Source organism: Paenibacillus sp. PAMC 26794, from assembly GCF_000316035.1.
Taxonomy (GTDB): Bacteria; Bacillota; Bacilli; order Paenibacillales; family Paenibacillaceae; genus Paenibacillus.
On the sequence record NZ_ANHX01000011.1, the window covers coordinates 115,343 to 173,013 of the forward strand.

General features: G+C 44.5%; 38 protein-coding genes, 2 pseudogenes and 1 other annotated feature (2 of these 41 running past the window's edge). Of the genes and pseudogenes, 26 read left to right on the plus strand and 14 right to left on the minus strand.

The annotated features are described in order from the left end of the window. The 3 genes from D829_RS0105655 to D829_RS0105665 form a co-directional block, all read left to right on the plus strand. Positions 1-9,245, plus strand: the 3' portion of a protein-coding gene (locus D829_RS0105655) for a non-ribosomal peptide synthetase (RefSeq protein ID WP_017687880.1). Its footprint begins 2,641 nt before the window's first position; 9,245 of the gene's 11,886 nt are visible here — the last part of the coding sequence; the start codon falls outside the window, past its left edge; its stop codon occupies positions 9,243-9,245. Positions 9,246-9,279: 34 nt separating this feature from the next. Beyond that, positions 9,280-19,101 carry a non-ribosomal peptide synthetase gene (locus D829_RS30470; protein ID WP_081594946.1) on the plus strand — a complete coding sequence of 3,274 codons (9,822 nt, stop codon included), beginning with the start codon at positions 9,280-9,282 and terminating at the stop codon, positions 19,099-19,101. Between the two features lie 453 nt (positions 19,102-19,554). Beyond that, the gene (locus D829_RS0105665; RefSeq protein ID WP_017687882.1) at positions 19,555-19,737 is read left to right on the plus strand and encodes a YjfB family protein; all 183 of its coding nucleotides are present in this window, start codon (positions 19,555-19,557) and stop codon (positions 19,735-19,737) included. Positions 19,738-19,882: 145 nt separating this feature from the next. On the opposite strand, the pseudogene D829_RS0105670 reads toward D829_RS0105665, so the two are convergent. Both D829_RS0105670 and D829_RS0105675 read right to left on the minus strand, forming a co-directional pair. Next, positions 19,883-20,137 (minus strand): annotated as a pseudogene (locus D829_RS0105670) (HAD-IA family hydrolase); the annotation flags it as partial. 170 nt (positions 20,138-20,307) lie between these two features. Continuing rightward, positions 20,308-21,414 (minus strand): hypothetical protein, encoded by a 1,107-nt coding sequence (locus D829_RS0105675; protein WP_017687884.1) that lies wholly within the window; start codon positions 21,412-21,414, stop codon positions 20,308-20,310. 162 nt (positions 21,415-21,576) lie between these two features. Between D829_RS0105675 and D829_RS0105680 the strand changes: the two genes are divergently transcribed. Beyond that, on the plus strand, positions 21,577-21,759 hold the full coding sequence (locus D829_RS0105680; protein ID WP_017687885.1) for a YjfB family protein: 183 nt from the start codon (positions 21,577-21,579) through the stop codon (positions 21,757-21,759). Between the two features lie 145 nt (positions 21,760-21,904). On the opposite strand, the gene D829_RS0105685 is transcribed toward D829_RS0105680, so the two are convergent. The 5 genes from D829_RS0105685 to D829_RS0105705 form a co-directional block, all read right to left on the minus strand. Next, entirely contained in the window at positions 21,905-22,642 is a 738-nt protein-coding gene (locus D829_RS0105685) for an HAD family hydrolase (RefSeq protein WP_017687886.1), read from the minus strand. Between the two features lie 42 nt (positions 22,643-22,684). After that, complete coding sequence (locus tag D829_RS0105690) at positions 22,685-23,734, minus strand: alcohol dehydrogenase catalytic domain-containing protein (protein WP_017687887.1); 1,050 nt, start codon at positions 23,732-23,734, stop codon at positions 22,685-22,687. Positions 23,735-24,009: 275 nt separating this feature from the next. Next, the gene (locus D829_RS0105695) at positions 24,010-25,248 is read right to left on the minus strand and encodes an aspartate aminotransferase family protein (protein WP_017687888.1); all 1,239 of its coding nucleotides are present in this window, start codon (positions 25,246-25,248) and stop codon (positions 24,010-24,012) included. Positions 25,249-25,338: 90 nt separating this feature from the next. Continuing rightward, positions 25,339-26,547: an MFS transporter gene (locus D829_RS0105700; RefSeq protein ID WP_017687889.1), complete on the minus strand. Its 1,209-nt coding sequence runs from the start codon at positions 26,545-26,547 to the stop codon at positions 25,339-25,341. A gap of 340 nt (positions 26,548-26,887) precedes the next feature. Continuing rightward, positions 26,888-27,520: a hypothetical protein gene (locus D829_RS0105705; protein WP_017687890.1), complete on the minus strand. Its 633-nt coding sequence runs from the start codon at positions 27,518-27,520 to the stop codon at positions 26,888-26,890. A gap of 204 nt (positions 27,521-27,724) precedes the next feature. Here D829_RS0105705 and D829_RS0105710 point away from each other — a divergent pair, with 204 nt between their 5' ends. Then, positions 27,725-28,426 carry a pseudouridine synthase gene (locus D829_RS0105710; RefSeq protein ID WP_017687891.1) on the plus strand — a complete coding sequence of 234 codons (702 nt, stop codon included), beginning with the start codon at positions 27,725-27,727 and terminating at the stop codon, positions 28,424-28,426. 73 nt (positions 28,427-28,499) lie between these two features. On the opposite strand, the gene D829_RS0105715 is transcribed toward D829_RS0105710, so the two are convergent. The 3 genes and pseudogenes from D829_RS0105715 to D829_RS33340 form a co-directional block, all read right to left on the minus strand. Next, positions 28,500-29,438, minus strand: a complete 939-nt coding sequence (locus tag D829_RS0105715) for a DMT family transporter (protein WP_017687892.1) — start codon at positions 29,436-29,438, stop codon at positions 28,500-28,502. Further along, positions 29,435-30,286 carry an AraC family transcriptional regulator gene (locus D829_RS0105720; protein WP_017687893.1) on the minus strand — a complete coding sequence of 284 codons (852 nt, stop codon included), beginning with the start codon at positions 30,284-30,286 and terminating at the stop codon, positions 29,435-29,437. The genes D829_RS0105715 and D829_RS0105720 overlap by 4 nt, the downstream gene beginning before the upstream one ends. 226 nt (positions 30,287-30,512) lie before the next feature. Continuing rightward, a pseudogene (locus tag D829_RS33340) lies at positions 30,513-30,662 on the minus strand (12-oxophytodienoate reductase); the annotation flags it as partial. A gap of 58 nt (positions 30,663-30,720) precedes the next feature. Here D829_RS33340 and D829_RS0105730 point away from each other — a divergent pair. The 8 genes from D829_RS0105730 (at position 30,721) to tyrS (ending at position 38,232) form a co-directional block, all read left to right on the plus strand. Beyond that, positions 30,721-31,086, plus strand: coding sequence for a hypothetical protein (locus D829_RS0105730; protein WP_017687895.1), 366 nt, complete (start codon positions 30,721-30,723; stop codon positions 31,084-31,086). A gap of 54 nt (positions 31,087-31,140) precedes the next feature. Next, positions 31,141-31,440: a Dabb family protein gene (locus D829_RS0105735; RefSeq protein ID WP_017687896.1), complete on the plus strand. Its 300-nt coding sequence runs from the start codon at positions 31,141-31,143 to the stop codon at positions 31,438-31,440. A 45-nt stretch (positions 31,441-31,485) separates the two neighbouring features. Further along, on the plus strand, positions 31,486-32,265 hold the full coding sequence (locus D829_RS30475; protein ID WP_017687897.1) for an NRDE family protein: 780 nt from the start codon (positions 31,486-31,488) through the stop codon (positions 32,263-32,265). 324 nt (positions 32,266-32,589) lie between these two features. Beyond that, a complete protein-coding gene (locus tag D829_RS0105745; RefSeq protein ID WP_017687898.1) occupies positions 32,590-34,071 on the plus strand; it encodes a nucleobase:cation symporter-2 family protein in 1,482 nt (493 codons plus the stop codon). A gap of 149 nt (positions 34,072-34,220) precedes the next feature. Continuing rightward, positions 34,221-35,690 (plus strand): protein adenylyltransferase SelO, encoded by a 1,470-nt coding sequence (locus tag D829_RS0105750; protein ID WP_017687899.1) that lies wholly within the window; start codon positions 34,221-34,223, stop codon positions 35,688-35,690. A 92-nt stretch (positions 35,691-35,782) separates the two neighbouring features. After that, the gene (locus D829_RS32330) at positions 35,783-36,058 is read left to right on the plus strand and encodes an Imm63 family immunity protein (protein ID WP_017687900.1); all 276 of its coding nucleotides are present in this window, start codon (positions 35,783-35,785) and stop codon (positions 36,056-36,058) included. A gap of 18 nt (positions 36,059-36,076) precedes the next feature. Next, complete coding sequence (locus D829_RS0105760; protein WP_017687901.1) at positions 36,077-36,526, plus strand: DUF4375 domain-containing protein; 450 nt, start codon at positions 36,077-36,079, stop codon at positions 36,524-36,526. A 98-nt stretch (positions 36,527-36,624) separates the two neighbouring features. Further along, positions 36,625-36,852: a binding site (T-box leader), on the plus strand. A gap of 117 nt (positions 36,853-36,969) precedes the next feature. Continuing rightward, positions 36,970-38,232 (plus strand): tyrosine--tRNA ligase, encoded by a 1,263-nt coding sequence (gene tyrS, locus D829_RS0105765; RefSeq protein ID WP_017687902.1) that lies wholly within the window; start codon positions 36,970-36,972, stop codon positions 38,230-38,232. Between the two features lie 156 nt (positions 38,233-38,388). Here the strand turns inward: tyrS and D829_RS0105770 are convergent, their stop codons facing one another. The 4 genes from D829_RS0105770 to D829_RS0105785 all read right to left on the minus strand — a co-directional run bounded on the left by D829_RS0105770 (position 38,389) and on the right by D829_RS0105785 (position 40,601). After that, positions 38,389-38,667, minus strand: coding sequence for a YxcD family protein (locus tag D829_RS0105770; RefSeq protein ID WP_017687903.1), 279 nt, complete (start codon positions 38,665-38,667; stop codon positions 38,389-38,391). Positions 38,668-38,672: 5 nt separating this feature from the next. After that, positions 38,673-39,176 carry a hypothetical protein gene (locus tag D829_RS0105775; RefSeq protein ID WP_026081018.1) on the minus strand — a complete coding sequence of 168 codons (504 nt, stop codon included), beginning with the start codon at positions 39,174-39,176 and terminating at the stop codon, positions 38,673-38,675. Between the two features lie 99 nt (positions 39,177-39,275). Next, complete coding sequence (locus tag D829_RS0105780) at positions 39,276-39,842, minus strand: PadR family transcriptional regulator (protein WP_017687905.1); 567 nt, start codon at positions 39,840-39,842, stop codon at positions 39,276-39,278. A gap of 192 nt (positions 39,843-40,034) precedes the next feature. Next, positions 40,035-40,601 carry a carbonic anhydrase gene (locus D829_RS0105785; protein ID WP_017687906.1) on the minus strand — a complete coding sequence of 189 codons (567 nt, stop codon included), beginning with the start codon at positions 40,599-40,601 and terminating at the stop codon, positions 40,035-40,037. Positions 40,602-40,951: 350 nt separating this feature from the next. Here D829_RS0105785 and D829_RS0105790 point away from each other — a divergent pair, with 350 nt between their 5' ends. The 13 genes from D829_RS0105790 to D829_RS0105850 all read left to right on the plus strand — a co-directional run. After that, positions 40,952-42,466 carry a carboxypeptidase M32 gene (locus tag D829_RS0105790; RefSeq protein ID WP_017687907.1) on the plus strand — a complete coding sequence of 505 codons (1,515 nt, stop codon included), beginning with the start codon at positions 40,952-40,954 and terminating at the stop codon, positions 42,464-42,466. A gap of 159 nt (positions 42,467-42,625) precedes the next feature. After that, positions 42,626-43,630: an ABC transporter substrate-binding protein gene (locus tag D829_RS0105795; RefSeq protein WP_017687908.1), complete on the plus strand. Its 1,005-nt coding sequence runs from the start codon at positions 42,626-42,628 to the stop codon at positions 43,628-43,630. A gap of 29 nt (positions 43,631-43,659) precedes the next feature. Then, positions 43,660-44,454: an ABC transporter ATP-binding protein gene (locus D829_RS0105800; protein ID WP_017687909.1), complete on the plus strand. Its 795-nt coding sequence runs from the start codon at positions 43,660-43,662 to the stop codon at positions 44,452-44,454. 5 nt (positions 44,455-44,459) lie between these two features. Continuing rightward, the gene (locus tag D829_RS0105805) at positions 44,460-45,284 is read left to right on the plus strand and encodes an ABC transporter permease (protein WP_026081020.1); all 825 of its coding nucleotides are present in this window, start codon (positions 44,460-44,462) and stop codon (positions 45,282-45,284) included. 348 nt (positions 45,285-45,632) lie between these two features. After that, complete coding sequence (locus D829_RS0105810; protein WP_017687911.1) at positions 45,633-46,610, plus strand: aromatic acid exporter family protein; 978 nt, start codon at positions 45,633-45,635, stop codon at positions 46,608-46,610. Positions 46,611-46,685: 75 nt separating this feature from the next. After that, entirely contained in the window at positions 46,686-47,246 is a 561-nt protein-coding gene (locus D829_RS0105815; protein WP_017687912.1) for an outer spore coat protein CotE, read from the plus strand. 201 nt (positions 47,247-47,447) lie between these two features. Further along, positions 47,448-48,698, plus strand: a complete 1,251-nt coding sequence (locus D829_RS0105820) for a hypothetical protein (protein ID WP_017687913.1) — start codon at positions 47,448-47,450, stop codon at positions 48,696-48,698. Between the two features lie 207 nt (positions 48,699-48,905). Then, the gene (mutS, locus tag D829_RS0105825) at positions 48,906-51,707 is read left to right on the plus strand and encodes a DNA mismatch repair protein MutS (protein WP_017687914.1); all 2,802 of its coding nucleotides are present in this window, start codon (positions 48,906-48,908) and stop codon (positions 51,705-51,707) included. Between the two features lie 21 nt (positions 51,708-51,728). After that, on the plus strand, positions 51,729-53,945 hold the full coding sequence (gene mutL / locus D829_RS0105830; RefSeq protein WP_017687915.1) for a DNA mismatch repair endonuclease MutL: 2,217 nt from the start codon (positions 51,729-51,731) through the stop codon (positions 53,943-53,945). 17 nt (positions 53,946-53,962) lie between these two features. Further along, positions 53,963-54,748 carry a class I SAM-dependent methyltransferase gene (locus tag D829_RS0105835; RefSeq protein WP_017687916.1) on the plus strand — a complete coding sequence of 262 codons (786 nt, stop codon included), beginning with the start codon at positions 53,963-53,965 and terminating at the stop codon, positions 54,746-54,748. Further along, the gene (gene miaA, locus D829_RS0105840) at positions 54,738-55,685 is read left to right on the plus strand and encodes a tRNA (adenosine(37)-N6)-dimethylallyltransferase MiaA (protein ID WP_026081022.1); all 948 of its coding nucleotides are present in this window, start codon (positions 54,738-54,740) and stop codon (positions 55,683-55,685) included. Before D829_RS0105835 ends, miaA begins: the two co-directional genes overlap by 11 nt. Before the next feature lie 373 nt (positions 55,686-56,058). Beyond that, positions 56,059-56,301, plus strand: a complete 243-nt coding sequence (gene hfq / locus D829_RS0105845; protein ID WP_017687918.1) for an RNA chaperone Hfq — start codon at positions 56,059-56,061, stop codon at positions 56,299-56,301. 172 nt (positions 56,302-56,473) lie between these two features. Further along, positions 56,474-57,671 carry the 5' end (the start) of a PBP1A family penicillin-binding protein gene (locus D829_RS0105850; RefSeq protein ID WP_017687919.1) on the plus strand. It continues 1,463 nt past the right edge of the window, so only the first 1,198 of its 2,661 coding nucleotides appear in the window; the start codon lies at positions 56,474-56,476; its stop codon lies off the right edge, out of view.

Genomic DNA, 57,671 nt, shown 5'->3' on the forward strand with positions numbered 1-57,671 from the left:
TAAGTATCGGACTGGATATGGAATCTCCAGATGCATTGACGAGAACGTTTAGCGAAGATGCCAACGGCACGGGATTTGGCGAAGGTGTTGGGTCGGTCATGTTGAAGCCAATGCAGCTAGCGATTAAGGACGGGGATCATATCTATGGTGTGATTAAGGGAAGTGCGATTAATCAGGATGGCAAGACGGTAGGAATCACAGCACCTAATCCGGAGTCACAGACCAATGTGATCGAACAAGCATGGAAAGAAGCCGGCATTTCTCCTGATACGCTTAACTTTATTGAAGCACATGGAACAGGGACAAAATTAGGTGATCCGGTTGAGTTCAATGCTTTGCGTAAAGCTTTTGAGAAATATACGGATCGGAAACAATTTTGTGCAATCGGATCTGCCAAAGCTAACATTGGACATGGCTTTGAAGCGGCGGGGATCGCTGGATTAATTAAATCTATTCTTATGTTTCAACATAGAAAGATTCCACCATTGGTTCACTTTGACAAGCCTAATCCCCTGCTTAAGTTTGAAGCTTCACCTTTTTATGTGAATCAGGAATTAATGGCTTTTGGTGAAAAAGAGGGTCCATTACGATGCGGGGTTAGTTCTTTTGGTTTCAGTGGCACAAATGCGCATGTGGTTCTCGAAGAATATGTTCCTTCCCCAACCGTAGATAAAAGAATGTCCCAAGAGCCTCATTTATTTGTTCTGTCTGCTGCCACGGAACGGGCGCTGGATGAATTGGTCAGAACGTATCATGAATATCTAACCGATCACACGGATGTTTCCATTGAACAAGTCTGTTATACAGCCAGTACGGGAAGGGCTAATCTGGATTATCGGCTTGCCATCGTAGTCACGAGTACACAAGAATTACATGAAAAATTACAACGACTTGCAAGCGGCGAGGGTAAACTGCCAAATGTTTATTTTGGTTATGCCAAAAAAGACAAAACGCTTGTTAGCGATCATCTCTATGTTCAGGGAAAGGCAGAATCTTTAAATGAACTCGGTCAGTTATTTACACTGGGGGCAGTGATTGATTGGGAAAGGTTCTATAATCATGATGTCATTCGGAAAATTCCATTGCCTCTATATCCATTTGAGCAGAAGCGGTGTTGGATTGAAGTCAAACATACGATACCAGCGGGACATAGGCCAGAGAGGAATGAGGTTCAAATGGAGATGAATACAAACGATATTGAATTAAAGATTAAAACAAGCATCAGTCGTGCATCTGGTTTGAAGTTGGAAGAGCTGGATCATCAAGCTCATTTTCTCCAAATGGGATTGGATTCCATCATTCTTGTGCAAATTCAGAAGGAGATCTCAGAGCTGTTCCGTTTGAATATCCCGATGGAAATGTTTTTTGAAACCCTTACAAATATTAATTCCTTAGTTAAATATGTGTCAGAGAATATAAAGCATCATGATGTATCTGAAAATATAAACAATCAAACAGTTCAGGAGCATACTGAACAACGAAATCTGGCATCTGTCAACAATATAAACACGGCAAAATCATCAGGGAATGTGTCGGAACAAATTGTGATGTCTGCCATTCAGCTCATGGAGTCCCAATTAAAAAGTTTGAATGTGCTGTTAGGCGAGCAAATGAATGCTGTTCAATCGCCTCTTTTGGAGATGAAACAGCATGAAACCAAACCAACCAAAGAGATCCAACCCAATTCGGAATCGAAGGAAGCCAAACCTTTTATACCGTATCAATCGTTGAAGATTCATGAAGAGAGCGGATTATCACCGCTTCAGAACCAGTATGTTGAACAATTTATAGCCAAGTATACCGCAAGAACCAAAGGCTCCAAATTAAAAACAGGCCAAACTCGTTATGCCCATGCGAATAATCGCAATGTGTCCGGATTTCGCTCGTATTGGAAGGAAATGGTTTATCCCATTATCTCAACGCGTGCAGAGGGAGCAAAGTTATGGGATCTGGATGGGAACGAGTATCTGGATCTGACGATGGGATTTGGTGTAAATCTATTTGGCCATAATCCAGCGTTTATTCAAAATGTTATAGCAGACAGCCTCCAGGAACAATTGCCTCCATTGGGCCCTATGTCAGACTTGGCAGGAGATGTCGCAGCTAAAATTTCCGAGCTAACGGGTGTAGAGCGTGTCGCATTTTATAATTCAGGAACAGAAGCTGTCATGGTTGCACTTCGTTTAGCGAGGGCAGCAACAGGGCGTTCCAAAGTTGTATTATTTTCAGGATCTTACCACGGTACACATGATGGCGTGTTGGGTGTAGCGAATCCTGGGGATGCTTTATCGTCGGCGCTGCCTATGGCTCCTGGTATTGTAAATAGCGCTATGGAAGATTTGATTATTCTTAATTATAACCATCCGCAATCCCTGGATATGATTCAGAACCTGGGTGATGAATTGGCTGCTGTGCTTGTAGAGCCGGTACAAAGTCGAAGACCTGATATGCAGCCAACACAATTCTTACGGGAACTTAGAGAGATCACGAAACAGTTTGGCATTGCACTTATTTTCGATGAGGTCATCACTGGATTCAGAATTGGATTGGGTGGAGCGCAGGATTGGTTTGGCGTTCAAGCAGATTTGGTTACGTATGGGAAAGTGGTCGGTGGCGGGCTGCCTATTGGCATAGTCGCCGGTAAGGCTGAATTTATGAATCCGGTAGATGGTGGAACCTGGAACTTTGGTGATGTTTCTTACCCTTCCGATGCAGATAAGAAAACGTTTGTCGGTGGAACCTTCTGTACACACCCTCTTACGATGAGAGTAACGTTAACGGTACTGCAGTATCTTCAATCCGAAGCAGGAACTTTATATAAGGAACTAAATGAAAAAACAGATTATCTTGTTAAAGAATTAAATACGTTTTTCAAAACAGCGAATGTACCGATGCAAATGGTGAACTATGGATCTTTATTTCGATTTATTTCCTTTGGGGATATGGAATTATTCTTCTACCATTTAATTTATAAAGGTTTATATATTTGGGAAGGTCGTAACTGTTTTATATCGACTGTGCATTCCATGGGTGACATGGATACGATAATCAGAATGGTGAAAGAGACGATCCATGAACTACGCGAGTGGGGGTTTATCCCTGGTGAATCGCCTGTTTCGGAATATCCGCTCTCTTTAGAGCAAAAACAATTATTGTTAACTTCATTACATGGGGAAGATGCGAATGCTGCATTAAATCAGAGTGTTATTTTAAAAATGACAGGCGAACTAAAGCCTTCCACACTGGATCAGGCCGTGAATCAGATCGCACAGCGTCATGAAGCCCTGAGAACAGTCATTCATGCCGATCGTGAAACACAACAAATCAGATCCGTAATGGAATTTCAATGTACATGGTTGGATTTCTCGTCATATGCGGGTGAGGATCAAGAACGGGAAATTTCCAATTGGTTATCTGCCGATGCAAATGAAGCCTTCGATTTACAGTCTGGGGAACCTCTATTTAGAATCACCTTGCTTAAAAAGGCAGTCGATCAATACCTTATGGTGCTGACATTTCATCATATTGTTGCAGATGGCTGGTCTATTGCTGTATTCATTCAAGAGTTGGAACATACCTATTCTGCTCTGGTCCGAGGAGTTTCGGTTCAATTACCTGAAGCTACTCCATTCCGTGAGTATTTAAGATGGCAACGCCTTGAACATGAAAAAGGCTCATTTACCGAAGGAGTCCAGTTCTGGAAAGAACAATTTTCCTTATCCTATCCCAACATTACACTTCCAACGGTACCGTCCGATGATGTGCCCAAGGGATATGACGGTGAAAGATATTCTATCAAGCTGGATCATCAATTAACAGAGTCATTGCGAACGTTAAGCATCAATAATAAGAGCAGTTTATTTGTAACGATGTTTGCAGCGTTTCATTTATATTTGCATCAACTAACAGGGCAGTCTCACCTTGTCATCGGCGTGCCTACAGCGGGTCAGTCTCATATGCGAAAAAATGCACTGATTGGCAACTGTGTCAACATTGTACCTGTTCATCATGCCTTGTTAACGAAGCAATCCGTTGTAGACCATGTTCTTCAGCTCAAGGAAACGCTGGCTCTTGTCATGAAACATCAGCATGTTCCATTGACCCTCGTATCTGAACAGCTTGCTCATATGACTGCACCGGATACCCGGATTTTATTCAATATGGACAGAACGATTCATCATCTCCAATTTGAAAATATCAAGACTGAATTCATGTCGTATCCGATCAAACATATTTCTTACGATTTGTTTCTTAATATTACGGATGTTAGCCATGAATTGTACCTGGATTTTGATTACAATACCGAGCTTATTGGACCTGAGATGATGAAATTATGGTCTGAAGGATTTAAAGGTTTGCTGCAACAAATGGTGAGTCATCCAGAGGCTGAAATTTCGTCTTTGACGTTGTTCTCATCCGAGCAACAGGACCAATTACAGGGAATGTACAATCGGTTTGTTACGGAGCGTCTTCCTCACGTTAATCATGCAGCCATATTCGAGTCTCCAGTCAATGACGTGGAGAAAAAGCTGGCTTTGATCTGGGAGGACGTATTATCCCTGAATCAAGTGGGGAGACATGATCACTTTTTTGATCTCGGAGGTAACTCGCTCAAGGCGACTGTAATGCTATCCAAGGTACATGAGCAGTTTCAACACAAAATTTCAATCGTTCAATTCTTCCAAAACCAACGTCTGAAGCAGCTTGCCAGTCTGATTACAGGCGAGAACGAGGAAACATTCATTCCGATTAAGGCATTGGACGTGAAGGAGTTCTATGAGACGTCAGCTGCACAACAGCGAATCTACTTTTTGGATCAATTTGAGCCGAATAGTGTGTTTCAGAACATGTGCGGCCATATCACGGTCACAGGAAAAATCGATGAAGCTAAATTGATTTTGTCATTGGAACAAATCGTGCAACGTCACGAAGCTTTTCGCTCCAGTTTCCAACTAATAGATGGAGAGCTGTACCAGAGTATCGCCCCAACAATTGATTTTGAAGTGAAACGAACTCAGAAAAGCCCTGATTCATTCGAACAACATGTTAAGACGTTTGCCAAACCATTTGATTGCTCCAAAGCGCCATTAATACGTGCCGAATTCATTCGTATAGACGATAATCATGCAGAGATTCTCATCGAGATGCATCATATTATATCGGACGGATATTCCGTTGGCATTCTTGCGAATGAACTGATCGATGTGTATGACGGAAGAAGCATGTCGGACATTGAGGTTGAATACAAAGACTTTACAGCTTGGCAGAAAGAATTTCTGGCGGGGGAGTCTTATAAGCAGCAAGAAAAATATTGGCTGGATCAATTCAAAGGCGAACTCCCGAACCTTAATCTGCCTACTGATTTTGTTCGGACACCTCATTTGACTTCGGCAGGTTCAAGATTGTCATTCGTGTTGGACGCACACTTGAAGCAGTCGCTGGAGAAGCTTGCGAAACAAACGGGAACTACGATGTTTATGGTGTTATTCGCAGCGTATAATGTGCTGCTTCATCAATATACGGATCAAGAAGATATGATTGTAGGCACGCCAACATCAGGAAGAAACCATCCGGATGTTGAGAATATGATAGGTGTCTTTATCCAGACGGTAGCGATTCGATCACAGCCGGTGGGGAATAAGTCGTTTCGATCTTATCTCGAAGAAATTAAAAAACAATCCCTGGATGCATTGGATAACCAGGACTATCTTTTTGACAATCTTGTAGAGAATTTAAACACGCATCGGGATACAACCGGGACAGCACTTTTCAATACGATGTATATCTTCTTAAATACCGCGTTGAATCAACGGCAAGAACAGGATTGCAGCTTTAAAGTTAGAGAATTAAATGTCGGTGTATCGTTGTATGATCTGATGTTCATCGTTGAGGATGATAACGAGTGTCTGGAAATGCACTTTAATTACAAGACGGAGCTGTTTGAACGGGATACCATCGACAGAATGAAAACACATCTGTTCAACATCCTCAGAGACATTGTGATCGAACCGGATATTGCCTTGTCCGATATTCAAATGCTCTCTGAACATGAGCAGCACGTTCTTTTACATGAGTTTAATGATACCAACATAGCGTATTCCCGGGATCAGACCATTCAGGAGTTATTCAAAGCACAGGTGGAACGGACACCTGATCAATTGGCTGTTAGTTTTGGAAATGAGCGATGGACGTATCGTCAATTGAATGAACGGGCGAATCAGTTGGCATATACGCTTAGAGCTGAGGGAGTGCAGCAGGATCAATTTGTAGGTATTCTGACAGATCGTTCGATTGAGATGATCGTTGGCATCTTTGGCATTCTAAAAGCAGGCGGGGCGTATGTACCGATTGATCCGGATTCTCCTGAAGAGCGGATCCGGTACATCCTGCATGATTCGGGGGCAACACTATTAGTCACGCAAACCCATCTCAAGCAGTTGGTATCATTCAACGGCCAAATCATTGATTTGAACGATGAAGAAACCTATGCAGCTAATCTGTCGAATCTGGAACCCGCAGGGAATTCCGAGCAGTTGGCTTATGTGATCTATACTTCAGGCACAACAGGCATGCCAAAAGGTGTAATGATCGAACATCGTCAGGTTCATCACTTGGTTAAAGCGTTGTACAGTCAAGTTATAGATGATCAGCATAGCGGTTTGCATGTCGCTTTACTTGCGCCTTACTATTTCGATGCATCTGTGAAGCAGATTTTTGGCGCACTGCTGTCAGGACATGCCTTGTTTATTGTAGACAAGGACACGGTAATGGATGGACAAGATTTAATGAATTATTATCAGCAACACCAAATTGATTTGACGGACGGAACACCTGCGCACCTGAAATTGCTTTCGAAGGCAAAAAATGTTCAAGGCATATCGCTAAAATATATGCTCATTGGCGGTGAAGCTCTTTCTCAGCAAAGTGTCAATGAAATCACATCATTATTTGCTCTCAATCACATAACGCCTCCAGCCATAATTAATGTGTACGGTCCAACAGAATGTTGTGTGGATGTTGCGACATACCGTGTACTTCCAGAACACCTGGATACAGCGAATCAACGAACTCACCTACCGATTGGTCGAACATTAGGAAATAATCGCCTGTATGTATTGAACAAACATGGCAAAGTTCAGCCTGTAGGCGTCGTAGGGGAATTATGTATCTCTGGCGATGGGGTTGGTAGAGGATACTTGAATTTACCTGAGCTGACAGCGGAGAAATTTGTACGTGATCTGTTTGTCCAGGGAGCCACAATGTACAAAACGGGAGATTTGGTGAAATGGCTTCCAGATGGTCATATCGAGTATTTGGGAAGAATGGATCACCAGATTAAAATTCGCGGATATCGGATCGAAGTAGGAGAAGTCGAAGCGGCGCTGTTAGATCTAGAGTGTGTGAAAGAAGTTATCGTCATTGCACATGAGGATGATCACGGGGACAAATCGTTATGTGCATACTTTACAGCGGATTCCACGCTGACGGTGGGAGAGTTAAAACAAAGCCTTTCTAAGGTGTTGCCGAATTACATGGTTCCAGCCTACTTTATACAATTGCATCACATGCCTCTGACATCGAACGGGAAAATCGATCGCAAATCGCTTCCGAGTCCAGAAGAGAACATACAAACGGGAAGTGAATATATAGAACCCCAAACTGGGGTGGAAAAACAGTTGCTGCCTATTTGGCAGGATGTGCTTGCCGTGAAAAAAATCAGTGTAAAAGACAGTTTTTTTGATGTAGGAGGCAACTCTTTACGTGCGACCAAGCTGGCCGCCAAAATCAATCAAAAGCTGAATATCCGCATATCGGTAAGAAACGTCTTTGAATGGCAGACCATTGAACAGATGGCTCAATCTATTGAACAAATGGAACAGGAAGTATCAGTGTCCATTCCTCAAGTGGAGGAAAAAGAATATTATCCTATTTCTTCAGCGCAAATGAGAATGTACATTATGAGCATAAAAGCCGGCAAGGAACTCATGTACAACATGTCAGGTATGTTTATGTTGGAAGGATCGCTTGATCGGATCAGATTGGAAGAAGCATTCCAACAATTGATTCATCGTCATGAATCGCTTCGGACTGGATTCAAAGTCATACACGGAGAACCGAAACAGATCGTATACCCTAAAGTTAACTTTGGAATTGAATTGATCGAGTCAACGGAAGTAGAGATCGAAGATCGAATTGAACAGTTTGTTCGCACATTTGATCTCGGGCAAGCACCTCTTATGAGGGTGGGACTTATTGAACTTCAGCAGGAGCGTCATGTATTGCTGGTAGATCTGCACCATATCATTGCAGACGGACTATCCGTGCATCTTCTGATGACTGAACTTAGCCAGTTCTATAAGGGAGAGGAGCTGTCTCCTCTTCGAATTCAATATAAGGACTATGCTGAATGGCAGCAAATGCAACTTCATAGTGAGCGGATGAAAAAGCAGGAGAAGTATTGGCTTACTGTGTTTGGTGAAAGTATCCCGCTATTGGATATGCCAACAGACTACGAAAGACCTGAAACCCTAAGCTATGCGGGAGATGTATTGGACATTGTTTTGCAGGAAGACACCCTTCCAAGCTTAAGGAACATGGAAGCACGGACAGGAACAACGTTATATATGATTCTATTAGCCGCCTATACGATTCTATTATCTAAGTACAGCGGACAAGAAGATATCATCGTGGGCACGCCGATTGCAGGAAGGACACATGCTGAGCTGGAGCCGGTTATGGGGATGTTTGTGAATACACTGGCTATTCGAAATTATCCTGCGGGGGATAAAACTTTTACGCAGTATCTGCTGGAAGTGAAAGAAAATATGTTGAACGCATATGAAAATCAGGATTATCCGTTTGAGGAATTGATCGAGAAAGTCAATATAACCAAAGATGTCCGGCGGAATCCGTTGTTTGACACCATGTTTGTATTGCAGAATACAGATGCTTCAGAGATTCAGATGGATGGAGTAACCTGTAAGCCTTATGCTCCAAATACGAGAGTATCCAAATTCGATTTAACGCTGTATGTTACCGAATTGCCAGACAAGTTAGAAGTGGCCTTTGAATACAGTACGATTTTATTTGAGAAAACAACGATTGAAGCGATGTCACAAAATCTGTTGGTCATATTAACAACCATTGTCAACGACCCTCATATTGAAATCAACAAGATTCAATTGGTTGAAGAATTAATAGATGGGGATACGCTGGCTGATCTAATTGAAGTAGATTTCTTCTAAGCTAACTTAAAAATACAAGTGATCGGGGTGCCGTATGTCTATTTTTAAGAAACAGGAATCGTATTGGGCAAGCCGATTTGAAGATGATGATCATCTTGTTCATTTGCCTTATTGCAAGACAACCTCCAAACACCCAGACGATACGCAACACCAGAATGATATATATAAGTCTTTGTCAGCCGATGTTTCACATAAAATCAAGTCCATGTCGCGAAATGCTCCTATGGCGATATATACGATCTTATTAACAGGAGTTCAGTGTATGTTATATAAATACACGAATGAAACCAAGATGATTATTGGTATACCAACGATGGAAGAAAAGAACAATGATCTATCGCTCTCGAATAAGGTTCTTGTATTAAAAAATAATATTAAACATGTGATGTCATTCAAATCCTTATTTAATCAAGTGAAGACCAGTTTAACCGAAGCCATTCAGCATCAACGAATCCCTTTCAGAAAAATGGTTGAACGTTTAAATGTTCAGTATGATTCGAACCATGTACCTCTAATTCATACCTTGGTTTCGTTAAATGAAATTCATCCTGCCCTTGATCAAAATAACGTAAAAGCGGCGACGATGTTCCACTTTGATCTGGAGAACGACTCCATTCAGTTAAGATTAGTTTATGATGATGATCGTTATGATCGCGATTATATGGTCCAAGTTGTAGAACATCTTGACCAATTGTTATCCGTTGTGCTGAACCAACCTGAACTGGAGTTAAGTCAAGTTGATATGCTATCAGGGTTTCATCGAAACAAGCTGTTATATGACTTTAACGATACAAGGGTTGGGTATCCACAGAACAAGACGGTGCATCAATTATTTGAAGAACAGGTGGAACGAACACCGGACCATCCGGCAGTCGTATTTGAGAATAGACAGTTAACGTACAGAGAGTTAAATCAAAAATCCAACCAATTGGCCCGATTGCTTCAAGCTAAGGGGGTGCAGGCGGGTCAGTTCGTTGGCATTATGGCAGAACGCTCACTTGAGATGATCATAGGTTTATTCGGTATTCTAAAAGCTGGTGGGGCATATGTCCCAATCGATCCGGAATATCCGGCAGATCGTATTCGCTATATCCTTGAGGATTCAAAAGTGTCTTGGTTGCTGCATCAAAGTCATATACAGGAACCTGAACATTTTGCAGGGACATGTGTCATTCTGGATTCTGAAATAAATCACTATGAGGATCATTTAAATTTGGTGGATGGAGCGATCTCCAGTGATTTGGCATACATGATCTACACGTCTGGAACAACAGGTCATCCCAAAGGCGTAATGATTGAACATGCCAGCATCGTGAATTCTCTGCAATGGAAATCGGATTTTTATCATTTTACCGGAGATGATCGGGTATTAATGCTGAATCCTTTCGTTTTTGATTCATTTATTACTCATTTCTTTGGTCCGATGATATCTGGCTCGACAGTGTATTTGTTAAACCAGCAACAGTGTAAAGATGCTATAGCCATCAATACGATGGTCAAAAAACAGCAAATCACGCACATCCAAAGTCCACCCAGTTTCTTGATGACCCTATTGGAACAAGTGAACGCAGAAGATTGGGCATCCATGAAAAATGTGGTGGCTGCAGGAGAGAAGATTGTTCCTGCCTTAATACACAAATTGCAGCGCATCAATCCACGCATCGAAGTGTGTAATGAATACGGTCCAACCGAAAATAGTGTTGTATCCACAATTCTGTCGATCAAGTCAGCAGATCAAAATATCTCAATCGGGAAGCCTATTGCGAACAATAGAGTCTACATTTTAGGAGAACGGAATGAATTGCAGCCTATTGGAGTTCAGGGAGAGTTATGTGTTGCCGGAGCAGGGCTATCCAGAGGTTACTTGAACCGTCCAGATCTGACTGCGGAGAAATTCGTGGATGATCCATTTGTTTCGGGAGCAAAAATGTACAAGACAGGTGACTTCGCAAGATGGCTGTCCGATGGGAACATAGAGTATATAGGAAGGGTAGATCATCAAGAGAAAATTCGTGGACACCGGATTGAACTTGGTGAAGTGGAGACGGCTCTTCTAAATAGTACCCAGATAAAAGCGGCCATCGTCATAGCCAGAGAAGATGAAACAGGAACCAAACAATTATGTGCGTACCTGGTAGGAGAGGACGCAATCACGATCGGGGAACTGCGGGAGGCGCTGTCCCAGCAGCTGCCAAACTACATGATTCCGTCCTATTTTGTACAGCTGGATCAGATGCCGCTCACGTCAAACGGGAAAATCGATCGCAAAGCTTTGCCTGCTCCCAAAGAACATATGTTGAAGGGTATGGAGTACGAAGCACCCCGAACGATGGTGGAACAACAACTTGTATCGATCTGGGAAGAGGTACTTGGGGTAGAGAACATTGGGATTTTGGATAATTTCTTCGAGCTTGGAGGAGATTCGATTAAATCCATTCAAGTTTCTTCGAGGTTATATCAAGCAGGTTACCAGGTGCAGATGGATCATCTGTTTAAAAATCCAACCATAGCAAGCTTGATTCCCTATGTTCAACCCATAAGTACCATGTCAGAACAGGGAATCATCACTGGAAAAGTGATGCTGACTCCAATCCAGCATTGGTTTTTTGAGCAATACAAGGTGGACGCCCATCATTATAATCAGTCCGTGATGTTGTATCGGAAAGAAGGTTTTCACGAAGCCACACTTCGCGGTGTATTCAATAAAATGAGTGAGCATCATGATGCACTTCGTACAGTATATCGCCTTACAGAACAGGGTTATGAAGCGTGGAATGAAGGGTTGGCAAGGGAATCCTTATATACACTTGAAGTGATGGACTTCAAGTCATTAGCAGATCCGTCTCAAGAAATCGAGAAGAAGGCAAATGAAATGCAAAGCACGTTCACTTTGGAACGTGGACCTTTGATGAAGCTGGGCGTGTTTCAATGTGCAGACGGAGATCATTTACTCATCGTTATTCATCACCTCGTCATCGACGGGGTTTCATGGCGAATTTTGATCGAAGACCTATCGAGAGGATATGAACAATTAAGTGAGGGAGAATCGATTCAACTACCGCAAAAAACGGCTTCATTCCAATTATGGGCAGAACAGCTTCAGTTGTATGCGAACAGTGATGCGATAACGCAAGAAATTGCATATTGGAATGAAATTGAAAAAGCAACCTATAAGCCGTTACCTACAGATTTCGAAGCGGATCATGCACTGGAAAAAGACAGCGAAGAAATCACGATGGAATGGTCAGCGGCAGAAACGGAGCAATTATTGAAACAAGCGAATCGTGCTTATAAAACGGAAATTAACGATTTGCTGCTCAATGCACTAGGCATGTCTATTCACCAATGGACGGGCATGGATAAAGTGCTGGTCAATCTGGAGGCACATGGAAGAGAACAAATTTTACCGGATCTCGATATTACACGAACGATCGGATGGTTTACGAGCCAGTATCCGGTTGTACTTGATATGGAAGCAAGTTCAAATAAGTCTCTTCTCATCAAGACAAACAAAGAAATGATTCGTCAAATCCCTAAAAAAGGGATTGGTTATGGTATTTTAAGATATTTAAGTGCACATCAGCAAGAAGCGCCCTTTACCTTAAATCCTGAAATTAGTTTTAACTATTTGGGACAATTTGATCAGGATCTCCAGAACAGTGGGATGCAGATTTCTCCCTATCCAGGCGGAGCAACAGCAAGTGACAATCACAGAAGAAATGTTCTTATTGATATGAATGCCTTAATTGTGGAAGGCAAATTGACGTTGTCACTTAGGTATAGTCGCACCCAATATCAAAAAGAAACGATGGAGCGAGTGGCAACATATTTTAGAGATCATCTGCAAGAAATCATGATGCATTGTGTGACAAAAGAGAAGCCGGAATGTACACCAAGTGATCTAACGTTAAAAGGAATTACCATTCAAGAATTAGAAGGATTTGTTCAAGAATCGGAACACATTGGTGAAATCGAAGATATATATGCTTTGTCACCGATGCAAAATGGAATGTTCTTTCATCATTTGCTTCATTCAAAGTCTGAAGCGTATTTCCTTCAAACGACGCTCGATCTTCATGGCTCGTTAGACGTGGAGGCTTTTACGAAAAGTCTGGATCAGTTGATGCAACGTAATTCGATTCTCAGAACGAATTTCCACAGCAAATGGAAGAATGGACCTCTGCAAGTGGTATATCGTCATAAACGGAATGGGCTTATATACGAAGATTTGCGTGAGATGAATGAAGAAGATCGTGAAGCATACGTGGCAGACTATACAAGAGCAGATAAAATAAAAGGTTTCGACCTGTCTCAGGATGTGTTAATGCGTATCTCGATCTTGCAAACGCATGACCAAACCTATCGTTTCATTTGGAATTATCATCATATTTTGATGGATGGCTGGTGCCTGTCTCTTGTAATCCAGGAGTTGTTTGATGGATACTTTGCTATTCAGGAACAACGAAAACTGGAGGCAAAGAGTACGATTCCATACAAACACTATATTGAATGGCTGGACAACCAAGATCATGAAAAGTCTCTGAAATACTGGCGTGACTATTTGCAAGGTTATGATGAGCAGACCACTTTGCCAAAAGAACATTCAATTACGAAGAGTGATGAATATCATTCAGAGCATATGATTTGTACACTTAGTCAGGAATTAACCGGACAAATCGCACAAGTTGCCAGTCAGAATCAGGTGACGCTAAATACGTTCATGCAGACAGCCTGGGGAATGTTGCTACAGATATATAACGGCAGTGAGGATGTTGTATTCGGAAGCGTGGTGTCGGGCAGACCTGCGGCGATTGTTGGAGTTGAGCGAATCATTGGTTTATTCATCAATACCATTCCTGTACGTATTCAGACTCAAGGTAACGAGACATTTGCAGCGATTATGAAGCGGAATCAGGAACATGCTGTCGCTTCGCATCCACATGACACGTATCCGTTATACGAGATTCAAGCGGAAACATCGCAAAAGCAAAATTTGATTGATCATATTCTAATATTTGAAAATTATCCTGTACAAGGCATTATGGAACAGTTTGGGGATCAGGAGGAGACAGCTCTTCGGATTACGAATGTAGAAGCAGATGAACAAACGAACTATGACTTTAACCTGATTATTAAACCAGGCCAATCCATGAAATGTATGTTCTATTACAATGCTAACGTCTATGAACGGGCAAGCGTAGAACGCATTCAAGGTCACTTGATTCAGATGTTGGAGCAAGTGGTCAACAATCCGAATATTCCGATCCATGACATTGACTTGACTACAACACAGGAGAAAACACAAATTTTGGAACAGTTTAATGATTCTATGGCTGAATACCCAATGGACAAGACGATTCATGGACTTTTTGAGGAACAGGCGGCAAGGACTCCTGAACACGTTGCGGTTGTATTTGAGGCTCAACATTTGACCTATCAAGCGCTGAACGAGAAAGCAAACCAATTGGCAAGAACGCTGAAGGCTATAGGCATTCAAAATGATCAGTTAATCGGGATCATCGCTGATCGTTCGCTAGACATGGTTGTAGGAATCCTTGCGATTTTGAAAGCGGGTGGCGCATACGTGCCGATTGATCCTGAATATCCGGAGGATCGTGTCAACTACATGCTTGAGGATTCGGGTTTACATGTATTATTAATGCAAAGTCATTTGCAAGAACGCATCTCTTTTGCAGGAGAGGTCGTTTGCCTGGATCAACCTGAGTGCTATCATGTAGATCATTCCAACTTGGGAATGACTGCTGCACCAACAGGCCTGGCATATGTAATTTATACCTCAGGAACGACAGGTAAACCAAAAGGGACATGTATTGAACATAAAAATGTGGTGCGATTGTTGTTCAACAGTAAAAATTTGTTTGATTTTAATGCATCAGATACATGGACATTATTCCATTCCTTTTGTTTTGATTTTTCGGTATGGGAAATGTACGGAGCACTGCTTTATGGCGGAAAACTGGTTATCGTACCTCAAATGACGGCAAAAAGTCCGGAACAATTTCTACAATTGTTAAAAAACGAGCAAGTGACGATATTGAATCAAACGCCAACGTATTTCTATCATCTTCTTCAGGAAGAACTGGCAGGTCATGCAGCAGATCTGAAATTAAGAAAAGTGATTTTTGGAGGAGAAGCCCTCAATCCCGTGTTATTGAAGGAATGGAAGTTGAAATACCCATTTATCCAGTTAATTAATATGTATGGGATAACCGAAACAACGGTTCATGTAACTTATAAGGAAATAACCGACATTGAAATACATGCTGGAAAGAGCAATATTGGCAAACCAATCCCGACGTTGCAGACCTATATTTTGGATAAACATCAACGCATTCAACCGATCGGTGTTCAGGGAGAATTAGTTGTAGCAGGTGAGGGGCTTGCCAGAGGATATCTGAACCGGCCTGATTTAACCGCAGAGAAATTTGTTAATCATCCCTGGATTACAGAAGGGAAAATGTATCGCACAGGAGATGCCGCAAGATGGCTGCCGGATGGAAATATTGAATATCTGGGACGAATCGATCATCAAGTGAAAATTCGCGGTTACCGAATTGAGCTTGGCGAAGTGGAAACAGCGCTTTTGCAAATAGACTCCATTCAGGAAGCAGTCGTTATTGCACGTGAAAATGAAGATGGTTCGAAGCAGTTGTGTGCATATTGGAAAGGCGACAGCTCACTGACAGCGAAGAAAATCAGAATGGCATTATCTCATGAAATTCCGGATTATATGATCCCGTCTTATTTTGTTCGATTAGAGCATATACCGTTAACATCCAATGGAAAGGTTGACCGAAAGGCATTGCCTTCTCCACAAGAACGTATGCAAAAAGGCACCGAGTATATGGCGCCACAAAACGTCGTAGAACAAGCGATCGTCGCTGCCTGGGAAGCTGTGCTTGGTGTTCAGAAGGTTAGCACATCAGATCATTTCTTTGAACTCGGGGGCGATTCGATTAAATGTATTCAAGTTTCCTCACGACTGCTTCAAGCAGGGTATAAAGTGGAAATGAAGCATTTCTTCACCTATCCAACAGTAGCAGAGTTGAGTGAACACGTTACATCCGTGAGCACTATTTCTGACCAAGGGGAAGTTACGGGACAAGTGATGCTGACACCTGTTCAGCGCTGGTTCTTTGATCAAAATATGGTCAACGCACATCATTACAATCAGGAAATGATGTTCTTTCGTGAAAAAGGGTTTGATGTCCGCTTTATTCACAGCATCATGGATAAGATCGTTAAACAGCATGATGCTCTCCGCATCCTTTATCGTCAAACGCCTGAAGGCGGATATGAAGCGTGGAATCGAGGGGCAGACGAAGATGGATTATACAGCCTTGAAATCGTTGACCTCAAAACAGAAGCAGATCCTGCATCGTTCATTGAAAATAAAGCAAAAGAAATTCAGAGTGGTATGGATCTGTCTCACGGACCTTTGATCAAACTTGGGTTGTTCCAATGTGCTGAAGGGGATCACCTGCTTATTGTAATTCATCATTTGTTGGTAGACGGGGTATCATGGCGTATTTTATATGAAGATATTCAGACAGGGCAAGACCAGTTCTTAAGAGGTGAAGAAATTCGGCTTCCTCAAAAAACGACCTCGTTTAAACAATGGGCAGAACAATTGTCTACGTTTGCAGACAGCCCGGCGATGAAGCAAGAGAATCCATACTGGAGTCGTGTGGAGCAGGCCCAGCTAAGCCCGCTGCCTAAAGATATGGATTGTGATGAGACGATTGGCAAAGATAGTGAAACGATCACCCTTCATTGGACCGCTGCGGAAACCGAGCAATTATTAAAGCAAACACATCATGCGTACCATACGGAAATTAATGATATATTGCTAACGGCATTGGGAATGGCTGTTCATGATTGGACAGGCATGGGAGAAATCCTTGTGAATCTGGAAGGGCATGGTAGAGAAGACATCCTGCCAGAGCTGGACATTACGCGTACAGTGGGATGGTTTACGAGTATGTACCCCGTTATGATTACGATGGAGTCCGGGGCTGACTTATCAAGGAAGGTTAAGACCGTCAAGGAAGGACTGCGCCAGATCCCAACCAAAGGCATTGGTTACGGGATTTCGAGGTATTTGTCACATGGAAATGAAGGATTCGAGTTAGAGAAAAATCCCGAAATTAGTTTCAACTATATGGGACAGGTGAATCAGGATTCGGGCCAAGATGGTATTAAATTCTCGCATTATTCCAGCGGGCCATCCGTAAGTGAAAACAACAAGAGACCATTTGTGCTTAATATCAATGGCATCGTTACAGAGGGTCGGTTGTCGCTGTCCATTAATTATAGTTCAAAACAATATCGCCGGGAAACGATGGAGCAATTGGCTTGTCTCTATAAGGAAGGTCTTAATAGAGTCGTTGAACATTGTGTAACGAAGGAACAAACCGAGTTGACGCCAAGTGATATTTCATGCAAGTCATTAACCATTGATCAATTGGATCAAATCGTGGAACAAACTGGGCACATCGGTCGAATCGAAAATGTGTACCCACTTACACCATTACAGAAGGAAATGTTGTACGAAAGTGAACGGAATCCAATTTCGGGCGCTTACTTTGTACAAATCATGTTTGACATGCGTGGAGATTTGGATGTTACCTCTTTTGCGCAAAGTTTGGATCAATTAATGCAAAGGCATGCGATATTAAGAACTAATTTTTACAGTGATTTCGTGGATATCCCTCTTCAAATCGTGTATCAAGAGAAGAAATTTGAATTTAATTATGAAGTTGTAGCTGGCACAAGTGAACTGAAACGTAAAACGTATGTTGACGAGTATATCGAGCAAGACAAGGCAAGAGGATTTGACTTACAACGAGATTCGCTAATACGTATGTCTGTTTTACGAACAAAGCCTGAGGAATACCGCGTCATATGGAGTTTTCACCATATTTTGATGGATGGCTGGTGTATGTCTCTGGTAAGCAAAGAGATATTTGAGAATTACTTTGCAATTCGGGAGAATCGAAAGCCTCAAGTGACTCTGTTAACCCCATATAGTCAATTCATCGAATGGTTGGAACAGCAAGATCATCAAGGTGCAATAACCTATTGGAGTCATTACCTGGAAGGTTATGAAGGACAAACGAAATTGCCCGGAGAAAAAATCAAACCGAAGCATGAAAGACAGGACTCCAGAACGTTAAACTGTTATTTGGATGATGTACTGGTCGAGCAAATGAAACAGATTGCAGAACAGCAGCATGTAACTCTCCATACGTTAGTGCAGACGGCCTGGGGTGTATTGTTGCAGCAATACAATGAAAGCAATGATGTTGTATTCGGAAGTGTTGTATCGGGCAGACCACCTGTCATTCCTGGGATCGAAAGCATGATTGGATTATTCATTAATGCAATTCCTGTTCGTATCCAGACTCAGGCCGATGAGTCATTTATATCTCTAATGAAAAGGAATCAGGCAAAAGCTGTGGAGTCACATGCATATGATACGTATTCGTTATATGATATTCAAAATCTGACCAAGCAAAAACAATCTCTGATTAACCATGTTGTTGTATATCAGAACTTCCCGGTAGATCATCGGATGGAGAGTTTGGGTGAAAAAGGCGAAATACCGCTTGAGATTATGAATGTGGGGGGTACAGAACACAATAGTTTTGATTTTACTTTGATCGTCAAGCCCCATGAAAACATGAAGATCATATTGATGTACAATGCCAATGTGTATGACCTATCTACCGTTGAACAGATTCAAAAACACTTCATTTCCATGATTCAACAAGTGGTAAGTAAACCGGAAGTTAAAATAAATGAACTTGCATCGATTGCGTCGAACAGTTATTAATGCACAAGTAAGGTGCCGCTCCAAAAGTGATTTTCCTCCTCACTCAAAGCGCTAACGAATCTGACGCGTCTTAAGAGGTAGATTCGATGTGAACGGCAAACTTTAACGAACCTCGGTAACGTTATTTCATCATATCAGGGTGTCAGGACCTAAAAAACGATTCAATCGACGAAATAACGTCTCTGTGATTCGTTACATCACAGACTTGTGCAAATCAAAGCGAATAGGGTGTGCCAGGTTCATTAGATTAAAATAACGTTAATAAGGGGTGTCCTCAGTCATGCTCATGACTTATGGCATCCCCTTTTTATGCTCCGTTTGTGTGGATAAGCCCCCGGCTGAGCAACAATGGATTCCCGTATACATTTTGATCGACCTTTTAACAATTCCTCCCTTCTGACCGATATATAATAAGTACATCTATGTAGTCAGAAAGTGAAAGGAGTGCAGAACATGGATATTGCAGCATTATCAATGGCGATGAGCCAAGCTTCAGTAGTTCAGTCGGCAAGCTTGCAAGTGATGTCAATTACGAAAGACATGGCACAGCAGCAAGGCCAGCAGATGGCGGAAATGTTGAAGTCAGTGCCTGCTCCTCATCCCAATCTGGGTGGAAGTCTCGATCTTTCGGTTTAGTTAAAATTACAGCATGTGTCCTCATGTAACACCCATTGCAGCAAGCAAAGCCCAAACAGCTCCAATTCGAATGAATTGAAGCCGTTTGGGTTGTTTTTTTTCAAAATACTCATTCTGAAATTACGATCTTTTTATTACGATCTTCTCAGCGAAACTTTGACAAACTTGGCAATCTGCCTTCAAAGGGCAGTGTATCCTTCAATGTCCATAACTCATCGTAACTGGAAATCTGAAGATCGGCTTTGGACAAGTCCTGATTGCCTGATCCCGGATTACGATATCCGATGCAGCGCATGCCTGCACTTTTGGCGGCCTGAACACCATTGCGTGAGTCCTCGATCACCAGACAATTCGAAGGGGATGCACCAATCATTTCAGCGGTGGTCAGGAAAATATCTGGGTAATGCGAAGCCAGGTCTGAAAGCCATTGCGGATGATATTACTGGAACAGTAGAGGAGATGGATTGTATCATAGTTTTGTGAAGTATGGATTGATTGAGGGGTAAGTGCTTAAAGGATTCACTAACGAACAGCTAATAAAAAGAGAGCAACCTAGTTGCTCTCGAAGCTTTAGTAATCAGACCATGAATATATTTGTCCATTGTAAAAGGTAACGTAGGTATTCCCATAGACCCAAATATCAATAGAACCTAATGAACTAGTTGAGTTACTGGTTCTATTTGGACTCCCCCAAGAAAGTAACACTTGATTAAACGTCATCCCTAATTTGATCTTATGTTGACTAATAAGTTTCCAGACGTTCGAAGACCAGTCTGGGTAATCTTTTTTAGGATCACTGTCATAGAACAACCCTTTGATAAAATCGTTTGGCTGGTCTGTCACAGGCAACTTGAACGTAACCGACTTTCCACTAGCTCTTTTGGCTTTCACAATAACATTATTTTTTTTTATATCAACGGAAAGAATTTTTATTTTTTCTAGATGATAAAGTGGATTTGAAGAAGGTAAGTTATTTTTGTTAGCCCAGTATTCGCCCCCCTTAAAACCTATATGTATGAAATGTTCGTATTCAAAATAATAACAAAAATTCGAAAATCCAATGTCTCCATATATGTATTCTGTAACGGTCTTTCCATTTGCTGATTGTATAGTGACTTCTGTGAGTTGATAAAGTTGCGTCATGCCGACGATCCAGCCAGGTTGATCTAGCGCATAAGAATAAACTTTCTCTCCAAAAACTGAACGAAATGCTTTGGGAACACTAAGGACTCCGTTCATTAATTTCTTAGTCCGTGTTGCTCCATCCTCGTCTCCCCACATAAATGCGACCATTATATAATCTTCATTCCTACCTGAGTAACCGGAAACCTTTAGAAACTTTTCGAATGTTATGTAGGTTATTCCTTTGTACAAAATGGTGTCTTTCTTACTTACTTGTTCTTTTTTTAGTTTGGTTTTGACTTCAAATCCATTTCCTACAGCAATAAGTGAACCGATTTGTTTGAACATTTTGATGGGAATGTAGACGGTATCGTTATCCGCTAGGAATGCTTGATCTTTGGCACTCGCAAGCTTTCCATCAATGAATATAGTGTATTCAATATCACGGTAAGACTCAGCTAAAGGATTACCAGCCGCAAACATGTGAGGCGGAAGTAATACGAACAGTAAACTAAAACTAATAAAAATACAGATTAATCTCTTAAGACTTTTCATTACAGATTCTCCTTTTATTTTTTCACCTTAAAACTATAGCATGAAGCTAACAGCCGTAACAGGTAATTATTTGCTTGATCCGAGTTGTTCAACATTTCCTCCCTTCTGACGGAGATATAATAAGTACATCTATGTAATCAGAAAGTGAAAGGAGTGCAGAACATGGATATTGCAGCATTATCAATGGCGATGAGCCAAGCTTCAGTAGTGCAGTCGGCAAGCTTGCAAGTGATGTCGATTACGAAAGACATGGCACAGCAGCAAGGCCAGCAGATGGCGGAAATGTTGAAGTCAATGCCTGCTCCTCATCCCAATCTGGGTGGAAGTCTCGATCTTTCGGTTTAGTTAAAATTACAGCATGTGTCCTCATGTAACACCCATTGCAGCAAGCAAAGCCCAAACAGCTCCAATTCGAATGAATTGAAGCCGTTTGGGTTGTTTTTTTTCAAAATACTCATTCTGAAATTACGATCTTTTTATTACGATCTTCTCAGCGAAACTTTGACAAGCTTGGCAATCTGCCTTCAAAGGGCAGCGTATCCTTCAATGTCCATAACTCATCGTAACTGGAAATCTGAAGATCGGCTTTGGACAAGTCCTGGTTGCCTGATCCCGGATTGCGATATCCGATGCAGCGCATGCCTGCACTTTTGGCGGCCTGGACACCATTGCGCGAGTCCTCGATCACCAGACAATTCGAAGGAGATGCACCAATCATCTCAGCTGTGGTCAGGAAAATATCGGGTGCCGGCTTGCCGTTTGTAACTTCCTCACCTGTCATTCGCACCTCAAAGTATTGTCCAAGACCGGTCTTGTCCATGATCAAATCAATCAGTGCACGTGGAGAGGAAGAAGCTACAGCTATGGGTACGTGCTGCTCATGCAGCCAGCTTAACCAGCGTTCCACGGAAGGCATTGCCGTTAGATTCGGATGGGCAAGCATGGTTTGCATCACATTATGCTGATGATAAGCAAATATTTCTTCCAGTGTAGCTGTCAGCTGATGTCTGTCCAATACTTGCTGCCACATGGATTCCAGCGTAACTCCTACATAGTTATGATGTTCTTCATCAGTCACCCTGGCTCCAAAATGGGCAAAAGAGCTGCGCTCAATCTCGAAATAAATTGGTTCGCTGTCAATTAGTACACCATCCATGTCAAAAATGACCGCTTGAATGATGTCATCATTGGGCGCTCCCAGTCCGTTAGATTCTTTGTTTGCTGCCATGTTGTATTCCTCCTCCAGGATTTTCATCGTTAACCTTCCGCTTTAGAAACTTGAACCGGTGGATTGCAGTACAACTTTAATGGCATGTGAAGAGGCTTGAAGTGTGCGTCCCTGAATATCGCAGCCAAGTGTGCGGAATGCTTCTTCGTAATCCTCCAACGGGAAGGAGTGGGTGATGATTTTTTTGGCCGGAATAATCCCTTGTTCAATCATATAATGTGCGGTAGCAAATGTCCCCAGAGAATCGATGGAACCAATAATTTTCAGACTACGGTCCACAACTTCCTTGGGATTGAAGGATGTGTTTCCATCTCTCAGACCAACCAGCATCAGGTAACCGCCACTGGCGAGCTGGGAGAGTACTTGTGTACCTACGACACCTGTTGTATCCACAATCATATCGACCTGATGGGTTGCGGGTGACAGTGATTCTATTGCATTTTCGAAGGATGAATGAACTTCCCAACGATCTGGTGCAATGGAACCGGCAATGGCTAAGCGTTCTTCGGAGATGTCGACCAGACAGCCGGTAACACCTTTGGAAGCGAGCGCGTAGCTGTACAGAATGCCAATCGGGCCTGCGCCGAGGATGATCGTTCTGAAATTCGGCAGTAAATGAATCTGATTAATCCCCGTCAGCATGCAGCTGAGCGGTTCCGTCAAAGTTGCTTCTTCATAGCTCACATGATCCTTCAATTTGTACAAAAAACGATCCTCGGTCACATAATAATCTGTAAATGTTCCGTCAGCACTCACACCTGTCTCGGTAACAGACTTGTGTGTGCAATGATTTTGTCTGCCTGTTCTGCACATGTCACATTGTCCGCAATAGTAGGTAGGGTCGATCACAACACGGTCGCCCGGTTGTAATGTCGTTACCGCAGAGCCAATAGCCATGACTTCCCCGGCAGACTCATGACCTAGAATGACAGAAGGAACCGCATGATATTTGCCGCTGACAATACCGAGATCGGTACCACATACACCTGTCGCCCGAATACGAACCAACACCTGATTATCTCTTGTAATTTCCGGGACAGGCCGTTCCTCAAGCGCCACATCCCAAGCCGATTTGTATACCAATGCAAGCATGATATAACCTCCTTGTAATTATATAAAATATAAAAATAGCGATTCATCTTAAAATAGTTTCAGACGAGATAAGAAGTTATTGAAGGGACGAAATCGATTCTGGAGAAGCGAAGCGTTCGCCTCAAAGCTTTCTGAAAGAAAGCTACTTCGGAAGCATATGATATCAATGGATTTTTCCCTTGGGAAAGGGAAATCAAGAAAATCCGTGGATAACAGCGATCATAAGAACGATTCGTAACCGAAACGACCACTTCGAACAGTAGCATTGAAATGTTTTAATGAACGCTGGCGAGCACTGAATCCAGCCGCTCTACAATCTCAACCAGTTCGTCTTCGGTTGTGGTAAGGGAAGGCCGGACCTTAACAACGTTGCCGAAGCCATATCTTGAACTTCTCAAGATCAGATGTTCATCTGTAAAAGCGCGGTCAACAATGGCATTGGTTTTGAGCGTATCCGGTTCATTGCCGTCACCTACGATCTCCAACCCCCACATTAACCCGACACCACGAGATTCACCGATACTTGGGTATTTCATAGTCAATTCATGCAGCAATTCACCCAAAATTTCACCTTTGCGTTTCACCGCATCCAGAAACCCGGGTTCGGATACCACTTCCAAGGTGGATTTGGCAGCGGTTACGGAGATCAGATTACTTCCTGAGGTGAAGGAGTGTTCGTGCTTTTCGAGCACATTCAGCTGGGACTGCATTAATACCGCAGCAACAGGTACGCCGATCCCGCCAAGACCTTTCGCAAGGGTAATCATATCAGGCTGGATATCAAACAGTTCGCTAGCGAACATGGTTCCGGTACGACCGATTCCTGTCTGTACTTCGTCGGCAATAAGAATAATATTGTATTCATCACACAGTTTTCGCAGTCGTTTGAAATATCCGGCAGGAGGGATGATATTGCCGCCATTCCCGAGAATGGGTTCGATAATCATGCAGGCGACTGAGCCGGAACTTGCATATTCTATTGCATCAGAGATGGCTTCAACACATTGATAGGCGCAGTCTCCGCTTGAAGATTTGAAGGGGCAGCGATAACAGTATGGGGCAGGTACATGGACAGCGTTAGCCACAGCCGAATTGGGGAACCGTTTCCGCCGGAAGGCATTTCCCGAAATTCCGGTGGCAAATTGGGTCTGCCCATGATGGGATAGATACAGGCTGATGATGTCTGTCGATTCGGTATACTTCTGTGCAATTTTGGTTGCACATTCGTTGGCAGTTGAACCAGTGATATCCCGCATCCATCCGGCATTAATGTCGTTTGGAGCATATTCGATTAAGTGATCAAGTACTTCATTTACGTACGGTTCGGTGAAGGAGGAAGACATATGCGTCAGATTGCCGACTTGTTCCTGAATTTTGCTGACAACATGTGGGTGATTATAGCCCAGTGACAGATTAAACGTGCCCGACACGCCATCCAGGTATTCAACACCTGAATCGTCAATCAACTTAATCCCTTTTCCGGCTATGAAGCGGTTGTTGGTTAAAGTTTGCATACGATTTCCTCCAATATAATGGTGTACTAGCTCGAACGAAGCTCAACAATCCCGGATGATGCGGGCATCACCTCCCTTAAGAAACGATGTTTACATTTCCTTGCTATGTTGTGCGAGAGCAGTACTTACTGCATTATTTTTTACAGTCCATAGATGAGAGACCATCAATGTGAGCAGCAGGATCAGACAGAATCCGGCCAAGATCCAGATCGTATTCACGACAGGCCATGTGCTCATACTCCATCCAGTCACATACTGCAAGATGGCACCTCCAATACCACCCGATGCAATCAGGATACTGGTTGTCCGCTCGGTCATACCGGGAATCAGAACATTTGCGTAGACCAGTGCGATACAGAACAGCCCCGACATGAACAGACCGGTTCCGAAAATGAGTACATACGTTGCCCACTGTCCAGTTACAAATACCATAGCGGATGTGAACAAAAACGTACCGACTGTACTCCAGATCAGGAAAGGCATATAGTTGACGGCTTCCGCTATTTTCCCGGAGAAAAGACGACCGATGATCATCGCAATCCACAGGATGGAGACACTCAGCGATGCGACAGATTCCTGAAGGTGCAATCGTTCTACGAGAATGGAGGGCAGGAAGTTCATCAATCCTAGTTCCAATCCCATGTAGATGAAAAAGAAGATGACGAAGATCGTCAGCAGACCCAGATGTTTTCTCGAATATTGGGCTTTACCTGCTGTATGTGCCACTGTATTCTCGCCAGCCTGTTCCAGATACAGTGCGGCTGGCCGCGGCATAGTGATCCACAGCAACATGAGAATCAGTGACAACACGGCCACCGTATAAAAAGTAAGATGCCACAGATCCATCCAGATGAATAAAGCAGCGATAGCCGGGATGAGAAGTGCTCCAAGAGCAAAGAAGACATCCAGCTTGGACATGGCTACAGCTTTCTGATTCTCAGTGAATTCGATCGTGAATGCACCTACAGAGGGTTCGATAATACCTGAACCGAAACCTACAATAATCGTGAGAAGAAGAACTACAGTCCAGGATGGCAAAAAACCGAGTAATGTATAGGCGGCTACAATACAGATTAGAGCAAGGGTCAGCATAGCTTTTCTTCCGATACGGGCTGTCAGGGCAGGAGCTACGATTACACCGACAAGAAATCCAAGAAACTGCAGAAATAACAAAAATCCGCCATCACTGTAACCGCGCTCATAATGTGACAATAAAACAGGGAGAAGTGCACCGAGCACAACGCTGGTTATGCCGATTAACAGATAAAAACCGCAGCTTAGAGCGAATATTCTTTTCAAAAGCCCGCCTCCTAGTTGGATAAAAATTTTATATTATGTAATTAATGTTTATTTCATATATAACTTATACCATAAATGCGCAAATGTACATGCTTTTTATTGTAAAATAATGTTAAGTTTTGAAGGTTGAAAATATTTTTCGTGTTATTTTTTTTCTAAAACGATTTCGTGTCGAAAGGATAGATATGATCCAATCCATATGACCTTTTAACAGTGTTTGGCATCTGTATTGATCGAAGATAGTGAAACGTGCATATAAAAAACGTTCCCTGTCTGAGTAGACGGGAAACGTTCTGATTAGCCGTTTTATATGATGATACCTGACCTCAACGTATCGCCTTTAAGCAGTCTGTACAAAGAAAATTCCATCGAATGGTGCGTGCGCAGACGCGGGACCACTTCGCAAAAATAAATAACCGTTTGCATCGGGAAGACCCAATATATCCCTATAAGGCTCAGGAAAATCTCCGGAATATATTTGACACACCAGTTGATGTTCCTCTAGCAAATGGTCAATTCCTTTCACACCGTTTGGTAAAGTGGGAGAGAAAAATGAAAATGCAGGGAACTCTTGATCGTCTAACTCCACTTCAATTAAACGTACGCCGCTTAGCGGAATGGGTGGAACGGGACATACGGAAGTGAGGGGATGCGAAGATACCGAGACATAAGTGCATCCGGCAAGAATATTCTCGTTCCATTCCAGTTCATCTCCCGTATAGGTTACCTGATCCAGAAAGTATTCGGAGGCGGAGTAGGTCGAGAAGACCGATATATATTTATTCGACGGCAAAGAAGGGATATGGATCTGTTGTAAAAGTGTATTGCAATCGATGGAGTACAGATGCAACAAAGGCTGCCCCTCAGGATTGAGCGGCCAGTCGGAAACGTATGCAGTTTCTCCACCAATCCACATGCCAGAGTGTTGGTATGGATCATTGGGGTCAACTGTAAATCGAGTAACTTTGTACATGAGAGACTCCTTTCAGAGTGTATTTTGGCATTCATATATAGCGTTGTATGTGTTTTTATATAACCATTCATTGCTTCGTTTCAGTATAAATGAGATGATGTAGAATGAGAATCAGTACAAGGTACTAACTCTTACATGAAGTAAATGAATGTATCATTAATTCAATGAATCAGCAGATATATTATAGATGAGAAGCGGTGACACATGTTAATTAACAAATACATAAGTGAAACGGGATTCTGCTCCCGCAGGGAAACGAACCGTTTAATTGCGGCCGGACGCATAACGATCAATGGCAGGGTATGTGAAAAAGGGGCGGAAGTTGAACCTCATGATGTGGTACTCATTGATGGCAAGGAAATTCCTCGTAATGACAGCGAACCTGTCTACATTGCTCTGAATAAACCCATTGGTATTGTCTGCACAGCAGCAGAACATGTGGAGGGGAACATCATTCAATATATGAATTATCCTTCTCGCATATTTGCGATAGGCAGGCTGGATAAGGCATCTGAGGGGTTAATTCTGCTTACGAATGACGGAGGCATTGTGAACCAGATGATGCGTTCAGAGCATAATCATGATAAAGAATATGTAGTGACTGTAGACAAACCCGTAACCGACGAATTCGTAAAGTCCATGTCTGAAGGTGTTGAAATTCTGGACGTGGTGACCAAGCCCTGCGAAGTGTATAGGCAAAGTGACAATGTATTTCGTATTATTCTGACACAGGGTCTCAACCTGCAGATCCGCAGAATGTGCAAAGCCTTGGGGTACCGAGTCCTGAAGCTGGAGCGCGTGCGAATTATGAATATTACGCTGGATCAACTGGAGCGGGGGCAATGGCGTCATCTGGAGCAAGAGGAACTGGAGATTCTGCTGTCTCAATTAAATGAGATAAAATGAATGACTTCTGCGCATGTCAACGGTGGTGACACACGATGTCCAGTTATATCAGTGAAAAATGAAGCAAACAACACTAACCCCTATGCGGATTAGTGTTTTTGTTGTTAAGCTTATGTCCTTTTCGCTCTGAAATGTAAGAGCCAAATAGGGTTAAGAACGCACCGAGCACAATCACCCAGGTTATCTGCTCTTGAAGAATCAGTGCAGATGACACAACAGTAATGACAGGCACCAGATAGATATATACACTCGTTTGGATAGCTCCGAGAAGATTCACAGCCCGGTTCCAGGTCACGAAACATAGCGCGGAGGCACCTAGACCGAGGTAGAGAATATTGGAGAGATTGGTCATATTCGTGAAGCGTCCGAGATCCCAATGGAATTCAAACAGGAACAGAGCTGGTATCATGAAGATCAGGCCATAGAAGAATACTTTGCGAGTCGCGCCAATGGTGTGATAACGAAGCTCGCCAATTTTCCGCATTAACACAGAGTAGATCGCCCATACCGCAGGTGCTATGAAAGCAAGCAGATCACCTATCGGATTCAGTTGCAGAATGAAACTGCCGTTTAGTGCGATGAGTAGGATGCCGCTCAAGGCAATCCCGAATCCGATAATAAAGCGGCGAGTTAACTTCTCGCCATCTAAGAAGAAGTGTGCGAGCACGGCAGTGAAGAACGGGGCAATGGAGACAATAACACCCACGTTGGAAGCTGTTGTGTACACCAGAGCAATATTTTCAATGAGAAAATATAACGTCACCCCACATAGTCCTGCTCCGATAAATAACCATTCTTCTTTGAATGAGGCGATCCGCAGTGAACGTGGATAGATCAATAACAGTACCAAATACCCGATCAGGAAACGAAAAAATAGAATCTCCACTGGAGTAAAGTCAATCAGTAGAACCTTCGTCGAGACAAAGGTAGTTCCCCAGATTAGTATAGTAAACAAAGCGAGTAAATGTCCGGTAGAAGCTTTAGTGTTTTGATGACCAAGATGACTTGTCATACGATGTTAGTGGTGGTTCGTTTCAACTCCGAATCATGATTGAAGATACGTCTATATTGCTTGGGTGTCAGGCCAATCAGTTTTTTGAAAAAATTCGTAAAATGGCTCTGGTCACTGAATCCTGTCTGTGCAGCTACTTCAATCGGCAGCAGACCTTGTTCCAGCAGACGTTTGGCTTGATTAATGCGAATTGTTTCCAGGTAACGGTAAGGTGATATCCCTTTCTGGCGAGTGAATAAACGCAGCAGGTGGTACTTGCTCATCTCCGTCAAATCGGCTAACTCATTCAGCGAGATGCTCTCCATGTAATGAGCTTCTATGTAATCACATATGCGTCTGATCTCCAAGGTCACATCCTGTGTGGATACAGGTGGTTCAGCATCCGAATAATCTCGCAGCAATTGATCCAGCAGAAAGAGTAACAATTCTTCTTTGCAGAAATCGGATTGCTCTTCCAGAATCATCTGATGCAGCTCGTGCAGGGAACCCACAAGTTCACTCTGGTAGAGAACGGGGGATGTAAACCGTGGCAAGTAAGCTTGTCCAGTAATCTCTCTCGCATACTCTCGCATAACCTCAGGCTGGACGTTGATACAACGATAATCAAGGGTTCTGCCATCGACTTGTTCGCAGGCATGAGGATCATGTGGATTAAAGACAATCATATCTCCGCTATTCAGAATGTATTCTTCGTTGTTGCAGACGAGGTGTCGTTTGCCTTGCTCAATGAATCCAATGACATAATAGTCATGAAAATGATTGGGAAACTTCTGCATAATGCCTTCAAATTGATAAGCTTCTAGCTGTAAGTCGGTATCAAAAACCACAGTCCGGACTTCCCGAGTCATGATGCACCTTCTTTCTGGTATGTTAAGGTCATTATAGGTTGCAAAGAAGGGATTTTCTTGAACGATATTGCTATTGTTCGAAGTGTTTGATCAGACAGATATCTCTAAAAACAAAATACCCGCAATCCTGGAGGGAAAGCGAGCCCTTTGCTTAGTATAGTTGATTCATGAGTTCAAACCTATATATAGGGGAGAAAAAATCTCTGGGAACAATAAGTAATTGTTCTTAGTGTAACGTAGCGAGTGCTTCAGGTGTAAAAGCTTGAATCTCGGATACGCGTCCTTCACGTATTTTGGCAGCCCATGCCGGATCACCAAGGAGTGCACGTCCCACAGCTACCAGATCAAATTCCTGTTGCTCATATCGCTTCATGAGTTCGCTCATACCTGGATGTGTTGCTTCATCTGCTCCTGCTTCGTTATCGGATGCTTTTATGGAATATGTAACGAAAAGGGTGGACCCGGATGCCCGGTTATCAGCCGAAACCATACAACAGCTTATATATTCATTATGTGATTATCACGTCTCAAGTAATGGATACATCAAAAAATATGAGACAGTTGCACCAATTATTGAAGAGAATATCAAGACACAACTGGAGCAATTCCTTCATGAATTAATGAGTAAAGTAGCGGGGGATGTAGATCCCAAAACGCTGAAAATTACTGCAACCATGCTAAGTTGGTCGATCTATGGAATGACGTATCAATGGAATATTGAAGGCGGGCAGGAATCCCCGGCTGAATTAGCCAACAGAGTGGTCCCCTATATGATGGGTGGATTGGAATTGTTGAATTAACTTTATTTAACGAAATTGCATTAATATTCGAATGGACATAGGAGGAATAACAAGATGTTTGAACATTTGGTTGTTTTTAAATTTAACGATAAAACCACACTAGCCCAACAGCAGGAATGGGTGGATCAATTACTCGCGTTACAGGAACAAATACCGGGGATTGTCGGGCTGACCGCAGGGATCAATGCAACGGAAGAAACGGACCGTATTCAAGGTTATACGATTGGATTGAGAGTGACGTTTGAAGATCAGGAGGCATTACGCGCCTATGGTCCACATCCTGCTCATCAGGCATTTGTAGCTTCCCTGGATGGTTGGGTGGAAGATGTAATTGTAGTTGATTATGCTACTTAAAGGCGCGAAATCAGAGGTTTACGAATATAGGAGTTGAAGATTCCCATGTGTTTGATTTTATTTGCTTACAACATGCATCCAAAATATCCGCTTATATTGGGATCAAATAGGGATGAATTCTATCACAGACCTACGGCTCAAGCGCATTATTGGGAAGACCATCCTCATATATTGGCTGGCCGGGATTTGTCGAAAATGGGAACCTGGATGGGCGTAACCACAGAGGGGCGTCTGGCTGCTGTCACGAATTATCGTGATCCAAATGAAGATGTACATGCCAAAGGCTCAAGAGGCGATCTGGTTGCTGACTTTTTAAAGGGAACGTGCACACCTGAGCAATATATACAACATGCGGAGCAAAGCCGAAATGATTATCCAGGATACAATTTGTTAGTGGGTGATCTTGACGACCTCTATTATTATTCTAATGTGGGTAATGTTGTGATGAAATTGAAACCGGGAATATACGGGATTAGTAATCACTTGATTAATACGGATTGGCCGAAGGTGAAACGTGGAAAAGAAGGGCTGGAGAAAATCGTCCAAGGGGAGGGCGAAGTTACCCTTACAGAAGAAATATTAGGTTTGCTGCAAATGGCAGATCCTTCAGCGGATGAGCTTCTCCCTCATACAGGCATTCCATTGGAGTGGGAACGTTTGTTATCACCCATCTTCGTTAGAAGTGAGAAATTCGACTATGGGACCAGAGCTTCATCCGTTGTTCTGATGAACAGAAAAGAAGTGTTTTTTACGGAGATGGTTCACCAGAACGGAGAGGTAATGGAGCAGCATTTTAACATCAAACCTCTTAACTCGACAAGCTGAGAATATGAAAGAATTCATGTTCTGACATTATGCATTAACATGAATTTACATGAATCACTGAAGTTAAATCCAAAGTTCATGTTCCATTGCTTCTGAGTGTAAAGAGTACTTTTGTTTTTCTGTGTCAACTAATATAACGCGACATCAACGGTTTAAGAGTACCTTTTGTATAACACGCCCAATTTTAGTTGGGCTCTTTATCTCTTATCACAATTCTATGTTATGAATCATGGAACTTCCCTGAATAGTTTATATAATGTGAATCAACATAACATGATTTTGCAGCGGTTCGGTTGATTCTAATTTCAGGGGGGGCAACGTGGGATGAAAGAAACCAAAAAGATGAGAATTTTTTCACTGGGGATTCAGCACGTACTCGCGATGTATGCGGGAGCAATTCTGGTGCCTTTGCTTGTGGGCAGAGCACTAAATCTGACTGCAGAGCAATTGGCATATCTTGTATCCATTGACCTGTTAACGTGTGGGATTGCAACATGGCTTCAGGCTCGGAAAGGGAAGTACTTGGGTATTGGTTTGCCAGCGGTGCTCGGAAGTTCTTTTGTAGCGGTGACACCCATGATTGCGATTGGATCGCAATATGGAATTCCTGCCATATATGGGTCGATCATCGCAGCGGGGTTATTTATCGTCATCTTTGCCGTATTTTTCAGCAAAATCGTCAAATTGTTTCCGCCAGTTGTGATCGGTACAGTGGTAACCATCATCGGTCTTGCGCTGATTCCAACCGGCATTAAAAACATGGCGGGTGGAGCAAACAGCGAGAATTTCGGAAGTTTGGACAATTTGGCGCTTTCCTTTGGTGTATTACTGTTCATTCTAATCCTGAATCGATATGCTCGCGGGTTTGTTAGATCCCTGGCTGTTCTCCTTGGTATTATCGTGGGAACCCTCATCGCAGCCATCATGGGAAAAGTGAATTTAGCCTCTGTACAGGAAGCCTCCTGGTTCCATTTACCTCAACCCTTTTACTTCGGATGGCCTACCTTCGAAATCGGCCCCATTATTACAATGATTATTGTAGGTACGGTGGTTATCATCGAATCAACAGGTGTATTTATGGCTTTGAGCAAAATCTGTGATCAACCGATCAACGAAAACGATCTGGCACGGGGATATCGCGCAGAAGGTCTTGCGTTTGTCCTTGGCGGCATCTTTAATGCTTTTCCATACAATACATTTGCACAGAATGTTGGTTTGGTTCAGCTCTCCAAAGTGAAGACGACCAATGTTGTTGTTGCAGCCGGAGGTATTCTGGTCTTTCTGGGGCTCATTCCGAAAGTAGCTGCTTTTGCAACCATTATTCCAAGTGCTGTCCTCGGAGGAGCGACTGTTGTCCTGTTTGGAATGGTCGTCTCATCCGGGATCAAAATGCTGCAAAACGTCGACTTTGGCAAACAATCCAATCTATTGATCGTGGCTTGCTCCGTTTCACTTGGGCTCGGTGTTACTGCTGTACCCGACCTGTTTGCCCAGCTTCCTCAAAGTATTTGGATTATTGTTAGCGATGGTATTATCACGGGAAGCCTGTCAGCTATCCTGCTTAGTGTCTTCTTTAACCTCGCTTTGAAAAAAAGAGAGCTTGCCAGTACAACCTGTACAGGCTCAGGAAGCACACACTTAATCCTTGTAATAACAGACATGTATTATGGTAGTAAGCGGAATAGATCCAAGATGGTTTTCTGGGAAGTGGAATGTAAGACAATGATTCCACTTGGCAAAGAAACTTCTTGGATTTTTTGGTGCTTACGATTCATGAGGAATGCAAAAGGCATGCAAATATGCTAAAGTTTCATCAAGAACATTTTATATGTTCGTTTAAGTCAACAACCTCTTGAATTGAATTTCCATGCGACTACATAAATGAGCAATGGTTCACAAGGCTAAAATAAAACCAGGGGATACCCCTTGGGTACAGAAAAGGAGTTGTGATCACCATGCAACAAGAAACGTTGAACAAAGGCTGGAATTTGGAGAATAGTTATGCGAAGTTACCGCAACCCTTTTTTACAAGTCAGGGCGCAGTGCCCGTTGAATCACCAAAGCTAATCATTTTTAATAGACTGCTTGCATCCAGCTTGGGACTGGATGTGGAGTCTCTTGACAGTGATGAAGGAGCGGAAATTTTTGTAGGTAACCTGATTCCGGAAGGGGCCGAGCCTTTGGCTCAAGCCTACGCAGGACATCAATTCGGCAATTTTAACATGCTTGGTGATGGACGGGCTTTGCTGCTGGGAGAACAGATTACGCCCCAGGGCGAGCGAGTGGATATCCAGCTGAAAGGTTCAGGAAGAACACCCTACTCTCGTGGAGGGGATGGACGAGCTGCTGTTGGACCCATGTTGCGTGAATATATCATTAGTGAAGCGATGTATGCTCTAGGGATTCCAACGACACGCAGTCTGGCGGTGGTGTCAACAGGAGAAAACATTATCCGCGAAACAGAGCGGCCTGGTGCCGTATTGACCCGGGCGGCTTCCAGTCATATCCGAGTAGCAACCTTCCAGTATGCAGCCAGATGGGGGTCTATCGACGATCTTCGGGCGTTGGCTGATTATACGTTGCATCGACATTTTCCTGATGTTGCTCAAGCTGAGAATCGCTATCTTCTGCTCCTTCAGGAAGTGATTAAACGGCAGGCGGCACTCGTTGCCCAGTGGCAGCGTGTTGGTTTCATTCATGGCGTGATGAACACGGATAACATGGCCATTAGTGGTGAGACCATCGATTATGGTCCGTGCGCCTTTATGGATGTTTACAATCCTTCGACCGTATTCAGCTCCATTGACAGACAAGGTCGCTATGCGTATGGCAATCAACCGTATATTGCTGGGTGGAATTTGGCTCGATTTGCCGAGACACTTCTGCCGTTGTTGCATGAAGATGAAGAACAGGCCGTGCAACTCGCTCAGGATGCCATCGCACAATTTTCTGAATTGTACCATCATCATTGGCTCAAGGGAATGCGTGCCAAACTGGGCTTGTTGGATGAAGAGGCCGAAGATGAAGCCCTGATTAAGGATCTTCTTGAACTCATGGAGAAGCATAGTGCAGATTACACCAATACGTTCCTGGCATTGACCTTTGATATGTTGGAAGAGAAAGCTTTGTTTGGCACGACAGAATTTGCTGAATGGCATGAGCGGTGGCAAGCAAGATTGGACAGACAGCAAGGGGCGAAGGAAGTCTCTCAGGAGTTGATGAGAACGAACAATCCAGCGGTCATCCCCCGCAATCATCGGGTCGAGGAAGCTCTTGAGCGAGCGGAGAACCACGGAGATCTTAGCGTGATGCAGAAGCTTTTGGCAGTTCTTTCAGATCCATTTGAGCACTCACCTGAGCAGGCTGAATATGCCGAACTACCAGCACAATGCAATACTTCGTATCAGACTTTTTGTGGAACCTGATTGAACAGTATGGAATGAAGAGGCTGCCTTCGGCAGCTTTTTCATTTTTTCATTCTGTCATCGATGTTAGTACATCTTTCCCTAGGGAACAGATGCAGAACTATGTTAACCGCTTGTATGAGACTTTTAAATGGGATGGGGTGCCCTATGTAGAGACTGGAGAAGATGCGTATATCGTTCGAATATACGAACGTGGTCTCGTCTCATTGGAGAAACGGGTGAAACAGCCGGATGGAGACATCTATTGGCTGCTGGAAGATATTATTTTCACCGCGACGCATGTAGGGTTGTTGGAAAGACATGGCGTGGATAATAAACAAACGCATTTGAACTATACAAATGAAGTGATGAAGGACCTGAGCATATAGAAAAGTGAGGTGTGTTACGTGAGTGAGCAAGATATTAATGATGTATGGTATGACTATGCTGTGTTATTTGTCGAAAAAAAGAATGAATCTGAACAGGGCTGGACTTCGTTGACTTCGAACGAGCAGGACATTGCAGCTTTATGGTTATTAGAGGCGGATATCTTTAATGGCGGTTTTATACAGTTTTTCTGTAACTGGGGGGAAGAGGTATACCGTTACGCGTTGCGGGCATTACATATCATTGGTGCGACTCAAGTCGTGGAGATTATAACGTCAGCATACGGCTGTATTGAGCACTTGAAAGAGGATGAAAGGCTTACCGAACTGTGGGATATTCCTAAATTCCTGACAAAGGAACAAGAGCAGCAGTTAGATGCGCTGGATCAGCAGTTTTGGAACAATGAGGATCAGATCGCGGAGAAAGCGTATGGTTATTATCACGGAAAATTGAACATGATGATCATATAATCTGGTTTCAACTATGCATCCGTTGTTCTGTTCGAAGATTAATACTTGGTCTTGCAATGACTGAAACGTTCGGCTATACTTGCTATAAATTGAATACATGAATCACGTTGATAGAGCGCAGTAGCGGCTTTGTCCCTGTTACAGAAAGTCAGGGGTTGATGGAACCTGATACATACAAGGGCTGCGAATTACACTCTGGAGTACTTGGGTAATGCCAAGCGGATGGGCAAACGATATATTGCCAAAAGTGGTATGGATAACGTGTTAAGGTCACGTGTTGTCCATGCAATTTGGGTGGTACCACGGTTATAATAATCGTCCCTGTGTCTAATGAAGACAAGGAGGCGATTTTTTTGTGTCCAAAAAAGCCGATCCAGCGTGTAATTTCGTAATTCAACGTAGAATCATGACTGAATCTTGAGGATAGAAAAGGGGTTATACAAATGAATATTATTGATGAATTACAGTGGCGTGACGCCATTAACCAGCAGACGGATGCAGAGGGATTACGTGAATTGACTGAAACGAAGTCCGTTTCTTTGTACTGCGGCGTTGACCCTACGGGGGATAGCATGCATATCGGACATCTCATTCCATTCATGATGCTGAAACGTTTTCAACTGGCAGGACACCGTCCGGTTATTTTGATTGGTGGGGCTACAGGCACGATTGGTGATCCAAGTGGTCGTCAGGCAGAACGTTCTTTGCAAACGATGGAGCAAGTGCAGGAGAATGTCGATGCACTGACAGCGCAGATGAAGAAGTTGTTTGTAACAGACGGTGATAATCAGGTTCGCATGGTGAACAACTACGATTGGACGCACAAAATCAATGTCATTGAATTCTTGCGTGACTACGGCAAAAACTTTAACCTCAATACAATGTTGGCTAAGGATGTAGTTGCGAGCAGACTGGAAGGCGGAATCTCGTTCACCGAGTTTTCCTACCAAATCCTTCAATCACTCGACTACCTGCACCTGTTCCAGAACGAAGATGTACAGCTTCAAATCGGTGGTTCCGATCAATGGGGGAATATCACGAGTGGTCTTGATCTGATTCGTAAAAAAGAAGGATCTGAAGCGAAGGCGTACGGTCTGACCATTCCGCTCATGCTCAAATCCGACGGAACCAAATTCGGTAAAACAGCTGGCGGCGCAATCTGGCTTGATCCAAACAAAACGACACCATTTGAATTCTACCAGTTCTGGGCGAATACAGATGACCGTGATGTGATCAAATACTTGAAATACTTTACCTTCCTGAGCAAAGAAGAAATTGAAGCTTTGGCTGTAAAGGTAGAGACAGAGCCACACAAACGTGAAGCACAGAAAGCACTCGCGGAAGAAATGACAAAATTCGTTCACGGCGAAGAAATGCTCGAACAGGCTAAGCGGATTACAGCAGCGCTGTTTAGTGGAGATATCCGTTCCCTGACGGCGGATGAAATCGAGCAGGGTTTCAAGGAAATGCCAACATTCGAGACGGACGGCGAAGCGAAAAATATCGTCGACTGGCTCGTAGATCTGGGTCTGGAGCCATCCAAGCGCCAGGCGCGTGAGGATGTCACCAAAGGTGCGATATCCATGAATGGCGAGAAAATCACGGAGCTTGAATTCACGGTGTCGGCAGAGCACGCTATTGGCGGTAAATTCATCATTATCCGTAAAGGTAAAAAGAATTACAGCTTGGTTAAACTCCAATCGTAGTGTCTGAGTATTAGAACGTAACACAGAGACGTATAGAGACTGCAATAGACACACAAATAAAACCACAAATACAGAAACAAAAAGACCGCCTTCCATCTCTGTCAGGCGACAGAGGGGAGGCGGTCTTTCGTATAACAGGTCATTGCTTGACGTAGTTTATTGATTAACGATCGCTGTGATCTCTTCATCCAGATCAAGTCGTACATTCTCACGGTACGCCCGGATGTTGTATTCACTGTGCAGGTAACGAAGAATCGCTTCAATCATATTGGACTCCACCAGATATTGACTACGGCCTTGAATCCAAACTTCAGCGGAATAACCTGTATCTTCTTCCCAGCTCAGTTCTACATTCACATCGGTTGGACGTACACCCTTACGTTCTGCCATATGAATACAGATTGCATTCACAATTTCATCCATGCTCAGAACCATAGAGATTAGTACCGTCCGTTTCTGTTACGGTCATCATCACGATCATTGCGACGGTCATAACGACCATCTGCTGCAGGTTTGCGACGATTGGAGATGGCTCTGAAGAGTGCCATAGCCAGCATAACAATCAACATAATTGCTGCAACGTTCACGAGCAATCCAAGGATGTTACCCAGAGCGCCCATGCCACCGAACAATCCGCCGAACATCATACCAGCAAGACCACCAAGCATCATGCCTTTCATGAATCCGCCGCCACCGCCGAAGAATCCACCACCACGAGTTGCAGCTGCACCAGTACCGGATTTATTACCGGAATTGGATTGATTCACGTTACTGTTGGAGTCGGATTTCTTAGGTGTATTGCTATAACTTTTCGTACCAGATTTGAATCCGCCACCACGTCTTGCATCCGCAGAATCCGGATTCGTTACTCCCACTGTTGCGAACAATAATGTAAAGGCCATAAATACCATCATTAGATGTTTAACTCCAAATTTTTTCTTCATTGTAAAGATCGTAACCCCCCGATTAATTTGTTGGAATCACCCAAAAATGGGCTTTACTCATGTAATACGGTCAACTTGCAGGAACGTTTCAAATTTTGATTAAATTTCTGAAACGCTTGGACTTGGGTCTTGAATTGCAGCTTGGCCATCAAGCAATTGGGTAACCCAGTTACACCATTCGAGGCCTGTTTGCGCATGCATTAACCCTTTTTGTACCAGGATGTAGCTTCCAAAATCTCGGTTGCCTACACGAAGATTATCCAGAGGTATACGTGACTTCAAATCCTCGAAATAACGTATGCGTTCCATAAACCAGCTTTTACGCTCATTTAGAATGCGTCTCATGCTTCCGTCTTCCGCTATGCCAACGCACAAAATACGCAAATTAAATTCATCGCGTGTAACCGGTGCGGTAACAGGAGTAATCATCCATTCCAAGAGTTTTTCAATGCCTTTTTCCGTAACTGCGTACATTTTCTTGTCCGGTTTGTCAGACTGTTGTACCCAGCGGGAGGCCAATAACTCATCGTTTTCCATCTTGGACAGGAGTGGGTAGATCTGGCTGTGTTTCGCCTGCCAATGTGGCTGGATTTTCAGCATCAGATCATAGCCCGATGACTCCTCGCGGGTAAGCAGCCCGAGCAATCCGTAGGAAAGTATGTTCATGCACATGTCTCCTTAATATTAGGGCTGGGCCAGAGAAAACAATCAGATAACAATCGATTTCGCTTTCTTTGACCGCTTTCATAAAAGTGTACACTGAAACTGTATGGTTTGACAACCTGACAGAACAACTGCCTTAATTTAGACAAAAAAAGTGCGAACCATAAGGTCCGCACTCCAAACCATTTAGAGAGATTACTGTTGTCCATAGCCCTCAGCGACAAGATCAAGCTGACCTGTGGCAGAATCAATGACCATGCCGTGGACGGGTACATTGGGAGGAAGTAAAGGATGTTTCTTGATCACTTCCACAGTATGCTTTACGCCTTCTTCGACGCTGTCAAACCCACGCAACCACTTTTGCAAACGGATGCCCGAATTCTCCAGGGTAGTCATGACTTCCTCAGATACACCACGCTCAACCATATGTCCAATCATGGTTTCGGCGTGCAGGGAAGCCATACCGCATTCCGTATGCCCCACAACCAGGACTTCATCAGCCTCCAGCTCATAGATGGCGACAAGTACACTACGCATGACAGATCCAAAAGGCTGAGAAATAATTGCGCCAGCGTTTTTAATAATTTTTACATCGCCATTTTTCAAGTTCATGGCCTTGGGCAGCATTTCCACCAGTCGGGTGTCCATACAGGTGATGATGACCATCTTTCTGGTTGGATACTTGCCTGCCGTATACTTTTCGTATTCTTTGGTCTCGACAAATGTTTTGTTGTAAGCCAAAATCTCTTGAATGTTGTTCATGTCCATTGCCTCCTGTTATCCAATACGACGAGCACGGCCACTTGCATTTGATGCAGCTTGTCCTACGCGCCTTTGCGTTAATAGTATTTCACGGTCAGCAGATGGCATTAATCCAACCCTTTTAGAGGTTGTTCAAAAAGTCCACTTTTGATTACGAATCATGCCTGAGGGCATCATCAGCATCGAATTTGAACTCCATTTCTATCTTCTCGGTAATGAAAACCAGACTTTTTGAACACGTATCTTTAGGAGAATAATGCAATTTTCATCTGTTAAAAGTTGATTATACGCAATGCAAAAAGTATCATCAATAGGGTATAACATTTTTTTTGAAGAGGTGAACGATAACAATGGATAAACAAACACAGGAACATTTGGAATCCTTCCGCAATCTGGCTCGTAAAATTAAGAGCTATCATGAAGCCATTGGTTTGCTTCACTGGGATCTGCGCACAGGTGCGCCGAAAAAAGGCGTTCCGACCCGTTCGGAGACGCTGGGTATGTTGTCCACCGAAGCATTCAAGCTGCAAACCTCGGCTGACATGAAGACTTACCTGGATGCATTAACTACTCCAGCGGTATTGGAACAGCTCGAAGATATAGATCGTCGTCTGGTTGAAGATTGCAAGAAAGAATATGATCGCAGTCAATCTGTACCGCCTGAGAAAGTACAAGCATATACCGTGCTCACGGCCAAGTCCGAAACCGCATGGGAAGATGCCAAGCATAACAGTGATTTTGCAGGATTCTCACCTTATCTGACAGATATCGTTAAGCTCAAACAAGAGTTTATTGATTATTGGGGTGTGAAGGATACGCGTTATGATACGTTGCTTGATATGTACGAGCCGGATCTGACTGTGGAGAAAGTGGATGCTGTATTTGCCCGCCTCAAAGCACGTTTGGTGCCCCTGCAAGAGAAGATCAATGCTTCGGAAAACAAGCCAAATACAGAGTTCTTGAATCAGTTATTTGACACCGAACAGCAGGAAAAGTTCAGTCTGTTCATCTTGGAACAAATGGGTTATGACTTTGAAGCTGGACGATTGGACGAGAGTGTTCATCCTTTTGCAACGGGCCTTAACCCGGGTGATGTGCGGATCACAACACATTATCTGCAAGATGATGTAGCAAGCGCAGTCTTCAGTTCACTGCATGAGGGCGGACATGCCCTGTACGAGCAAAATATTGATGACAGTCTGGAGGGTACCCTGCTTGCCGAAGGAACGTCCATGGGGATTCATGAGTCCCAGTCTCGTCTTTGGGAGAACATGATTGGTCGCAGCCTACCATTCTGGACACGTTATTACAAAGATTTGCAGCAGCATTTCCCACAACTGAGTGAGGTTGAACTGGAAGATTTCTATCGTGCAATCAACCGGGTGGAGAGTTCACTCATTCGGATTGAAGCGGATGAACTGACCTATAACCTGCACATTATTATCCGATATGAGATTGAGAAAATGTTATTCAACGATGGCTTAGAAGTGAAAGACCTGCCAGAGACCTGGAATGCAAAATACAAGGAATACCTCGGTATTATGCCAACGAATGATGGAGACGGCGTTCTTCAGGATGTTCACTGGTCTGGTGGTGACTTTGGTTACTTTGCTTCGTATTCTCTGGGTAATATGTATGCAGCTCAAATTCTACATACATTGCGCAAGGAAATGCCGGAGTTTGATACCCTTATTGCCGAAGGTAATCTGATTCCAATTAAGGAATGGCTTACAGACAAGATCTATCGATATGGCAAAAGTCGTACACCTTCGGAATTGATTGTTGCCGTAACGGGTGAAGAATTGAACCCGGATTATCTGGCCGATTATCTGGAAGCCAAATACGCCGAGATTTACAAGCTGTAGGTATCCCATAAATAACATATTGAATAACATTTCGAAGAGCTGAAGAGTCGGGCATCATTGCCCGGCTCTTTTTTGCATTCAAGTTCTTAACCTTTTGTTGGGCATCGGCATATCCATAATAGAGAGAAACTGCTGAAACCAGTGAAGGAGGGAAACAACATGAAATACACGCCATGGTTCGTCCGGGGCATCGTTATTCTGCTGATTATCATTGTGGCGCTCACCAGCTGTAATAAGGAAGAGAATGAAGCCAAGATTACGATTGGCGAAGTGACTCGTTCGGTATTTTACGCACCGGAGTATGTGGCTGTGGCTCAAGGTTTTTTTGAAGAGCAGGGACTGGAGGTGGATATTCAAACGACTGCTGGTGGTGACAAAACGATGGCGGCATTGCTCGCAGGTTCGGTGGATATCGCACTGGTAGGAGCGGAGACGTCCATATACGTCTATCAGCAGGGAGCGGAAGATCCGGTCATTAACTTTGCCCAACTCACCCAGACAGATGGTACTTTTCTGTTCGCTCGTAACCCGGAAGGTAGCTTCGATTGGGAGCAACTGAGGGATTCCACATTTCTCGGTCAGCGCAAAGGCGGCATGCCACAAATGGCAGGAGAGTTCGCGCTCAACAAACATGGCATCGATCCGCAAAGTGATCTGGAGCTGATACAGAATGTGGACTTTGCCAACATTGCGTCTGCTTTCGCCTCAGGCACGGGAGATTATGTTCAACTGTTTGAACCCCAGGCATCCATCTTTGAACAAGAAGGTCGGGGTAAGGTTGTTGCATCGTTTGGAGCAGAAGGCGGTCATCTGCCTTACACCGTCTTTATGACGAAGCAGAGCTATCTTAATGACAATAAGGATATCGTGCAGAAGTTTACGAACGGTCTGCACAAAGCGCAAGCATGGGTAGATTCCCATACGGCTGAAGAGATTGCAGAAGTCATAACTCCTTTTTTCAAAGATATCGATCCAGCCATTCTGGTTAGCAGTGTGAACCGTTATAAGGAACAGGGCACCTATGCAACGGACCCAATCATTGATGAAGAAGAGTGGAACAATCTGCTGGATGTCATGAGTGCCGCCGGAGAGTTGAAAGAACGCGTGAATTTGAATGCAATTGTGGATAATGCCTATGCGGAAGAAGCTACGAAATCGAAGTAATGGGGTATTCAGGAAAGGAAGTGAGCCGAATGCCTGAATCCGAAAGTGTGATCCGACTGGAGGGGATCTCTCAAGTATACGTCAGCGTGCGGGAAGCTTCATTGGTGATTGAAGACTTGAGTCTTGAGATCCAAAAAGGAGAGTTCGTCAGTCTGGTTGGACCGAGCGGATGTGGTAAAACGACATTGTTGTCGATCATCGCCGGGCTGCTCACACCCACTCAAGGAGAGGTTAAGGTTAAAGGCAAGCTCGTAGGCGGCCCTTCAGCGCAGATTGGTTATATGCTGCAACAGGACTATCTGTTTCCATGGCGGACGATTCTGGATAATGCTTTGATCGGACTTGAGTTGACAGGCAGATTGGATGAACGAGGCCGTGAGCGTGTACGGGAACTGCTGATAAGTATGGGGTTGGCCGGAACGGAGAATCAGTACCCTTCAGAGCTTTCAGGGGGCATGAGACAGCGAGTAGCGCTGGTGCGCACGTTGGCAACCGATCCGGGAATTTTATTGTTGGATGAACCATTCTCAGCACTCGATTATCAAACCAAGCTGCAACTGGAGGATTTGGTCTCGGACACGTTAAAACAGTTTGGCAAAACGTCCGTTCTCGTTACCCATGATTTGTCTGAAGCCATTGCCGTCAGTGACCGCGTCATTGTGCTTGATCGCAATCCAGGCCGCATCCGTCGTGAGTTTATCATCCCCGATGGAATTCGGAAGGCTCAGCCGTTCCGTGCCAGAGAGCAAGAAGGATTCAATGCGTTGTTTCAGGCGTTATGGAGTGAACTGGATCAGTCCGGGGGAGGTGAGAAAGACGCGTGAATCCAATGACTCCGAAGCAGGAAAAGCGTGACGAATGGATGGGGCAGCTGCATCGGAATCATATTCAGCAGGTTGCCAGATGGCGACATCAAGTGCTTGCCGTACAGTTATCTATGCTCGTATGTATGTTTTTGCTATGGGAAGTGGCAGGCAGACTTCGCTGGATTGATGTATTGTTATTCAGTTATCCGAGTAAGATTTTTGCTCAGATTGGCAAGGACATCGCTAGTGGCGAATTATGGGCACATGTTGGGGTAACTGTAGGGGAAACGGCAGTTGGTTTTTCACTGGGAACACTCGTTGGAACCTTGCTTGCGGTTTTAATTTGGTGGTCTCCTTTTTTGTCCAAAGTGTTGGACCCCTATATGGTTGTGTTCAACAGTATGCCAAAGGTAGCACTTGGCCCGATCTTTATTGTTATGTTCGGCGCGGGTTTTACAGCCATTGTTATGACCACATTGTCCATCACGGTTATTATCACAACATTGGTCGTGTATAACAGCTTCAATGAAGTGGATCCCAATTATATTAAAGTCATTCGTACGTTTGGTGGAGTCCGTTCCGAGATTTTTACGAAAGTTGTATTACCTGCTTCTTTTCCGGCGATTGTTTCCACCTTGAAAGTGAACGTGGGCATGGCTTGGGTGGGTGTAATTGTGGGTGAGTTTCTGGTCGCCAAACAAGGGCTCGGTTATCTGATTATCTACGGATTCCAAGTATTTAACTTCACACTTGTATTATCGAGTCTGTTAATTATTGCTGCAGTTGCAACAGCCATGTACCAACTTGTTGTCTATGCAGAACGCAAAATGCTGGCTGGCCGCAGGTGATTCGGAAGTGTTTTACTCGTAATGTGACCGGGTATGATATGTATACAATTTCACAAGGGGTGTCACGTTGCCCGATACCGTAAAATCAAGTACCATATTTAGTATGATTATTCCGCGCAGATCCGGAATGAATGCGATGATTGGAGAAGAGGGCCTTGAGGTTCTGTCGCAACGATCTAACTTGCCAGCGTCCCTCATTCGGGGCGTGTTGCTGTGACCGGCATGCATGCGCATGTCGGTTGATGTCGTCTAGTTTACATTTGGATGAGACATACTAGTCATGATAAATGAATGAGGCGACGAGCTGGCTAGAATTTTTTTTGCAGCTTAGAGGAGATGGAATGTTAAATGGGTTTTAGGGTAATTAAAACTGCAATCGCCGCATTAATGGCTGTATTGATTGCAGACTGGTGTCGCTTGCCAGGACCAACATCAGCGGGATTGCTTGCCATTCTTGGCGTGGATGTAACGAGAAAACGAAGTATTCGCACCATATCGGCGCGGTTCTTTGCTTCCGTCGTTGGACTTTTATTTGCAAGTGTACTTTTTCACTTTCTAGGCTTCCATTATTGGGTGCTGGCCGTATACATATTGATCGCATTCCCGGCTATTGTCCGGGTAGGCTTCAAAGAAGGTATTGTTACAGGTTCTGTTGTGGTGTTTCGGGTGTTCGGCGGCGGGGAGATGGACGTGCATGTCGTCCTCGTACAAATTGCTTTGCTGTTAATTGGTCTTGGTTCCGCAATGGCGGTTAACTTGGCCTATATGCCGGCAGCAGATCCACAGATGCTGCGCATTCGCAAACGAATCGATGAACTCTTCTCGAAGATTTTCAAGGAATTTGCGGCCACGCTGCGTAATCCCAATGAAGCATGGGCGGGGAGAGAGCTGATTGAAGCAGATAAAGCGATACTTGGCGGTATTGATGCTGCTAAGCGTTCTCTGGAGAATCAGGTGATTCATCCGAATGAGGAATGGAGTGTCTACTTCTATATGCGCAAAACGCAACTGGACTCCATCCAGCACATGATGCATCTGGTGTCCCAGATCTATCAGAAGATGCCACATGCAGAAATGGTCTCGGAGCTGTTCGATCAACTTAGTCAGGATGTACTTACTGAATCCTACACCGGACGAACTGAAAAACTTCTTGCAGATGTGCAGGAAGAATTCAAACGTATGGAGCTGCCGGATACAAGGGAAGAATTCGAGATTCGTTCTGCAATTCTCCAGCTGTGCCGGGAACTCGCGCTGTATCTGAAAGTTGCGAAGAAGGACAAAGCGCCGTCCCCAATCTCGGACCGGTTCCAATCTACAAACGAATAATAGAAAATAGTTGTCACCCTAGACGAATGCCCTGCATACACTTGTAGTGAATGATTGTATGGAGGAGGTTTAAAGATGTCATTGAGTCATAAACATCAATGTAGAGAGATTATCACGAAGGCGATCTGCGGCAAAGGTCGTAAGTTCTCTACCGTAACACATACCGTGACTCCGCCAAATGGTCCGACAAGTATTTTGGGGGCTTGGATTATCAACCACCAATATGAAGCCGTATCAGCGGGTGACGGAATTGAAGTTATTGGTACTTACGATATCAACATTTGGTATTCCTACGACAAGAATTCGCAGACGGATGTAGCCAAAGAAACGGTCTCGTATGTAGAACATGTGCCTTTGTCCTATCTGGACCCGAAACACCGGACTTCCACAGTGGAGGTATCTGCGGATGCAACGCAGGAACCTAGCTGTGTGGAAGCCACAGTATCAGCAGGTGGAAGCAGTGTAATTATCCGGGTAGAACGGGAATTCGCTGTGGAACTCGTTGCCGAGACTAAAGTTTGTGTGAAGGTCTGCACAGATGGTTGCGGTGATTACGAAGACAAGGACTATGACTTTGGTAGTGCCGATGGAGATTATGACGATCTCGATCCCGATCTGCTCGACGATGAGCTGTGAGTTTGACGCCTGTATTTGATAACCTAAGGTATCATATGCGCCAGAAGGCGCGGTGAAGAGGGCGTAAGCCCTCTTTCTTCTTAAATATTGAAAAATGGGTGGTAACGAGCCTCGCAATGTGCCTGGAATACCTTTCACGGGAAGGCTCCGCATTGCGGGGTTATTTTTATTTTAGTTGCATGATCCGGGAGGGGGGACGTAATGAATGTGATGGAACAAGCGGAGGAAGCGCTGCGCCGATATGAAAGGATGACTTCTGGAGAACGTGCAGAACGGTTGAAACAGGCAGGCATTGAAGTATTATCATTGCAAGATCGGCGCAAACGTGAACCAGGCTTGCGTGTACGCTATGATGTAGAGATAAGTTGTCTGCAGGCGATCCGGATCAAGCGCAAGGATACTAGTGGCATGGGAGGGGCACAGGAGACTCTGTTGGAGCGTGAAGCGAGTTCGACCTTATTCAAGCGCATAGAACGACTTGCGATCAAAACGCTGTATACGCTAGGGCTGGATCATGGAGCTGTTCGAATGGAATCCTCAGGGAACGGCGGTTGTGCAGTCATTTCGATCGATCCGTGTCCCTGGAAAGGGGTGACCAACCTTGCTGCTACCTATAGGGAAAGCTGGAAGCAGCATCAGGAACTGTTGGATGATGAGGCGAGTCACAGACCCACTCCGATACTCGGCATGGACCCGGAGTTTCTTCTGGTGCAGATGCCGGAATCCAAAATCGTACCCGCCTCCAAATTTCTTGAACGTACAGGAATGGCAGGCTGTGATTCCGTGACGATTGGTGGACGGCGCATATATCCGGTTGCCGAACTGAGACCTGCTCCCAGCTCCGAACCACGAGAACTGCTGGCTCATCTGATGAGGGCATTCGCAGCCGCTTCCCGTAGCATCAGTGATCACTCGCTCATCTGGCAGGCAGGAGGGATGCCACAACGGGGGTTACCTTTGGGTGGTCATATTCATTTTAGCGGGGTGAATCTTACCGGGGAACTGCTTCGTGCACTGGACAATTATCTGGCATTGCCACTGGCATTTCTACAAGACCCCCGTGGATCGGGAAGACGGCCCCGTTATGGAGCACTTGGTGATTTTCGTCTGAAATCCTATGGTGGGTTTGAGTATCGTACGTTACCCAGCTTTCTTGTGTCGCCTCTTGTTGCGAAAGGTGTTGTGGCCTTGGCAGGTCTGATCGCGAGTGGGTATACTCAATTACGGCAGCGTCCGTTGGCGAAAGCTGAGGTTCATACTGCTTTTTATGAAGGAAAACGCGAAGTGATCAAGGAACACATTCCAACTCTGGTAGATGATCTGAAGAGGTTGGATGGATATGCACGTTATGAACGGTATGCGTCTCCGTTAATCCTTCAATTAAAACTGGGAAGAACTTGGGATGAGAGCCGCGATATTCGCAAACTCTGGAATATTCGGGCAGGTTCATGAAGTACGGACGTTTTTTTGATATAATAAGAAACAAGTCTTTTATGAGTAATAAGCTACTACGGAAGATATGGAGCAGCAACCCTTGAAGGAAGTGGCGATTAGCCAACACATAAGGCGGAGGCGCAAACACAGTGCCTGACCGTCTTATTGTCCTTCCAGGACGCGTTTCTTCTTGACATTATAGGAACGGGATGGAGGATATTCATCATGGCTCAGTATACGCCAATGATTCAACAATATTTGCAAGTGAAGGCCGAAGCACAAGATGCTTTTCTATTTTTTAGACTGGGTGACTTCTATGAATTGTTCTTCGAGGATGCGATTAATGCTTCCCGTGAACTTGAGATCACGCTGACCGCACGCAACGGAGGCACGGATGACAAAATTCCGATGTGCGGTGTACCTTATCATTCGGCTGACAATTACATACAGCGTCTGATTGAAAAAGGATATAAAGTTGCGATATGTGAACAGATGGAAGATGCGAGTGTAACCAAAGGCATGGTACGCCGTGAAATTGTACGTGTGGTTACACCCGGAACGGTGATGGAAGGCAAAACGTTGGGGGACAAATCCAACAACTACATGGTGTGTCTTACAGGTAATCAAAATACGCTGGCGCTCGCGGCCTGTGATCTGTCAACGGGTGAGTTGTATGTGACATCCGTACCTTATTCCAAGGAATGGCTCAAGGATGAAATCGGCATCTACGAACCATCGGAGCTGGTGGGGGATGCAGCGCTGCTTGAAACGGTAGAAGCCGAGGCATCTCCAATCGGACGCCCGGTGGTCTACACGTCCTGGACAAAGAATAAGGAAGATCTGGTCCGTCAGCAGTTTGGCGAGGCTGTGTGGGCAAGATTAGAGCCTGAACGTCAAGCGTGCATTGCACGTCTTTTCTCCTATCTGAGTGAGACACAGAAACGTTCTCTGGGACAATTAACACAAATCTCAACGTATGAGCCGGATCATTATATGATTTTAGACCCGTTTACCCGCCGAAACCTGGAATTGGTGGAAACTGTGCGTGAACGCTCCAAAAAAGGTTCATTACTCTGGTTGCTTGATCGGACGGAGACGTCCATGGGTGCAAGAATGCTGCGTCGCTGGGTCGATAAGCCATTATTGCAAAAAGGGAAGATTAATGAGCGTCTTGAAGCAGTGGATACGTTGTACAACCAGTTTATATTGCGTGAGGACCTGCGGGCAGAACTCAAAGACATCTATGATCTGGAGCGCTTGGTTGGCCGGATTGCGTTTGGTAATGCCAATGGTCGTGACCTGAATGCGCTCAAGTCATCACTGGAGAAAATTCCAGGGCTACGGCAGCATTGCGCAGGATCATCTTCTGCAACGCTGCAGCATATTGCCGAAACGATGGATGATTGCAATGATCTGCGTGAAGCCATCGGGCAAGCCATTGTGGACGAGCCGCCGGTATCGGTAAGGGACGGAGGCTTGATTCGTGAAGGGTACCATGAACGTCTGGATGAATTGCGTGAGGCTTCGGTTAACGGGAAACAGTGGATTGCGGAGCTGGAAGCGCGAGAGCGTGAGGCGACAGGCATTCGATCGCTGAAGATTGGATATAACAAAGTGTTTGGTTACTATATCGAGATCACCAAGTCCAATCTGTCCGCGTTGCCTGAGGGACGTTATGAACGTAAACAGACACTTGCCAATGCAGAACGTTACATTACGCCGGAGTTGAAGGAAAAAGAGACGTTGATTCTCGAAGCTCAGGACAAAATGGTTGATATTGAGTATGGGCTGTTCGCAGAACTGCGCGAGCGGCTGAACAAAGAGATTGCAAGATTGCAGAAGCTGGCTGAACAGGTAGCGGAAATTGATGTGTATCAATCTTTTGCGGTGATCAGTGCTGAGCGCAACTTTGTACGGCCTACGTTGACCGACGGTTATGATCTGGTTGTGGAAGAAGGACGCCATCCAGTGGTTGAGGCGGTCATGCGAGATGGCGCATTTATTGCCAATCACACGGCAATGACCAAGGAAGAGGCACGTATTCTGCTGATTACCGGTCCGAATATGGCTGGTAAGAGTACGTATATGCGACAGGTTGCTTTAATCTCCATTTTGGCGCAAGTGGGTTGTTTTGTGCCTGCGGGTCAGGCGGAATTGCCGATCATGGATCGCATTTTCACACGGATCGGTGCCGCGGATGATCTCATTGGTGGACAAAGCACATTCATGGTGGAGATGGCCGACATTCAGGTTATGACGGACAAAGCCACACCACGTAGTCTGATTATTATCGATGAATTGGGACGGGGAACGTCAACCAGCGAAGGTATGGCTATCGCACAGTCTGTTATTGAATATGTACACGATATTATCGGCTGTAAAGCTCTTGTATCAACTCATTTCCATGAGCTTGCTCATCTGGAGGAGAGTCTGGACAAGCTGGCCAACTACTCTATGGCGGTACAGGAGAGCGGTGACAAAGTTAATTTCCTGCGCAAATTGATTGCCGGGGCAGCCAGCAGCAGTTATGGTATCTATTGTGCACGCCTTGCAGGTCTGCCTGATAGCATTATTGAGCGGGCTAATGGACTGTTGCATGGGTTTGAACATGCTGCTGCTCAGGTAGCGGTGGGCAGTGAATACATCGGAAAAGAAAAGCAGGAAGCGAGCCTGAATGTAAAAGGTGTAGAATTCCAACACACGGATTCAGCACCATTGATTCGGGAGCATGAGACTGTGGAAAGTTCAGACTACACAGTTTCTATTGAAGATTCGGTCGGGAAGCAACATGCCAAGAAATCAAACAGCAAAGGACAGTCCGGCGCAAACCATTCGGATGTGGTTCAACTGTCTATCTTTGGGGATGATGAGCCGAATGTGGCAACGAAACCGGATGTAGTTGTGGTGGATAAACCAGCGCGAGAATTCATCCGTACGATGAAAGATATCGATGTCATGAATATGACGCCTCTTCAGGCGATGCAGATATTGAATGATCTTAAATTAAAGGCACAGCAATTATCCTGAGTATAAGGGAGGGGAAAAACTGTGGCGAAAATACATGTGCTTGATGAACATATTGCCAACCAGATCGCGGCGGGTGAAGTGGTCGAACGGCCTGCTTCAGTTGTCAAAGAGTTGCTCGAAAACTCGGTGGATGCAGGCGCCACCAAGATTGAAGTGACGGTGGAAGAGGGAGGACTCCTCAGTATTCGTGTCAAAGACAATGGTACAGGTATTGAGCCAGAGGACATGGAAACCGCCTTTTATCGTCATGCGACCAGCAAAATAGCCCATGGCCGAGATCTGTTCCAGATCACAAGTCTTGGATTCCGTGGAGAAGCCTTGGCGAGTATTGCTGCAGTATCCAAGGTAGAGGTATTGTCGGCAAGTGACAATGATGGGCGGGGGCGCCGCATCGTGATTGAAGGCGGTAACCTTGTCTCTCATGAAGATGCAACCTCACCCCAAGGTACAGATTTTGCAGTGAGAGAACTATTTTACAATACACCTGCCAGACTCAAATATATGAAAACGATCCAGACGGAACTGGGACATATATCAGATGTCCTTTACCGAATGGCGATGTCTCATCCAAACATTTCGTTCAGACTGCGCCATAATGAGAATGTGTTGCTTCAGACGTTGGGTAATGGCGATCTGCTGCAAGTGGTTGCAGCGATCTATGGGACAAGTGCTGCCAAAGCGATGCTTCCCATCCAGGCTGAAAGTCTGGATTACCGGGTGAGTGGGCTGATCAGCCTGCCAGAATGGACACGAGCGAATCGTAATGGTATGTCAACGATTGTTAATGGGCGATTTGTTCGCAATTACGGTCTCAATCAGGCTATTCTCAAAGCCTACCATACCTTGCTGCCCATTAATCGCTTCCCGCTTGTCGTGGTGCAGTTGGAGATGCACCCATCTCTTGTGGATGTGAACGTGCATCCGGCCAAGTTGGAGGTTCGCTTTAGCAAGGAACCAGAACTGTATGAATTCATAGAGACGACGTTGCGGGGGATACTCCGGCAGGAGGTACTGATTCCACAGGTCAAAAAACAGCAGATTCGACGTGGAGACGATAGTTCCTTTATCCAGGAACAATTCCTCTTTCCACGTGGTCCGCTGAAAGATGCATCTGATGCAGAAGGATATGGTCAACAAGGTCCACTTGGGAAACCTGTTGCTGCACCGCTGAAGTTGACTGCCGAAGATGATGATCTGGATTTGGATGCTCCGGCGGATGTGTCCACAGCACAACCGGTATCTGAACAGGGACAGACAGTGCCGTTGCCCGAAGCTCCACCTGAGATTACACACCCCCCAGAGCAGTTAGAAAGTTGGAACGGGGATATTTTGCAGAAGATTGCTAGTCATGATGGGGGGCAGACAACCGCTAACGTGCAGGAAGGTACTAAGAATGTAAGTACAAGTTCTTCCGAAGCTTTTCCCAAAACGGACCTGTCTTCTCAAGATGGTGGAGGTCGTGGAGCAACAGAGAAACCGCTGGCTGAAGGCAAACCAGCTACGTATCGCTCCGATTCCGTATATTCACCGGTTAGAGAAGCTCGGTCAACCTACAACCCGTCTTCGATTGCAAGAGGTGAACGGACGTGGAAAACCTCAGGTCTGCCTGATGCCACTAAACTTGCTGCTGCCATTAAATCGGATGCATCCATGCCCGTATTTCCGGAGCTGAGTCTGATCGGGCAGCATCATGGTACGTATCTGATCGCGCAAAATGACCAAGGTTTATATTTGATTGATCAGCATGCCGCTCATGAACGCGTGAATTATGAGTACTATTACGAGAAATTTGGCAATCCTGCCCAGGCCTCACAAGAGTTACTGCTGCCTATTACGCTGGAGTTCACACCTTCGGAGACGGAAAAGCTGAAAACAAGGCTGGCCTGGTTCGAGCAGGCAGGTGTATATTTGGAGCATTTCGGTGGACAGACGTTCCGCGTGCGTTCCCACCCGTTCTGGTTCCCCAAAGGGGACGAGAAAGACATTATCGAAGAAATGTCCGAATGGGTACTAAGCGAACGCAGCATAGATGTGGCCAAGATGCGAGAAGCTGCATCCATTATGTGCTCCTGCAAGGCGTCCATCAAAGCGAATCAAAAGCTGACGGATCAGGAAGCGGAAGTGCTGATTCAGCGTCTGGGTTCATGTCGTCAGCCCTACACTTGTCCTCATGGGCGGCCGATTGTGATTTCATTTTCAACATATGATCTGGAAAAATTGTTCAAACGTGTTATGTAGCTATTTAGGAGGAATCTATGTATATTACAACCGGTGAAAAGGAAGCGGCTTTACTTGTGGAGCGGGCCCGAAACCTTGCTGAAACAACAGGGGGTACTTACGTGCGCCGTAATAAAATGTCTCTGCCCATGATGATTGAACACTATGAGGCGGAGGAGGTTCTGGTTGTACTCCAGGGTAAAGTGCGTCTATTTCGGAAGGATTCACCGTTGCTGGAGTTCCACCCCAGCATGGGATTTGTTCGTGCCAAACGTATATTGCGAGGAGAACCTGATCCACTGCTGGAGGCGGGGGCGGTGAATGAAGGGGATACCATCATCGATTGTACAGCCGGACTGGGCACGGATGCACTGGTGTTCTCGGTTGCAGTGGGCAAAAGTGGACGGGTGATTGCATGTGAGAGCTCTCTTCCACTATATACACTCTTAGTGGAGGGGATGTCTCAATATGAGACGATCAAGCCAGCGGTAAATGAAGCTTTCCGGCGTATTGAGCTGCATCATGCGAATCATCTCGATTTGCTTCGATCGTTGCCAGATCAAAGCTGTGACACCGTATATTTTGACCCCATGTTCCGTGAACCAATGATGGATTCAAGTGCTATACAGCCCTTGCGAGATTATGCGAATGATCACGCGCTGGATGAACAGAGTATTATGGAAGCGAAACGGGTTGCCCGTAAACGGGTAGTAATGAAAGAAAAGCGCGGCAGCGCGGAGTTTGACAGGCTCGGATTTGAAATACTTGATCGGGCGAATGCAAAAACCCTGTACGGAGTGATTAATGTTGAAAGTGGAAGTTAAACAAAAACCTAAACTGCTTGTGCTGGTTGGACCAACAGCAGTAGGCAAAACAAGAATGAGCATCGAGCTTGCCCAAGCTTTCAATTGTGAGATAATCTCAGGGGATTCGATGCAGGTATATCGTGAAATGGATATCGGAACAGCCAAGATTACCTCTGAAGAAATGAAGGGTGTACCCCATCATCTCATTGATATCCATGAACCGGAGTATCCGTATTCTGTGGCCGAGTTTCAGGAGAGTTGTACACGATTGATTAGTGAAATTCACGAACGCGGTAAAATGCCTTTTATTGTAGGTGGCACCGGTCTGTATGTGGAATCGGTATGTTACGGCTTCCAATTTTCGGATAGCGGTTCGGACGAGGCGTTCAGAGAGGAACAATTCAGCTATGCTGAGTTAAATGGAGCTCAGGCCCTTCATGATCGATTGAGGGAGGTTGACCCCGTTAGTGCGGATCGTCTGCATCCGAATGACCAGCGGCGAATTGTACGTGCGCTTGAGATCCATCATCTCACAGGCGAGAAGTGGTCTGATCAGCTGGCAGTACAGAAGAAAGAGTCGCCTTATGACCTTCTTATTGTTGGTTTGACAATGGATCGGCAGAAGTTGTACGCCCGGGTAGAAGAGCGGATTGATCTGATGATCGAACAAGGTCTGGTGGATGAAGTGAAGTCTCTGTTGGAACGCGGAGTGGCCAGAGGTCATATTTCCATGCAAGGACTGGGGTATAAGGAGATTGCAGCGTTCCTGCAAGGGGAAGTGAGTTGGGAAGCTGCGGTTGAGTGGTTGAAGAGGGATACACGTCGGTTTGCCAAACGGCAGCTTTCCTGGTTCCGCCATATGAAGGATATTGAATGGGTGGACATGACGGATACCCAGGATTTTGAAGGGAAATACAAGCAGATAAGTGAATTGATTACACGGAAATTTGATTGATTTGAGCGATTGTTAGTATTCTTCTGACAGGCATCGATTAGATCAAGATATGTAAACCTCTACCTTTTAGTCATCAAAAGGATAGAGGTTTTTACTTATCACTAGAACAGATGGTAGAGATTAAGCATTCGCCAAACAACGAATAAATGTGCTTTAAACTGAAAAAATTGTCCCTCTTTTGCAAAACGGACAAGCGGTGTATAATGGATAAGTCTTCTATTTGTTCTCCTCGCCAAGAATGGGTGTAAAATAGCAGACAAGGGGTTTTTGTGGATTATATGAAACTGTTCATGATATAATAGCACGAAAGCTACTCAGCGATATTGAATATTACTTGAACACGAATTCAAATGAACCAATGGGGGTACGGCTAATGAACAAGTCCATCAACATCCAAGATACGTTCTTGAACCAACTGCGGAAAGAAAATATTCCTGCTACGGTCTATCTGACCAACGGGTTCCAAATCCGCGGGACGATCAAGGCATTTGACAATTTTACGATCGTCATTGACAGCGACGGACGCCAGCAAATGGTCTACAAGCATGCCATCTCCACGTTCACGCCGCAACGCAGCGTATCGCTGATGCAGCAAGATAACAGCGGCGAAGCTTAAAAAAATTACGAAACCTTTTCACCAACCATTTCGTCTACAAGTATAGGTATTGAAACAGAGCAACCTGAATATAAAGGGTTGTTCTTTTCATTCCGGGCAAAATATGTTTATTATATGCCTAAGCCTACAGACGATTAGAAATTATGCAACCGAAAGGGAGTCAGGAGGTAACATGCCAAACGATCCGTTGTCGAGGTCTAACAATCGCAACAACAATAATAAGTCACCCAAAAAAGCGAAGCCAAAGACCTCTAAAAATAAAAAAATTACGGGTAAACGCGTTGGATGGACACTGTTTTTCACAATGGCAATCGCCATATTCTGTGCACTAGGCGGATATTTATTTATTATGGTGAGTGGTGAAAATCTGCTCAAAGCCAACAAGGACAAAACTACAATTAATGAAACTTCAAAAGTATATGATCGCAATGGCCAATTAATGGGGGAACTGTCCATTCAGAAGCTGGACCCCGTCAAAGAAGATGATATTCCTGAGCTAGTGAAGCAAGCCTTTGTTGCAACGGAGGATAAACGCTTCTACGATCATCAGGGCGTGGATATCTGGTCCATTGGGCGTGCGGCGGTTAAGGACGTCATGGCTCGTTCCATGGTGGAAGGTGGTAGTACACTAACCCAACAGCTTGCCAAGAACATGTTCTTGTCCCGTGACAAAACGTTCTTCCGTAAAGCAACGGAAGTATCGATTGCCATGGCATTAGAGCGCAAATACACAAAAGACGAAATCCTGACGATGTATCTGAACCGGATTTTCTTCGGTCATCAGCGTTACGGGATTAAAGCAGCATCTGAATTTTATTTTGGTAAAAAAAATCTGAATGATCTGGATTTGTGGGAAATTGCCACACTCGCCGCGATGCCCAAGGGGCCTTCTGCCTACAATCCGGTGAGCAATCCGAACGATTCCAAGGCACGTCGTGGTGTTGTTCTCCAACTAATGTATGAACAAGGCTACATCACGAAGGAAGAGATGGATAAAGCAAAAGATGTAGATTATAACTACAAGCGACCAGAGAAAGACAAGAAGTATCAAGGTTTTATCGATTATGTGCTCCGTGAAGCTGAACGTGTAACAGGTAAAACGGAAGATGATCTGAATATCGGCGGATACAAAATCTATACAACTATGGATGCTCAGGCTCAAACAGCCATGGAAACTGCCTTCACAGATGATAGTCTGTTCGAGGCAAGTAAAGACGATCAACAGGTCCAAGGCTCCATGGTTATCATGAACCATGAGAATGGCAGCCTCGTTGCCCTCCTGGGTGGACGGGATTATCAGACTAAAGGTTATAGCCGTGTAACGCAGAGCCGAAGACAACCAGGTTCAGCTTTTAAACCGATAGTGTCTT

Excerpts from the sequence above, each read along its gene's own strand:
- D829_RS0105785 (WP_017687906.1), bottom strand. The coding sequence starts at position 40,601 with ATGAACAACATTCAAGAGATTTTGGCTTACAACAAAACATTTGTCGAG.
- D829_RS0105810 (WP_017687911.1), top strand. The coding sequence starts at position 45,633 with ATGGGTTTTAGGGTAATTAAAACTGCAATCGCCGCATTAATGGCTGTA.
- D829_RS0105710 (WP_017687891.1), top strand. The coding sequence starts at position 27,725 with ATGTTAATTAACAAATACATAAGTGAAACGGGATTCTGCTCCCGCAGG.
- D829_RS0105750 (WP_017687899.1), top strand. The coding sequence starts at position 34,221 with ATGCAACAAGAAACGTTGAACAAAGGCTGGAATTTGGAGAATAGTTAT.
- D829_RS0105805 (WP_026081020.1), top strand. The coding sequence starts at position 44,460 with ATGACTCCGAAGCAGGAAAAGCGTGACGAATGGATGGGGCAGCTGCAT.
- D829_RS0105695 (WP_017687888.1), bottom strand. The coding sequence starts at position 25,248 with ATGCAAACTTTAACCAACAACCGCTTCATAGCCGGAAAAGGGATTAAG.
- D829_RS0105680 (WP_017687885.1), top strand. The coding sequence starts at position 21,577 with ATGGATATTGCAGCATTATCAATGGCGATGAGCCAAGCTTCAGTAGTG.
- D829_RS0105780 (WP_017687905.1), bottom strand. The coding sequence starts at position 39,842 with ATGAACATACTTTCCTACGGATTGCTCGGGCTGCTTACCCGCGAGGAG.
- hfq (WP_017687918.1), top strand. The coding sequence starts at position 56,059 with ATGAACAAGTCCATCAACATCCAAGATACGTTCTTGAACCAACTGCGG.
- D829_RS0105820 (WP_017687913.1), top strand. The coding sequence starts at position 47,448 with ATGAATGTGATGGAACAAGCGGAGGAAGCGCTGCGCCGATATGAAAGG.
- D829_RS0105715 (WP_017687892.1), bottom strand. The coding sequence starts at position 29,438 with ATGACAAGTCATCTTGGTCATCAAAACACTAAAGCTTCTACCGGACAT.
- D829_RS0105705 (WP_017687890.1), bottom strand. The coding sequence starts at position 27,520 with ATGTACAAAGTTACTCGATTTACAGTTGACCCCAATGATCCATACCAA.
- D829_RS0105790 (WP_017687907.1), top strand. The coding sequence starts at position 40,952 with ATGGATAAACAAACACAGGAACATTTGGAATCCTTCCGCAATCTGGCT.
- D829_RS0105690 (WP_017687887.1), bottom strand. The coding sequence starts at position 23,734 with ATGCTTGCATTGGTATACAAATCGGCTTGGGATGTGGCGCTTGAGGAA.
- D829_RS30470 (WP_081594946.1), top strand. The coding sequence starts at position 9,280 with ATGTCTATTTTTAAGAAACAGGAATCGTATTGGGCAAGCCGATTTGAA.
- D829_RS30475 (WP_017687897.1), top strand. The coding sequence starts at position 31,486 with ATGTGTTTGATTTTATTTGCTTACAACATGCATCCAAAATATCCGCTT.
- D829_RS0105685 (WP_017687886.1), bottom strand. The coding sequence starts at position 22,642 with ATGGCAGCAAACAAAGAATCTAACGGACTGGGAGCGCCCAATGATGAC.
- D829_RS0105775 (WP_026081018.1), bottom strand. The coding sequence starts at position 39,176 with ATGAAGAAAAAATTTGGAGTTAAACATCTAATGATGGTATTTATGGCC.
- D829_RS0105720 (WP_017687893.1), bottom strand. The coding sequence starts at position 30,286 with ATGACTCGGGAAGTCCGGACTGTGGTTTTTGATACCGACTTACAGCTA.
- D829_RS0105800 (WP_017687909.1), top strand. The coding sequence starts at position 43,660 with ATGCCTGAATCCGAAAGTGTGATCCGACTGGAGGGGATCTCTCAAGTA.
- D829_RS0105770 (WP_017687903.1), bottom strand. The coding sequence starts at position 38,667 with ATGGTTCTGAGCATGGATGAAATTGTGAATGCAATCTGTATTCATATG.
- D829_RS0105675 (WP_017687884.1), bottom strand. The coding sequence starts at position 21,414 with ATGAAAAGTCTTAAGAGATTAATCTGTATTTTTATTAGTTTTAGTTTA.
- D829_RS0105665 (WP_017687882.1), top strand. The coding sequence starts at position 19,555 with ATGGATATTGCAGCATTATCAATGGCGATGAGCCAAGCTTCAGTAGTT.
- mutS (WP_017687914.1), top strand. The coding sequence starts at position 48,906 with ATGGCTCAGTATACGCCAATGATTCAACAATATTTGCAAGTGAAGGCC.
- D829_RS0105795 (WP_017687908.1), top strand. The coding sequence starts at position 42,626 with ATGAAATACACGCCATGGTTCGTCCGGGGCATCGTTATTCTGCTGATT.
- D829_RS32330 (WP_017687900.1), top strand. The coding sequence starts at position 35,783 with ATGCAGAACTATGTTAACCGCTTGTATGAGACTTTTAAATGGGATGGG.
- D829_RS0105835 (WP_017687916.1), top strand. The coding sequence starts at position 53,963 with ATGTATATTACAACCGGTGAAAAGGAAGCGGCTTTACTTGTGGAGCGG.
- D829_RS0105815 (WP_017687912.1), top strand. The coding sequence starts at position 46,686 with ATGTCATTGAGTCATAAACATCAATGTAGAGAGATTATCACGAAGGCG.
- D829_RS0105735 (WP_017687896.1), top strand. The coding sequence starts at position 31,141 with ATGTTTGAACATTTGGTTGTTTTTAAATTTAACGATAAAACCACACTA.
- tyrS (WP_017687902.1), top strand. The coding sequence starts at position 36,970 with ATGAATATTATTGATGAATTACAGTGGCGTGACGCCATTAACCAGCAG.
- D829_RS0105745 (WP_017687898.1), top strand. The coding sequence starts at position 32,590 with ATGAAAGAAACCAAAAAGATGAGAATTTTTTCACTGGGGATTCAGCAC.
- D829_RS0105730 (WP_017687895.1), top strand. The coding sequence starts at position 30,721 with ATGGAATATGTAACGAAAAGGGTGGACCCGGATGCCCGGTTATCAGCC.